The following is a 54,126-nucleotide window of genomic DNA, read 5'->3' as shown; positions in this document are numbered from 1 at the left end:
TCGGATTCGACCTGTTCTGTCAGCCATGACGGAATTGCGATCGTTACATCTCCAGCATTGCACAGCTATGTTGAGAAATGTTCAGCGTAAAAGAATCAGATCTATTTATAGCCTTTCGAGCTTTCATATGAGGTACTCATGGGCATAGGGCATAGGGCATTGGCCTCCGTCATAGGTCTCCGTGGGCATACCTCACCACGCTTGAGAACCGCTTTATCAAGATCGGGTAAAGAGGCGATCGTAGGAGCGAGAATTCAGATCCGGGAAATAAAGTAGTCTTTCTACCACCATTTTACTGCCAAAAAAACCTATGGCTGCATTAATCCCATTGACGATGTTCGGTTTGATCCCGATCGTTCTTTACTTGTTTGTGAGGTTTCCGACTCAGCGGGCGGTAATTATCACTTTTGTGGCAGCGTGGCTATTTTTACCACAAGTTTCTTATCCCATCCCCATATTGCCCGCCTATACCAAAGTTTCCGCATCTTGCTACGCCATTTTGCTGGGTGTTATTATCTACGACACTGAGCGCCTCACCAAATTTAAGCCTGGCTGGCTGGACGTGCCAATCGTAATTTGCTGTTTGTCTCCAATTATTTCACAACTTACTAATGGCGGTAGCCCAATTTCTCCGACTTTCAACCAAATCGTTACTTGGGGTCTGCCTTATTTTTTTGGACGGTTGTATCTGGGTAGTTTAGACGGGCTGCGACAATTGGCGATCGGGATTTTTGCAGGTGGTTTAGCCTACGTTCCTTTTACTTTATTGGAAGGGGTTAAGGGCCCACTTCTGCACCAAATGGTTTACGGCGTCAACGCCTTTGAGGACTGGGGTCAAGCAAGGCGCATGGGGGGGTGGAGACCTGTAGTATTTATGCAGCACGGTTTGATGGTGGGCGTGTGGATGATGACAGCAGCCTTAATCGGAATTTGGCTCTGGCAAACTGGGACGCTCAAAAAGTTTCAGGGCAAAAACATTAAGACTCTAGCAATTGTATTAACTATCGCTTTTTTCCTCTGCCGTTCTACAGGTGCCTATACTTTATTTTTTATCGCGTTACTCATATTATTTTGTGCCAAGTGGTTTCGCACTTCTTTGCCACTACTATTCGTAATTGGATATATAGCGTTTTATCTGTACGTAGCTGCATCTGGTCAATTCTCGAGCCACGACGTGATGAGCGTAATCAATCCCATATTTGGCGAAGAACGGGCCGCCTCTCTGAAGTTTAGATTTGACATGGAAGAGATATTAGGAGATAAAGCGCGACAAAGATTTATTTTTGGCTGGGGGGATTCGGGCGGAAACCGCGTATACGACGGGTACGGTAAAGATATCTCGGTCACCGATAGCTTGTGGATTATTGCATTTGGCATCAACGGTGCAGTCGGTTTAGTTAGTTTATTTGCTTCATTTTTACTTCCTGTTGTCGTCTTTGCGTTCAAGTATCCCGCCAGAACCTGGTCTCATCCGAAAGTAGCGCCCGCTGCGGCCCTGGGAGTAGCCGTAACTATGTATATGTTTGACTGTGTTTTGAACGCTATGGCTAACCCGATTTTTGCGGTCATTGCTGGAGGAATATCGGGTCTGGCTTTAAAAGCTCCAGAAAGTCTGAAGGCCAAGAAAACCATTTCGCCTTCGCCACCAAGAAGACAGTCGCTGGTTCACCAAAAATCAGGATGATTTTCAAGCTTTGAGCGCGCTCAAAGCTTGAAAATATATTGCATTCTCTAGATACAAAAATTTAAGAATCTACTATGTTTGTATTAAATCTAGTTGGGAAGTTGCAATCTCTTTCTCAGTTGGCTGAAAATTAATGTAATAAAATAAAATATCGACATTAATTGGCAAGGTTTCAAACATTAGCACCGGATTGTGTTTTGATTAAAACTGTGTTGCGAGTTGTAAACCAAATTAGCTTTATACACTTTTTCCTAAAAGCAGCAGATTCTTTACACAATCTTTAAACATTCTGACTGGACAGGTAGGGTGTAGGGCGATATACTAAAAAAAGTATATTCACACCCACGCCCAAGTAGTGAAAACACTCTTGCTGTATTGTGGGTTTATGGTTTGAGTTGTAGTTGAATATCAAGGCTAGATGGGAATAAAAAAATGAAAACAGTTAATTTATTGAATGTAGCGATAGATAACTTTACAATTACAGAGTTGTTTGAAAAACTAGATGACGAAGGTGGTGTCGTATTTACACCCAATGTAGACCACTTAATTAAGTTGCAATATGACCGCGACTTTTATGAAGCTTACAATACATCTAGTTATAGAGTCTGCGACAGTCAAATCTTGATGTATGCCTCAAAATTTTTGGGTACTCCTATCAAGGAAAAGATTTCGGGTTCTGACTTGTTTCCGGCATTTTATATGTATCACAAGGATAACGAGGACGTTAAAATATTTTTGCTAGGAGCGGCTGAAGGAATTGCCAGGAAAGCTCAGGAAAAAATCAATCAAAAAATTGGTAGAGAAATAGTTGTTGAAGCACTTTCTCCTTCTTTTGGCTTTGAAAAAAATGAGGAGGAGTGTGAAGCAATAATTGACACGATCAATAAATCAGGAGCTACAGTTCTGGCGATAGGAGTGGGAGCGCCGAAGCAAGAGAAGTGGCTGGTTAAATACAGGAGTAAATTCACACACGTGAAAGTTTTCTTGGCCGTAGGTGCAACCATTGATTTTGAAGCTGGTTGCAAAGCAAGATCTCCGAAATGGATGAGCGAAGTCGGCATCGAATGGGCGTACCGACTGTTAAGCGAACCGAGAAGGTTGTGGAGAAGATATTTGATAGAAGGTCTGCCGTTTTTCCGCTTGATCGTAGAACAAAAATTAGGGTTTTATAAAATGCCTTTTGTTGACAGTTAAACCACGAAGCTAGAAGGGAAGGCGCTTGGGAAACACTCTTATTTACAAATCAATAACGTCAATGAATCTGAGTGTGATATCCGGCGTTTGAATTGAGTCCTGATAGATGGAATCTGTGGAAAGTGCGATCGCACTTTCTGCCAATAATATTCATTTTTGGTTTCAGGTGCAGGTAAAATCGGAAAGAAACCTTTGTTGCAAATCCCTAACTCGGGATTTAAATCATGAATCTGCCTTCTTTCTTGTGGTTGTGGAAAATAGCGGCGTGGTCAATGGGTGTGGCGCTTTTGGCTTACCTGTTGTTGGCCGTTACTGGAACGTGGATGTTTGCCGCCCGCAGCACGAAACAGCCACGCCCAAAATGGCTGCGTCCCTTTCATTTGGGGACTGGTGCGGGGATGGCGACTCTGGTAATTTTACTGCTCTTAATTGGCGTAGTCGGTACGCTCGGATACTATGGCAATTTGGGTCACTCAGCTCATTTACCGGCGGGGTTGGCTGTGGTGGCGTTGGTGTTGGTTTCTGTAGGAAGCGGGCTGCAAATTGGCCCTAAACATCCTTGGGCGCGTCCGCTACACATTGGCACTAATTTGGCTTTGTGTGGGGGATTTGTTATTGTGTTGCTCACAGGATGGACGATTGTACAAAAGTATTTACCGAAAGTTTAACGTTTGATTGTTCGGACTTCAGTCCTCTGATAAGAGATGCGGACTGAAGTCCTCACTACGAACCTGAGATGCGGACTGAAGTCCTCACTACGAACCTGCTACTTTAGCTATGAAATCTAAGATATGTTGAGCGGTAATCTGTGGTTTTTCTAAGTGGGGAACGTGTCCGCAATCCGGTATCCAAATTAGTTGGGAATTTGCGATCGCACTTTTAAATTTTTCTGCATCCGCAGTCCCTAATATTCTATCTTGTTTTCCCCACAAAATCAGCGTCTGCTGCTGAATTTGCGATAGTTTTTGCCCAAAACCGCCGTAACCTCCACTTTTGGTAAATGCAATTAAAGCTTGATTCCAGTTGGGCATTTCTAAGTGCAAAGCCGCGCAGGTTTGTGCGTCAACAGAAGCCAAAGTTTTGTCGAAATAAGCATTGACGCTAATTTTTTGGCGAATTATTGGGTTGCGTAAAAATGAAGTTGCTAGATATCCTAAAGGAGGGATTAAAAATTTTCCTTTATTAGATGTTACCGCAAAACCAGCACTGTCTATTAACACTAATTTTTTGACGGCTTCGGGATGATTGAGAGTGAAATCTATTGCTGCGGCACCTCCCATCGACGCGCCAACTAAGATTACAGGCTGCGAAATAAGGGTTTTCCAGAAATAGTAGAGGTGACTTCCAATCGCTTTTTGACTGAATGGCAAATCCGCCGCTCTTTCTGTAAAGCCAAAACCCAACAAATCAACCGCCCAAGTCTCATTTTTTTCGGCAAGCAGCGGCAACAGGCGGCGGTATTCAAATACGGAACTGTCGAAGCCGTGAATTAACAAAATGGGGGTGTTTCCGCTGCCTTGGCGCGCGTAGGTTGTGGCAATTGGCTGCTGGCTGAGACTCGTTGTAATTGCCTCTACTTGAATGCTTTTAGCTAAGGCAATTGAGGTAGATTCTGTGAGTTGTGCGATCGACTTTGGGAGAAAACTTGCTGGCATAATTCTTGATAAAGTGTGAATCGGTAGGGCCGATGCCTCCGCGATCGCCCCTTCCCCTCAAATATTTAAGTATATATGCTCGATCGCCTCCTACTTGAGGATTTAGGGCGATCGACCTCTGAAACCAGGATCTATATTTAGTCTCGTGGTGTCTCGGCTAAGGCTGAGTTGGTTAACTATATGTTAAAATATTTGAGAATAGTTGCTAATAATTCCTTTTTAATCTACTATGCTTAAGAGCAGTAGATATTGCTTCGTGGGGGTTAAAGCGCACATTGGCATCTAACGCAAGAGAGATTAAAACTACGAACTCGCCAAAAAATCGTCTTTCTGGGCTGGTTGGATGGCTGCGTCCGAAATATTAACAGGGAAAGAGTTCGCTGAAACTGGAAATTTAGCGATGTATACCATTGTGCGCTGCCAGTATTGAGAATTAATCTCAAGTCTGGTGCACAAGCAAGCCAAAGCAAAAAGTTACTAAAATCGATCGACAACCAGAAAAGATGAAAGAAAACACCCAAGAATACAGCCAACAAAACGAACAGCTAAACCCCAGACAGTTCGGGGCTTTTACCTTTTACGGCGAGACACCAGAAGTCTCTCAAACCGCAGAGGATAGCACAGAAATTCAGCCAGACTCAGCTCAAGGTAAATCATTCCCGCTAGCAATGGCAAGCGTTGGCGACAAGCTGCGGATAGTCAAACTCAAAGGTTCAGAAGGCACTGTGCGACGCCTCATCGGCATGGGATTAGTCCCCGGCATAGAAGTTCAAATAGTCAGCAATTCTGGGGGCTCGGTGATTGTGGGAATTGGCGACAACCGCATTGGTTTGGGGGCGGGTATGGCACAAAAAATTATGTGTACGAATTAACGGAATTAGCGGAATTGGAAATTGGGAATTGGGAATTGGGAATTGGGCATTGGGCATTGGACATGAAAAAAAGTTATTAAGCTGTTGCTTATTTAAACTGCAATATTCGGGGCGGTACTGCGAATCCACCCCGCAAGAGTTTGATTATTTCTTGACATACAGTTTAAATGCCACAACAGCTTACCAATGAACAATGACCAATGCACTTAATTACCAATTACCAATTACCAAGAAGAATGGGTTTAAAACCTCCTCGTTTTAGGGGGAAATAAAACAAAATTATTTACTGTTTCAATCCTCTTCCTTTTATGGAGAGGTAGCCCTCAAGCGGTCAACTGTCAACTGTCAACTGTCAACTGTCAACTGTCAACTGTCAACTGTTAACTGTTAACTGTCAACTGAATAACTAGCCATTACAATAGAAAAAAATGAACGATAAAAAACAACTGCGAGATTTAGCTGTTGGCAGCATCGGCCGAGTAGTTGGCTATGAGAAAACAGCCCGCGGTTACAAAAGTAAATTGTTAGCAATGGGATTGACGCCGGGAACAGAATTTACTGTTACCCGCCACGCACCCCTAGGAGATCCCGTAGAAATCCTAGTGCGGGGTTTCAAACTCAGTTTGCGGAAAGATGAAGCCAATATCTTATTTGTACAGGAAGTAGAAGAATGACTAAGCAAATCATTGGATTGGTGGGCAACCCCAACTGTGGAAAAACTACTTTATTTAATGCGTTGACAGGTGCTAACCAGCGAGTCGGTAATTGGCCGGGAGTAACAGTTGAACGCAAAGAGGGAAAATACCCTCACGACGGTTTTGTAATTACTATTGTTGACTTGCCGGGAGTTTATTCTATCGATGCCGAAGATGGAGATACCGGACTCGATGAATTGGTAGCGCGAGATTATTTGCTATCTGGCGAAGCTGATGTGATTGTGAATATTGTTGATGCTTCCAACTTAGAACGAAATTTGTATCTCACAACGCAAATTTTAGAGATGCGCGTGCCGATGATAGTCGCGCTAAACATGATGGATGTTGCCAAGGAACGAGACATCCGAATTAATGTTAGCAAACTCGCAGAACGTCTCGGTTGTACTGTAGTGCCGATGAGTGCTACGTCAAATGACGGGGTGCCTTTGTTGCGCGATGCTGTGAATAAGGCGCTGGTTAAGCCGATCGTACCATCTGCCTGTGTAGCTTATCCGGCTGTCATCGAAGATGCGATCGCCCAACTAATCCCGCATATCCAACAGCATAGCCCAAACCGCAGTATCGATGCCCGCTGGACAGCCCTGAAACTACTAGAATACCAGGATGAAGTCGCCCCGGAACTCGCCAATACAGAGTTAGAAAAAATAGTCGTCCCGCACCGCCGCCGAGTCCACGAAACCCTCGATGACGACTTAGATATTATCATCGCCGACAGCCGCTACACCTTCATCCGCACCCTGACTCAAGGCGTCGCCGAATCTTCCAGAGAAGTCAAAGCCAATCTTTCCGATAAAATCGACCAAATTGTGCTCAACCGCTGGTTAGGCATTCCCGTATTCTTGATGGTGATGTACTTAATGTTCACCATTTCGATTAACGTTGGGGGAGTGTTTATCGACTTCTTTGACCAATTCTTCGGGACAATTTTTGTAGATGGTTTCGGCGCCCTTTTAGAAACTATCAAAGCCCCTGGATGGTCGATCGGACTGCTGGCAAAAGGTGCTGGTGGGGGGATTCAAACTACATCTACTTTTATTCCCCAAATTGGGATGATGTTTTTGTGTTTGTCAGCCCTCGAAGACTGCGGCTACATGGCACGGGCAGCTTTTGTGATGGACAGATTAATGCGATTTGTCGGACTTCCCGGCAAATCCTTTGTACCGATGATGATCGGTTTTGGGTGCAATATTCCCGGAATCATGGCGACGCGGACATTAGAAAATAAGCGCGATCGCACGATGACGATTATGATGAATCCATTCATGTCTTGTAGTGCCAGATTAGCAGTTTACGCCCTGTTTTGCGGCGCATTCTTCCAAGTCGGCGGTCAAAACATGGTGTTGGGGCTTTACCTGTTAGGCATTTTAGCAGCAGTTCTCACCGGGCTAATCTTAAAAAACACCATCCTGCAAGGAGAAGCTGCACCCTTTGTGATGGAACTGCCACCCTACCACATTCCTAAGCTTAAAGGCGTGCTGCTGCGGACTTGGGACAGATTGCAAGCTTTTATCAAAAAGGCGGGAATTGCGATCGTGATCATGGTCGTTATACTAGGATTTATGGGTTCAGTCGGCACCGATGGTTCCTTCGGCAAAGACAACAGCAAAGACTCAATTCTTAGCGCCGTCGGCCGCGCGGCAACACCTGTATTTACACCAATGGGAATCACCCAAGAAAACTGGCCCGCCACCGTCGGTTTACTAACAGGAGTATTTGCCAAAGAAGTCATGGTTGGAACCTTAGATTCCTTATACACTCAACTAGCAGACGAACAAAAAGCAGCAGGTGGAGAACCGGAGAAAGAAGAAGAATTTAGCTTCTGGGGAAACATCGGCAAAGCATTTTTTAGCATCCCAGAAAATCTCACAAAACTTCCCGGTCAAATTTTTGATCCCCTCGGCTTAAGTTCTGCCAATATTACAGACCAAAAATCAGCAGCAGAAGCGCAAGGTATTTCTGGTAACACCTACGGACAAATGTCCCAGCGGTTCGGTTCTGATAAAGCCGCCTTTGCTTATTTGGTATTCGTATTACTGTACTTTCCCTGCGTCTCTGCAACGGCCGCACTTTACCGCGAAACTAACTTGGGGTGGACTGTATTCGCAGGTCTATGGACTACTGGTGTCGCCTATTTTACAGCAGTTGGATACTATCAAATAGCCACATTTTCAGAGCATCCAGACTCATCTCTGGTTTGCATTGTCAGACTAATCATAGCGATGGGCTTGACTCTTGTGGCATTAAAACTAGCTGGTGGAAAACGAGCAAAGCGACGGGAAGCAATCAGTAGTTAGTCGTTATTAGTTATTAGTTATTAGTTATTCATAGCAGCCAGCAAATAACCAGTAACTAATAAGCATTAACCAATAACAGCGTTCATCTGCGTTTAAGAATCAAACAAAGGAGAAAAACCATGATTTTAAGCGACATCCAAAAATTTATTGCTGACAACAAAAGAGCCTCCATCGCGGATCTAAAAATTCACTTCCGCATGGATGGTGATGCTTTGCGCGGAATGTTAAATCGCCTAATTCGCAAAGGCAGAATCAGTAAAATGGCAGAAGCTAAAAAGTGTGGTGGATGTCACAGTTGCGCCGACGATGCCACCGAGATTTATGTATGGGTAAATCCGGGCGAGTCGGTGTCAGCAAAAGATCCGGTTTCTGCAACTTGCCATTAAGAAATCAGGAGACGGCAGTGCCGTGTCCCTACCGTGATTAATTGTAGGGAAACGGCACTGCCGTCTCCTCGCTTGTCACCTGACGGCGCAGCCGGAATTGATATAACGCAGATCCGGAGGCTCTGCCTGGGAACCAGTTAACCAGTTAAAATTATACAATTTGGTATATGATTTTATTAAACATCTGAATATATGTTCAATGATGATAATCATTCTAAAATCTCAAAAGGATACTGAATAATGACTCAAACTCCTTCCCTCAAAACGCTACAAACTAAGATTGGCGGAATGGACTGCGGCAACTGCGCCAAAACAGTAGCAGCAGGCTTGCAAAAACTGCCCGGACTTACCGAAGTCAATGTAGTTTTTGCAACAGAAAGTTTGCGGTTAAATTACGATCCTCAACAAGTAACAGAAAAAGCTATTTTCGATCGCATTCAAACTTTAGGCTACACGATCGAACAGACTACCACAGCAATACCATCATCGGAGAATTCCGGTTGTTCGCACGAACATGAACACCATCATCACCAGCATTCAACAGTCCAGAAAACTCAAAAGACAAATCCCACTAACTGGGAATTCTGGATTCGCAATCGCCGGGGACAGACTGTAATTTTAGCAGGCTTGGGATTAGTTCTGGGATTGCTAACTCAGTATTTAGGAATCGCAATTTGGCTGTCGCGCGGTTTTTATGGTATCGGTATTATTGTAGCCGGATTTGCGATCGCCCGCGCGGGCCTCATGGAGTTGCGATTGCGCCGCGCCGACATGAATTTGTTGATGACTATTTCGGTAATTGGCGCGGTAGCTTTAGGCGATTGGTTTGAAGCGGCGTTAGTTGTATTCCTGTTTAGTCTGGGAACAACTTTGCAAACTTTCACTTTCAGCCGCACTCGCCATGCTATTGCTAGTTTGATGGACATAACACCACCGACTGCAACTGTCAAGCGCGACAATAACGATGAAGTGACGGTGCGGGTTGAGGAAATTCAAATTGGAGAAATTCTGACAATTCGTCCCGGGCAAAGGGTAGCATTAGATGGGATAGTTGTATCGGGGAATTCGGCGATCGACCAATCGCCAATTACGGGTGAATCTATCCCTGAAGATAAGGAAACGGGCGATCGGGTTTTTGCCGGAACTTTAAATCAAACTGGCTTTTTGGAAGTCAAAGTTACCCACACTGCGAATGATACCACGGTTGCGAAAATTGTGCACTTAGTCGAGTCAGCGCAATCGAGCCGCGCCCCAACTCAGCAGTGGGTGGACAAATTTGCAGAGATTTATACTCCTATTGTGATTGTAAGTGCGATCGCGCTTACACTAATTCCGCCCTTAATTTTTGGTCAACCGTTCAGCGTCTGGTGCTACCGCGCCCTGGTAATGTTAGTCATAGCCTGTCCCTGCGCCTTAGTAATTTCCACTCCGGTTTCCATTGTCAGCGCCATCGGTGCAGCCACCAGCCAAGGCGTGTTATTTAAGGGCGGAAACGGCTTAGAAAATGCTGGAAAAATCAAGAGTCTGGCCTTTGATAAAACCGGAACTTTGACTGAAGGTAAACCTGTTGTGCAAAAGGTTTACGACTTGGGAGAATTGAGCGCCAGCACGGTATTATTAATTGCAGCTTCTTTGGAACAAAAATCGGAACATCCTTTAGCTAAGGCAATTATTACCAAAGCGAAGGAAGCAGGAATCGAGTTAGAAACTCCCGAAAATTTTACGGCTTATCCGGGTAAAGGAATTGCTGCTAATTTTGCAAACAACCTCTATCTTGTCGGAAATCGCCGCTTATTTGCCGACCAAAATATCGAACTGTCACAATCAGCAGTATCTCTGCTAGATGATATCGAGAAATTAGGGCAAACTCCCGTTTTAGTCGGCAGCAGCCGCGGTTTGTTGGGAGTGATTGCTTTGGCTGACGGCTTGCGACTGGAAGCTGCCGAAGCCCTACATTTGCTCAAACAGATGGGTTTGAACAATCTGGTGATGCTTACGGGCGATCGCACTTTTGTAGCTCAGCAAATAGCCCAACAACTCAACCTATCTGAGTATAAAGCAGAATTGCTACCAGAAAACAAATTGCAACAGATTCAAGAATTGCGAAAATTTGGGGCTGTAGGAATGGTGGGCGACGGCATTAATGATGCCCCCGCTTTAGCAGCCGCCGATATCAGCTTTGCAGTTGGCGGCATTGATATTGCACTAGAAACCGCTGATGTAGTGCTAGTTGGTAGCGACTTAAGAAAACTCGCCTATGCAGTCGATTTGAGCCGCCGTACTGTAGCCGTAATTCAGCAGAATGTAATTTTTTCCTTAGTCACAAAAGCGCTATTTTTGTTATTGGGAACTTTTGGATTTGTCGGGTTAGCAATTGCAGTGCTGGCAGATACTGGAACATCTTTAATTGTCACAGCAAATGGAATGCGACTGTTTCGCTCCAAGTTGAATTAGATAGGTAGGGTGCGCCAGTCGAGATATTTGCGATGAATCAAAAGCTAGTTTCTGACGCACCCTACAGATTAACTAATCTTAAATTCAGAAATCCGTATTAACTACCACACAAACAAGTGGCTTCTCTGATTCGGGATTTAATCGGCAAATAAATCACAAACTCTGCTCCCTCACCTATTTCCGAATTCACTTCTATTTTACCGTGATGCTTCTCGATAATCTGGTAAGAAATCGACAACCCTAAACCAGTCCCTTTACCCACAGGTTTAGTCGTAAAAAATGGGTCAAATAACCGATTAATCGTATCAGGGTCAATTCCATTACCGTTATCTCTAATTCTTATCACCACTTCATTTACTCCTGCCATTTCTGTGATAATTTCAATCTCCTTGTTTCGCAGATTTGGATTGCTCAACAGTGCATCAGCAGCATTGGATGCGATATTCATAAATACCTGGTTTAATTGCGATGGATAGCATTCTACTAAGGGCAATTTTCCGTATTTTTTAATGACTTTAATGGCTGTTTTAATCTTGCTGTTTAAAATTAACAGAGTGCTCTCAATTCCTTCATGAATATCGACTGGTTTCACTTCAGCTTCATCCAACCTAGAGAAGTTCCGTAGCGACAAAACAATTTGCTGAATGCGCTCGGTTCCCATTTTCATAGAAGATAGCAACTTAGATAAATCTTCTGATAAAAAGTCGAGTTCAATTTCTTCTATGCAGTCTTGAATCGGCGCTGTTGCATTCGGATATTCCTGCTGATAAAGTGTGAGAAGTTTGAGCAAATCTGTGGTGTATTGATTGGCGTGACAGAGGTTGCCATAAATAAAGTTAACTGGGTTGTTTATTTCGTGCGCGATACCAGCCATCATCAATCCCAAACTGGACATTTTTTCGGCTTGAATTAGTTGAGATTGGGCATTTTTTAAATCGTGAAGCGTTTGTCTCAGTTGGTGCAATTGTAGATTGAGTTTACCATCCCGCTTTTCTACTTGTTCTATCATACAGTTGAAAGCTTCTGCAAGTTGACCTAATTCATAGCCGGAAGGAATGGGTACTTTATCAGAAAAATATTCATTGCTTGCCATCCAATTCACATTTTGAGTTAAATCAAGGATTGGTTTTCCGATGATTCGGCTAACTACACCACCAACAATCGCGGCTAGAATTACTCCTGCCCAAAAGAAACTATCAAGCCTGTTAGATAAGGTTAATTGCGTCTGCTGCATTGTTGCCATTGGGCTAAACACTGCTAGATTTATGCTGTCGCCTATGTCTGACATTTCTACCGTTTTCATGATGTAAGATTGGCGCTCAATATCGATTTTCGTGGTCGATGTGTGTAGTGCAGGTACTTGCCAAGATTTTGAGCGAATTTCGGGAAAATTAGTAGCAATTAATTCACCGGATTTGAAGATGGCAAAGTAATTTATATTGTTAGTATCAATGTTGATTTGCTGCAATTGTTCGTCTGTCACTAAGTAACCGACGAGTACAGCACCAATTATCGTATTATTGTTTCTAATTGGTGCAAATCCTACTAGCAATGCTTGCGGTTTGCCATCAATACTGACGAAATTTGACTTTTCTAAGCCTTTAAGTGCTGAATTTATCGCTGCGCTATTGATCAAGTTCTTGCCTGTGAGCCACTCTTCTCGCAACTCTGCTACCATTTCGCCGCGCGCGTCTACTACCTTGACTAAATCCAATTTAAAAGTGGTTTGTAGAGATAATATATCTTGACGCAAGATGTCTGTGTCTTTTTGTTCTACTGCACGAATAACTTCTGGTTCTTCTGATAATAATTTGGCTTGTTTTGTCAATTGAGTCGATCGACCTTTGAAGTCTCGCACGGCTAAAGCTGCTTGATTTTCAACTTGATCGCGCACTCCTTTTTCGAGAGTGTTGGCAAATCCAATTTTGACTGTGTGTATCACTAACAACAATAGAGTGACGGATACACCTAGAAATGGCACAATAATTTTGAGGCTTAGCGGTACTCGAAAACGGCGGGCTTTTGGTTGAGCTGTTGTCGGGTTCGTAGGCGCAAGCCGGGGCGTAGCCATCGCACTTTTTGAATTTTTCACAAGTAGTTATTGAAAATAAGACTCATTAATATATGATAATACATTAACCATAAATTGTAATTTATATCAAATCCGGTAGCATAGGAATTATTAACCGAAATTAGGAGACGGCACTGCCGTCTCCCTACAATTAATCGGGGTAGGGACACGGCACTGCCGTCTCCTCTATATCATTCCGGTGTAAGCGGAATTGATATTATTTATTTATATCAATAGTGGCGATCGATCATCTAGAACTTCAAGTCTAAAATCGGTTGGCGACTATGTATAGATAGCCAAAAATTCAGTATTTTTTCCCCGACTTCTTCCGGATAGAAGTGATGAAAAAAATGCCGCCCGTCTGGACATTCCCAAAAGCGATCGCCTTTTTTGAGAAATTTTGACCAGCGGCGCATGACAATAGGAGATACCACAAAATCCGTTTTGCTACTACATATCAACAAAGGTACTTCTACACCTTTATCGCTAGAATTAATCACCCTAAATAAAGAGTGAGGACAGGGAGAACAGGCTAAGTCATCCTCAAAATATGGTATAAATTTTTGATTGATACTTTGATTTTGGAATCCCAGCATATCGCCAACCATTTGACTTAAAACTTGTTTGCCACTCCAGGGAAAAGCTGAAAGATGCGTGTAGTAATGTGCTTGCCAATTAATCGCAGATGGCACACCCACACCTAAAAGTCCCAAAGAACTTACTTTGTGAGGATAGCGACGGGCATACATTAAACCAACTAATCCACTGGTACTGTGGCCTAGGAGGTGAATTGGGCGATCGCGCATTGTTAAAAAGTCGTGCAAAAGCTCAACAGCCATATCCAAAGAACAACCTTCGTCTTCAGTTTGTTCATATTCCCATATTTGCACGGGGACAGAATGATTCAAATAGGCAAGTAGAGAGCGATCGAACCAATGTAAACTCGGGCTTACACTTAACCAAAGTACGTCATCTGAACTGAATTTCATCAATTTTAAGTTGGATATAAAGTTATTTAGAACTTAGTAGACATAACGTTAAAATGTAGCGTGGGCATTGCCCACTTACCCTGAATAAATATGTAGATGGAGATAGCAAGTCTGGATGTTTTGGCACAAACAAAACTTATTTCTTTGAACCGCAGAGGACGCAGAGGACGCAAGAGATGCTCATAGGTTAGCTGGTTGTGGGGCGGGTTCAGAGTATCCGCCCCAAAAATACAGGTATTTTGCAGTTTACCAAACTGCCCTACCGTTAATCCTATATCCCAAATTCTTTTTTGAGTTGAGATACCCAAGCTTTGACGCGCGCTTCCGTCATTTCAGATTGGTTGTCTTCATCAATAGCAAGACCCAAAAACTTGCCATCAACCACGGCCTTAGATTCATTAAAATCATAGCCATCTGTCGGCCAATAGCCAACAGTTTCACCGCCCTGTTCCGATATTTTTTCAGCCAAAATCCCCATTGCATCCATGAAATTATCCGGGTAACCTTCTTGGTCGCCAGTTCCCAAATAAGCTACTTTTTTGCCGCTAAAATCAATATTTTCAATTTCAGGTAAAAAACCTTCCCAGTCGCTTTGTAGTTCGCCGATATTCCAAGTCGGACAAGCGATAATCAGACATTCGTATTCGGCGAAATCATCATTTTCAGCGCGACCGATGTCATGCAAAGTTACGATATCGCCGCCAAATTCATCTCGAATAATTTCAGCTACAGACTCGGTTTTGCCAGTTGTAGTTCCGTAGAAAAGACCAATTGCTTTTGACATTTTTACTCCGAATGTGAAATTTGATAGTGCTTGAGATTTCTGATTTTTGAGTCAGAACTTGGCATTTCTTGCCTGCAATTCAGACAAAACCAGTAAACGCGATTGTGGTTAATCTGAGAAATTAGGGAGTCAAGGCAGCAAGGACACTGTTTTTTCATCTACTTAAAGTTGAAAATTCATCAACCAAGCTGAATCACTCATATCGGGGTCTGGTTCGCAGTCAATTAGTAACAAATTCAGTGTCGTTGTTACTTTTAGACTGCGCGGGATGCCGGCGGGTACAAACACAAATACTCCCGGTGTTAAAGTGACTGTTCGATCGCACACCGTGAGAGTTCCTACTCCTTCTAAGATGGCTATGGTGACATCTTTGGAGCGATCGAGGTCGGGTATTTCGGAATTTTGACCCAAACTCATCAGTTTTTGGCTGTCGGCAGGTTGCCCCTCGCTGATTCGCGAGGCTGACGCGGAAACTATTGCTGCTGTCACGGTGATTGACCTCCAGGTACTGTTAACTTCCGGTACTTATTGCAATTTATATTCAATAAGCTACCATGCAATTCCTGTAAAATATCAATAATTTAATATTAAGATTTGTAACAGAAAGCTGGCTATATGGGCTATAGTGGAAGAGAATACAGCCTTAAATTTAGACACAGCGGTGGTTTTGGGCGATGTAGCGGGAATGGGCGATCGGTAAAATTACAAAATAATTGCAAATAATATGCAATTGTGCCTAAAAAAAATGGGGCGGGTTGTAGAGGGATTTGGTCGATCGCACAAATCTCTCTACAACCCGCCCCCTAATCACAACAGTCAACTATCAACAATTAACCGACTAATTCTTCGCCCCTACCCCAACATACATAATCGATCTATCCTCATTAATTTTGATTTTAAACAACCCAGACTTTTTGTAATCCACATAGTTAGCGATATTAGAGATTAGCACTTGAGAAACTTGTTGGAAACTTGCCGGAGAAGGAAATAGTTGCTTTCCACTTGTAAGATTTTCCCAAAAACCGTGCATCTCGCCTAAAACAGCCCCCATTTCTCCAAACATATCAAAACCTTTAATTTCAATCTTGTCGAAACCCGTATCCCGCATTACCGCAGACAGTTCCTCGGGGGTAATAAACTTTTCCCAATCGTGAACGCCTCGTTTAATTTCCTGCAATGTATTTTCCATCAGTCCAATCATCACAACTTGCGAGGAAAAAGTTCGGTTGATTGTATCGAAAAAGAACACTCCCCCGGGCTTAAGAATTCTGTGAACCTCTGACACAACTTGTTTGTAATCGGCAACGTGTTCTAAAACATCCACGCAGATTACTACATCGAAGGTATTGTCCGTGTAGGGCATATTTTCGGCAAAGCCTTGTCTGTAGTCTATCTCGAAACCGCTAGTAACTGCGTGATTCTGGGCTGCTACAATACATTTGTGCGATCGATCTATTCCCGAAACCACAGCGCCCCTCTCGGCCATAAACTCGCAGGAAAAACCGCCGCCGCACCCAACATCTAAGGTTTTCAGCCCTCGCCAATTGGTCGCGTGTCTGTCGAAAAACTCAAATCTGGGTTTGTTTAGATGGTAGAGAGCATAGATTTTAGCATTTTCGTCCCACCAATTATCAGCATTTTCATCGTAAAATTCTAAATCGTTTTTTACTTCTGTTTTCTGCACGATTTTTTTAGTCCTGATTAGTGGAAGCTCTAGCAGCAGTTGTCAATCGCCACAGTTTTTTATTATAATAGTTTTGGCATAAAATTCAATCTGATGGATCGCGTTTCTATTATCATCCCAACCCTGAATGAAGCGACTTGTCTAGAACGTACCCTCCGCCAACTCAGCATTCTCAATCCTCCGGCTTGGGAGGTTTTGGTGGTAGACGGCGGCAGTCAAGATGAAACAGTGGCGATCGCCCTTACTTCCACAACCCGTGTTATTTTTAGCAGTATGCCGGGCCGTTCCGTGCAAATGAATTTAGGTGCCAAAACCGCCACAGGCGAAATTTTGTGCTTCCTCCACGCCGATACTCTAGTTCCCGACGACATCGTAACAGTCATCCAAAACACATTATCCGATGCCGAAATTGTCGGGGGCGGGTTTATCTCCCTGATGGCTGGTTCGCAGCACACAAGATGGGGTGTTTCGCTGCACAATTACCTTAAAACTTACTACGCGCCGCTGTTATTTCGACCTCATTTGTTTGTTAAAGGATTGCGCCTGCTGTTTGGGGATCAAGTTATTTTTTGCCGGCGTACAGATTTTTGGGAATGTGATGGTTTCGATGCCACGCTGCCAATTATGGAGGAGGCGGATTTGTGTTTAAAGTTAGTGCGACGTGGTAAAATTAAGTTGGTTAATCGAATAGTGCAAAGTAGCGATCGCCGAGTGGCGCATTGGGGCGAATTGAAAGCAACTGCCATCTATCTTGCGATCGGTTTTTTGTGGGGGTTTGGCGTTTCAGCGAAGTATCTCAAGCAGTTTTATGAAGACATTCGCTGAAACACAAAATCTGATTAAATTCCCAGAATGTACTGGCTGTATTTTTTGGGCAAAACTTTCTGCAACAGGTAAATAATCGCCAAACAACCGCACAAAGTCCCTGTCACTAAAAAGCTGAGCTTCAGTAGCGGATGTACGGGATCGATAAATTTATAAAACACTAACAATACATATTGCACGACAGTTGAATCCAGCAGATATATCGGGAATGAATACGCAGCCAAGAGTTTGACTAACCCCGAAACTCTACTGGGAAGTGCGATATTTTTAGAAAATGCGAGGATCGACAAGACGAACAAAATTGCGTATCCTTGGGCAGATAGTTTAAAAAACGAGCGGAAAAACCATCCCTCCGCCGTAACTCCGCTGAGCAGGTAATATTCCCAAATACTCGCTAGATAAAAGAGGACTGTTGCTCCTAAAACTAGCATTTTTCTGCGTTCGAGAACTGGTTGAATTTTGTCATAGGCTGCGCCCAAAAATAGACCTGTTGAAAATGGTAAAATCCAACTAAAAATCCAGCGCTCCATCAAAGGTAGAGGTATTGATATGTATTTGAGAGCGCTCAAGTAAAAGAATATGGTAAAAATTGTTTGAATTGTTAAACCCAATCCCAAAACTTTGATGGGTTCTAAAAATCGTGATTTCACTAGCAGCCACCACCAACCGTAGCATTGAATAATTACAACGATGAAATAATAGGGAGGCATCACGGAGCCTGTCAGAATATTTCTGAGCAATGACAGTAAATCTATTTTTTGGAGTGAGTTCCAATTATTTAAGATGTACAAAGTTACTGACCAAAACAGGTAGGGTGGTATAATTCTTGACAGTCTTTTTTTGACTACCTGTCCGGGATTATTTTGATTGTCGAGTTTGTTAGTGAGGAAAAAACCGCTGAGGAGTAAAAAAGCTGGTACGCAGAACAGTTGAAATGTATCGATGGAGACAAACAAAATTCGGCGATCGCGAAATGCCGCAAACCCAGCATGAGTAATCACAACACTGACTATGGCTAAAGCTCGGATCGAGTCAAATTCCGCAAACCGATTAGAAGCTTTTTGCATGATAAAAAGTAGATTGCAAAAATTATGGTCAAATCAGAATTTTTCTGCCTGATGGATTTTCACCATAGCAAAAAATGGTATATTTGCTCCTATCTTCACAAAAATTATCAATATTCAAACAAGTCTTGCTATAGCAGTGGACAGTTGACAGTTGACAGTTGACAGTTGCACAGTACGGGAATCAAAGCATTTATGCTTAACGGGTATCGGCTCTATTCATGAGGTTATTTATCTGCTCCCCGCCCAGTAAGGATGCTGGGCCATTTCCCTGCCACTCGATCGCGCGATCGCCCGTAAATTCACAAAATTATCGGTAAGTCACACTTTGATTAAAGCAAGTTAACTAACCGTTGTTGTGATGGATGTGCGACGCAGAAACACTATCCAACTGATCTCGCCCATTGCGGATCACGCGCAGCATATCGCTCAGCTTGTGCTCAATATTATCGAGCACTTGGTCAGCATAATCGTCGGCGCCATTTTGAATTTCCTCGCATTCAGCGATCGCCCTGGTTCTCATTTCTTCCAGTTCCTCTTGAGCCTGGTAGCGAATTTGTTCCACTTCCGCCAGCGTCGCCTGCTGAATTGCTTCGCAGTCGAGCAAAACTTGCTGTCGCAACTGATCTGCTTCTATCTTCGCCTGCTGTAGCAGGCCCATATCGTTTAAAAGTTCTGCTGCTCGCTGTTCTGCTGCTTCTATCACTTCTTGAGCGTAGAGTTGGGCTTCTTGGAGCAGTTCGTCTTTGTGTCGGATGACCGTTTCGGCTTCCCCAAAGGCGATCGGCAAATTTAGCCTCACCAAGTCTAATTGATCGAGCAACTGTTCTTCATCCACCAGAGTGCGTCTGGTCATGGGAATGCGCGGGCTGTCGAGAACAATTTCCTCAAGCCGGTTCAATTCCCGCTGGATGTCTACTCCTGCGGTTCTGGTCTCGTCTCCGAAGGCGGCGGTGTTCTGAGGTGATTCGTTCTCAGTGCTGCGTCCGGTAGTGTCGGGTTCGATGCGATTTGGTTCCTGTTGGCGTAACATTTGTAAATATCTAGAGCGACGTGTTTCGGAACAAGATGATCTACGGAGCCACCAAACTTGGCGATTTCTTTAACTACACTACTACTTAAAAAGCTGTACTCGTTAGAAGTTGCCAAAAAAACTGTTTCAATTTCGCCCAGAAGGGTTTTATTGGTGTGGGCCATCTGGAGTTCCATTTCAAAATCCGTTAATACCCGGAGTCCCCGCAGCAGCACTTTGGCTTGTCGAATCTTAGCATAGTTTACTGTCAAACCCTCAAAACTGTCTACTTCTACGTTTGGCAGGTGTTTGGTAGAGCGCAGGATCTGCTCAATCCGTTCTTCTACGGTGAACAGAGGGGTTTTGCTGGGATTTTTGACTACGGTAACAATTATGCGATCGAACAGTTTAGATCCCCGCTCGATAATATCTGCGTGACCGAAGGTAATCGGGTCAAAGCTGCCTGGATAGATTGCAATCACTTGTTTGGCGGGGGAGGGGGAGAGGGGGGGAGGGGGAGAGGGGGAGATGTGGAAAACCTTCCTTTTTCCTTCTGACTGTCAACTGTCAACTGTCAACTGTCAACTGTCAACTGCCAACTGTCAACTGTCAACTGTCAACTGTCTTCTACTTTTTTAGCGAATGAGCTTTGTAGAAAGTTTCGAGGCTTTGCCTGTCGCCCACAAACCGCCAGTGCCAAGGCTCGTAACTGACGCCTTGGCGATTGTTTTTGGGGAAGGACATTTCAAAGCTGAAAGCGGTGGCATTGGCTTCTAGCCATTTGAATGCTTGGGTATTTTCAAAGCTGGGACTGAGGTTGGTATCCGGGGAGGAACCGTCACCAAGGTCGATCGCATAACCGGTATGATGTTCGCTATAACCTGGAGGAGCACTGACTTCGGCTCGCTTGCTGGCATTTTGCCTGCGTTCAGCTTTTACATCAAAAAATACGTGTTGTTGGTCGTCTACGGATCGAAAGCCTGATATGGGAGCAAAATAGATTCCTGATGCGGCGGCAGCGTTGGCCATTTCCTGATATTTTGCTGCTGCTGAAGTGCGGAGTTTGATGCTACCGTCGGAGGTGACATTTACCAAGTCGGCGGCTGGTGCTTCTGGGTAAGGCAAGTGTCCCAGCAGGTTGTCTGGGGTGGCGGCTTTTGAGTTGGTAGCTGGACTCGGAGCAGATCCAGGGGCCAAAGTCGCTGCTGCTGGGCTTTTTTGAGTTGGCTGTGCCCGACTGGTGGCTGGGAAAAAGTTAAAGTTGAGGTGCAGCCAGATGCTGACGCCAAAGGCGACTGCGGCCAATCCTACCAGTTTCCAAATCAGTCCTTTTTTCTTGGACTGACTCCCTCCTGCTTCTAGATATGGGTGGTCTCGTACTGCTTCTGGAATTTCGTCAGCAGCAAGCTCCGAGGCTTGCGGGGTTTTTCTCGACAGACTAGCGTTATCCAAGCCAGCTCCACTCCTGCACTTCAATAAGGCTCAACGTTACAAATTGTATATCTATCTGGGCGATCGCACAGCTACATTTGCCATTGAGAATATATGATACCTTCCTGACTTCGCCCCGTCCCATCCGCCAACTCTCGTATCTATAATATTTGGGCGAGATAATCGCCGATGCGAGGCAAAACTGGTTGAGGCTGGTGGCGCTGGTTTATTTTAAGTGTAATTTGTTACTGTTCCACAAAATCTAAGAATATTATCTGCGATCGACACATCAAACATCCGAGCCAATTCTAGCAGAGCGCCGATGTCAGCCATTGATCTGCTGGGCGATCTGCCCGATCGATCTGACGTAACGCTGAATTTTTATCTGGTTTGTACTTCCATAAAGTCGATCGCACTTGCTCGTAAATTATCCTACGGGCGATCGCCCAAAATCAAACCTTAGCAACCTCCACCAACACAACATCACTAACAGAACCTTTCTCTTCCCGTTCATCCTCGGCAACCGCAACAGATAACTTCAATCCCAGAGTATTCAGCCAATTAGCCAAAGCATAAATTGTCGCCATTCCATTCTGTGACAGCAAACCATCTAATTTTTCCAAGTGCAATTTAGCGTCATCTGCTGACATATTTGGTTCTCCAAGAGCTTCAAATACCTCTTTCAAAGCTGATGGGAAAATCCCAACATCCAAATCTCCCTCTTCTTGCTCATTCAAAAACAGCGTGAGGTAGCCCGCTGCATATACTGAATCTTTAAGCTGTTCAATCAGAAACGGATGGTAAGGTACACTTTTAACCATTGTCTTGACTCCTGTATTTAATCCAATATTTCTTTGCTTTACGAATATCTTCGTCCTGAGTGCTTTTATCCCCTCCACACAGGAGAAGCACTATAGTTGTTTCTACTTGTCCAAAATAGACCCGGTAGCCTGGACCAAAATTAATTTTCAATTCCAAGACTCCTTCTCCCACTGGGCGGTAGTCTCCAAAATTACCTGTACTGACTCGCTTCAATCTCACATTAATCTTGAGTTTAGCTTGAGAATCCCGCAGAGCATAAAACCACTCATCGAAAGGAATCTGACCGTCTGACTTGACGTAACGCTGAATGTCTCTGGGTTGTACTTCCATAAGTGCGATCGCAACTACTCGTTTATGATCATACGGGCGATCGCCCCCAATCAAACCTTAGCAACCTCCACCAACTCAACAGCACTAACAGAACCTTAACCCTTATTCTAGCGACGATCGCACCCCAATCTTGCAGCCGCCCGATCGCCCCTTGACTTCATGCGCTACAATCATTAAGAAATCTTTAGTTAAATCCGTTTAACGTCCCAGACGCATTATGAGTCTTCCCATTCGCAACGTTGCTATCATTGCTCACGTCGATCACGGCAAAACCACCCTTGTGGACGCTCTTCTCAGACAGTCCGGGGTCTTCCGCGAAGGGGAAGAAATCCCAGATTGCGTCATGGACTCCAATGATATCGAGCGCGAGCGTGGCATCACCATCCTTTCCAAAAATACCGCCGTCCGATACAAAGAAACCCTGATCAACATCGTCGATACCCCCGGACACGCCGACTTCGGTGGCGAAGTCGAACGAGTTCTCGGCATGGTAGACGGTTGTTTGCTGATCGTAGACGCCAACGAAGGCCCGATGCCACAAACCCGCTTCGTACTCAAGAAAGCCTTGGAAAAAGGACTGCGCCCGATCGTATTTGTCAACAAGATCGATCGCGATCGAGCCGACCCCCACAAAGCCGTCGATAAAGTTTTGGATCTGTTCCTCGAACTAGGCGCTGACGACGATCAGTGCGAATTTCCCTACCTCTTCGGTTCCGGCTTAAGCGGTTACGCCAAAAAACACCTCGAAGACGAAGGGCTAGATATGAAGCCCCTGTTTGAAGAAATCCTCGACCACGTACCACCCCCAGTAGGCGACCCCAACAAGCCGCTGCAACTGCAAGTAACCACCTTAGATTACTCCGAATACGTCGGTCGCATCGTCATCGGCCGCATCCACAACGGCACGATTAGAATCGGTCAACAAGCAGTCTTAATCACCGAAAGCGGCGCGCTTGTCAAATCAAAAATCAGCAAATTGATGGGCTTTGAAGGCCTGAAGCGGATTGATATCGCAGAATCTTCTGCTGGTAATCTTGTCGCCGTTGCTGGTTTTGCTGATGCCTATATTGGCGAGACAATTACCTGTCCCAACGACCCGCAAGCGCTGCCTTTAATCAAGGTAGACGAACCAACTTTGCAGATGACTTTCTCCGTGAACGATTCGCCGTTCTGCGGTCAAGAAGGTAGTTTGGTAACATCGCGTCAAATTCGCGATCGACTAATGCGAGAACTCCAAACCAACGTCGCCTTGCGCGTCGAAGAAACCGACTCTCCCGACAAATTCCTCGTATCCGGTCGTGGCGAACTCCACCTCGGAATCCTGATCGAAAATATGCGCCGCGAAGGATACGAATTCCAAGTATCCCAGCCGCAAGTAATCTTCCGCGAAGTCGGCGGTCGTCCCTGCGAACCCTTTGAATGTTTGGTCTTAGACGTACCCGAAGAAGCAGTCGGTGGCTGCATCGAACGCCTCGGTCAGCGGAAAGCAGAAATGCAAGATATGCACGTCAGCAGCACCGGTCGCACCCAAATCGAATTTTCAGTCCCCGCACGCGGTTTGATTGGATTCCGAGGCGAGTTCATGCGCTTAACTCGCGGCGCCGGAATTATGAACCACAGCTTCCTCGACTATCGCCCCCTCGGTGGAGAAATTGTCGCCCGTCGCAACGGAGTATTGATTTCCTTTGAAGAAGGAACTGCAACTACTTATTCACTGAAAAATGCTGAAGACCGCGGCGTATTTTTCATTACCCCCGGAACCAAGGTTTACAGAGGGATGATTATCGGAGAAAACAACCGAGATGACGACATGGAGCTGAATATTTGCAAGTCGAAGCAGTTGACAAACCACCGCGCATCTGGCGGTGAAGAATTGGCACAATTGCAAGCACCAGTCGATATGAGTTTGGAACGTGCTTTGGAGTACATCGGGCAGGATGAATTGGTGGAAGTAACACCGAAATCAATTCGCTTGCGGAAGGTGTCTAAGAAGTTAGTCAAACGCTAAAACAAATTAAGGGCGGGCAAAATTGCCCGCTCTTAGTATCAACTTCAAACTAATGTATTTAAAGGCAGTATTAATTTTTAACGCAATCAAAAATAGGTAAAAACGATGTCAACAGTTTATCGTTTAAAAGCCAGCGAACTCGATTTTAATTTTTTAGAACAAATTAAAGCGACTTTTGGAAATAAAGAGATTGAAATAATTGTCTCAGAATGCGATGAAACCGAATATCTTTTGAAATCGGAAGTTAATAAAAACAAACTGTTGAAAGCTATTGAAAATCTTAAAGATAGACAAAATTTAGTTGAAGTCGATCTACAGGATTTGTAATGAGCAGAAGAATTATTTTTGAATCTTCTGCTTTTGCAGATTTTAATGAATGGGCAAAATTCGACAAAAAGATTTATCGCAAAATTGTAGAATTGATTAAAGATATAGATCGATCGCCCTTTGAAGGATTGGGCAAACCTGAACCTCTCAAATACGAGTTAAGTGGTTTTTGGTCGAGACGCATTGATAACGAACATCGTTTGGTTTACCAAGTTACCGATCAAGAAATTGCGATCGCAGCTTGTAAGAATCATTACAGTGAATAAAGCTTTAAGCAATGTAGGAATTACTCTTTTTATCAATTTACTAAATGCGATCGCTCTCAATCTTCTTGCTGAAGTTCTTCTATTATATCAAGTACCTTTTGGTGATTTTCTTCTTCTCCCTGGACACGATATAAATTTTTAGCATGGTGAAAATCGACATCTGCTTTTTGGGAATAGCCCAATTCATAGTGGACAATGCCTCGGTTTAGATAAGCTTGGGCAAAATTTCGTTCAAGCTGAATTGCCTGGGTGTAATCCTCAAGCGCTTTCTCTTTGTTCCCCAACTTAGAGTGAATAACTCCCAAGTTGTTGAATGTTTTAGAATTATTGGGATTCAGCCTAGCTGCCTGGATGTAATCTTCAAGCGCTCTTTGCAGATCGTCTAATTTCAAGAAGTAGACATCACCTCGATTATTCCAAGCAAGGGCATCATCAGGATTTAGTTCAATTGCTTGGGTGAAATCTTTAAGCACTTCTTCCAGATTGCCTATCTCTACATTATTAACACCTCGGTCATTGTAGGCTTGAGCATAGTCAGGATTTAGTTTAATTGCTCGGGTGTGAGCTGCCTGCGCTCCTTGATAATCACCTAATTTAGAAGAAATAATACCCAGGTTGTTGTGAAATATTGCACAATCAGGATTGAGTAATATCGCCTCTTTGTAATCCTCAATTGCTCCTGGATAGTCCCCTAGTTCAGCACGAACAAGAGCCCGGTTATTGTAGGCATTTGCATAATGAGGGTTGAGCTTAATTGCTCGACAGAAATTTTCAATTGCTCCATGAAAATCTCTTTCCTTAGCCTTGTTTATTCCCAGTTTATCGTAATCCTCAGCACATATAGGAGAGTGCGATCGCACCCTCTCGACCACAACCTCGTCACAAAAGTTGTCCAGCACTTCCTCAACTTGCTCAGGTTCAGCATCTTGAAAATCAGAGTTACTCTGTTGTTTTTCCTCTGTCTCAGTTTCAGTGAGTGGATTAGCAATAATATCTCTCCAATCTAGCCCTAGCCTTGTACAAATCTCTTCAAAATTTAAACGGTCAACTGGTTCAGGTTTAAAAAAACGACTAACAGTTGAGCGAGCTATTCCTAACTCTCGCTTTAAAGCAGTCTTATTTAAACTATTTCTGACTAAAGCTTTTTCTGCTTTTTTAATGCCTTCTGGAGATGCCTTTATTCCTCTTATAGCCATAGCCTGACTCCAACACTTATGGCTATTGTAACTGAACGAATGAAAGTCAGACACAAACTCAGACAGAAAGTCGGACACATCAGACAGTTTAGCCGGTCACAATCTCAGACACCGACCCTCGAAGCTAAGGAGGTAGTGATTCACTACTGAAAACTTAGCTGACGGAATTAATCATGTACAACAATAATCTGCACAACAAAGCCGAATTATCCCAGCAACTACCGCCGCTTTCCCAAAAACAGGAATACGACTTCCAAACTCAAAAGAAAGTAGGAAAGACAGGAGAGGCGATCGTAGACAAGTGGTTGCAGATTCATGGCTATCGCATTGAGGATGTCTCAGATTTGCCACAGTATCAGAAAGCAGGTATTGACCGCCGACTAATTCGCCCAAACGGTTCAACTGCAACTGCTGAGTACAAGACTGATATAAAAGCCAAGCAAACTGGAAACTTGTTTTTTGAAGTTTTTGACGATCGCAACCGTCCCTGTTGGGGATGGACTTCGCAAGCGGATCTCTGGATATTTTTCATTCCCCAACAGGAGATATTGGTCGTCGAACCTGGTAAATTCAGGTTGTTAGTTTCGCAGCAACACCCAGAACTCCCGCAGAAAGTAGTACCAAATCGAGGCTACAGTGTAACTGGATTACCTGTTCCATTAGCCAAGGTGCGGAATATTGCCAGTCACGTTTTCAAGTTTCCTGATATTCTTTTCTAAAAAGAGACTCCCTGTTAATCTGGCGATCGCCTACTCCAGGCGATCGCAATTAATTGAGTAATAATACTGAGCAAACGCTAATTGGGCGATCGCTATGTTTTAATAAAAAATTGAGCAAAATCCAAACAAAGCCAGCCATGAGTCCCAAATCCATAGCCGTAATCAACTTCAAAGGCGGTGTCGGAAAGACCACCGTCACCTGGAGTCTAGGAAATATTATATCCCAAGGAACCGACTTAGAAGTCTTGATGTTAGATCTAGACCCGCAAATGTCCCTCACAGAGGCGATCGGGCTTAACGAAAATACGGGTCATTTAGATGATAAGTTTGGTAAGTGGTACGAAAAATCTCTCAAACACAGACTCACAATTTACGACGCCCTCGAAGTCTTTAAAAAAGCCGGACAAAACTTTAAATTTCCCGTTGGTTTCGACACCATTTATCAGATTGACGAACAGTTGCATTTTATCCCTTCAGTTGAAGAATTGTATTGGTTAGACCTCGATGGATTTGAGGGAAAAAGTGTTAAAGACTTCATCCGCCAGTTCAGTGGCAAAATCGCTAACTCTCCCAATCTCCCCAAATACGATTTGATGCTGTTTGACTGTTCGCCTTCCTTCAGTCTCCTCACCTATAGCGTACTTTCTTGCTGCGACTTAATACTGATTCCTGTCAACCCAGATTATTTTGGTTCTCGGGGATTGAGTTTAGTTTTAAACTCGCTCCAAAAACGGATTGAGCCTTACCCGTTTCCCAAGATTGCAGTGTTTATGAATAAAGCTAAAATCTATGGAGGATTGCTGACAAATGAAGTTCAGTTTTACATGAGAGAAGTCAAAAGGCTTTGCGCTGAAATCTCAAAAGACAATAACATAGAAGTGAGATTTTTAGAATCGACAATTCGGGAAAGTGTTGGGCTAAAGCGGGCTATTAATGAGGGAGAATTGCCGCGAGAATTAGTTAGAGAGTTTGAGCAACTTTGGCGCGAGTGTGAGGAGTATCTGAAATGATTAAAAAAGATATGTTGCCTGCTGGCGAGCAAAAAAGCGGAGGGTTGGTTGATGAAATTGGCGAACTTAAGGAGATATTGCGCGAGGTTTCTAAAAAATTAACCAGGATTGAGGCTCAAGTCAAGCGGGGAGGGCTTTCTGCTGGTTCTAAAACTTCTGAATTGCCTGCTGTTGCTGATGTTGAGAAACCTGCTAATTTATCTACTGAAAATGTTCTCGAAGTTTATGAAGAACTGCGCTTGCAAGCTAAGAAGGGTCATGAATTAGAGGTGAGGCAAAAATTGTCGGCTATGAGTGCAACTGATTTGAATTTGATGTGTTGCGAGTTAGGGATGCCGCCCACAAGCAAGAATCCGTCCCGCAAAAAAATGTTCGAGCTAATTATTGGTAGAATTAAGCAGAGTTTGATGCTGTCGCGACATATCGATCGCCAAACACTTTAAACAGTTGACAGTTGACAGTTGACAGTTGACAGTTGACAGTTGACCTGTGATAGCGAAAATTCGAGCTGTCTTTTTTGCTTTCCACTTTCCATTGTCAAGAGGATCAACTAACAAAATGCGTTTGCATAAATTATGGAGGTTTTGGTCGATCGCCCTTATCGCCCTAACACTCGCTCTCGCCCTGTTTTCGAGCCTGCAAAGCCCTCCGACAACCGCAGCCCAAAAATCCCCAAGCATACTGGCGTTTACAGCTCTCCAACAGCGCGAGAGCGAGGTGAGAAACAGTTTATTTACCGTCAACGCTACCAGTTTAGCCCGCCGCGAACTTGCACCCAATATAGATGTTAGCTATACCGTAGTTTGGTCGCCCAAGGGCGATCGACTGGCTTTCGTTGGCACAGACACGGACATTTATACAGTCAACGCTGACGGTTCCGGGTTAACGAAACAGTTTGCTGGGGAGTCTTGCAAAGCAGCTAATTTTGCAATAGCTTGGTTTTCCAACAGCCAAAAACTTGTTTTTGCCCGTTCCTGCGACGGTTTCACCTCGGATTCTCCCGGTAGTCAATCACTTTATACTAGCGACACTTCGGGTATTAAAGGAACTAAATTAGTTCGCAATTGGGAAGTAGGAGGACAACCGGCTAAAACAGAAATTTCATCAGAATTCTATCTTTCTCCTGATGGTGAACAGGTAGCCTTTGTTAAGGATAAAAATATTTATAAAATGAATGCCGACGGTTCGGGCATGACTAAATTAACTCAAAGTCCCGGCGAGTACACATCGGGCGGAAGCGAACTTGTTTGGTCTCGCGATCGCACAAAAATCGCTTTTTTCTCCGGTACCTATCCCCAACAGCAAGTTTACACGATTAATGCCGACGGCACAAACCTCAAAAATTTGACCAACAACCCGCAACATCAAGTCTACAACGTCAAGCTATTTTGGTCGCCCGACAGCAGCCGGATTGCTTACTATCACGGGAAAGCGGGCGATTTGAGCGGGGAAAAGCAGGATATTTGGGCGATCGACATTAACAGCGGAACCGCCAAAAATCTCACCCAAAAACCCCAAAACTACGATGCACTTTCCTGGTCGCCCGATGGCAAACTTATCGCCTTCACTGGCGGAGACTTCAACCAGCAAAAATTATACACAATAAATGCGGAAACTTCCCAGCTAAATCAACTAGCTCCCCGCCTAGGAATGTCTGGAATTTCTGAATTAGCTTGGTCTTATGACAGTCAGCAAATTGCTTTTACTTTGAATGAGAATACAGGTAACAAAAGTAATTTGTATGTAATTAATCGCGACGGTTCGGGATTAAATAAATTGACCAGCGACAAGGATTTAAATGCTGGGAGTCCTGTTTGGAAACCACAGTAAAATTACAATTTATATCATGTCCGTTGAAACTACAACACTACAAATTTTTCTGGACTTACACAAGTCGCATAACATTGGGGTTAATTCTTAGGTATGTAGTTGCGCTTCAGCGCTCTTGTTAATTCTCGAAAATAGCGCTGAAGCGCAACAACGTACCTTTGCATAAGATTAGGGTTAATTCTTAGGTATGTAGTTGCGCTTCAGCGCTCTTGTTAATTCTCGAAAATAGCGCCCAAGCGCAACAACGTACCTTTGCATAAGATTAGGGTTAATTCTTAGGTATGTAGTTGCGCTTCAGCGCTCTTGTTAATTCTCGAAAAGAGCGCCCAAGCGCAACAACGTACCTTTGCATAACATTGGGGTTAATTCTTAGGTATGTAGTTGCGCTTCAGCGCTCTTGTTAATTCTCGAAAAGAGCGCTAAAGCGCAACAACGTACCTTTTTTGTCAAATTGGAGCCGATGCAATAATCTTTTTCTCCTTAAATTGCTGGTGAACTTCCAATTCATGTCCCTCAAGTTCCTGGTGTTTCTCATCCTGCACCTGTTTGTCAATTTTGGGCAACTTTAAAATCGCCCCAGCCAAAACCCAGTAATACACACACACTGGATCTACATCCAGCGGATAGTATTGAGGATAGATGCTAATAAATCCCACAAACACCCAAAAACTAGCTCCGTAACTCCGCAAACTTTTGTCCTTGACAGAACGGTAAGCTCTAAAAGTTAGAAAAGCCAAGTGTAAAAGCATGATTTGAACAGCAATCATTCCCGGATAACCGAGTTCGTACATCAACTTAGGTTGGAAAGTTTCAATTAGCTGTGTAGCACCAAAGATCCGCGTTGAATTAGTCGCTCGTCCCACACCTCTACCAAGAGGTCTGTCAATGATAAAATTGTTGCTCTGCTCGAACTGATTAAAAATAAACTGTTGGGGCGGTGCAGCGTTCCAGCGGTTAACAAAACTATCCCACCGCTGTTCGATTATTCCTGGGTTAATTGCTGCACCGACAAAGAGCAGAATTGCCAGTCCTGCACCGATGGGAATAAATCGTTTTAAGTTAACTAATTGACCTGTAAGAATTAGCAGGATGGCTGTGGCAACTGGAACCATAACTAACGCAGCTCTTTGACCCGAAATAACTGCATTTGCAAATACTAAGGCCATGCCAAATAAACTGATAACTCTCCACCAGAATGAAGGATCGCAAAAGGCAGAGGCAAAGGTTAAAAAAGCATTAGAAATTAGAAACCACGCCCACTGCCAAGGTGCGACAAATGTTCCCGGCAAGCGGATAAACTTGACTTCTGGACTGAATACCAAAGAACCGCCGACAAAACATCTAGCTTGCAGAGTTGCTTTATATAATTCTTCTCCAATCATGCCTCGGGTACCCGCACATTTTCCGCTTTGCAGCAAGAGGTACTGAATCAAACCGAGAATGCAGCAAACGATCGCCAAAACTACGTGCATTCTACCAAAAAACACCAAATCCTTCTTAGTGCGGAGCAGATAATAGGTACAAGCAATCAGCGGTATGTAACCTATCAATACTTTTAAGCCGAGAATTCCTTGTAGAATTGGTTTGTCGCCCTTCATCGGGTTGAGCTGCATCTCCCCGTTGACAAAAATTAAAGTCAGCATTGCCATCATCAACAGGATGCTGAAGGTAGAAAGCATTTGTTTGGGAATGAACAGAGGCAACTGTTTCTTTTTGCAGCTTTGAATGAGGGCGATGAGGGCTGGTATGTAGAAGGCGTCTTTGGCTACTTGAAATGCAGCATTCCCGCCACCAATTGCGTAGGTAACTGTACCGCTTAAAGGCAGGTAAATAAAAAAAGCCCAGAAAGCTGGACGGGGGTATTTGTAGGAAAGTAGCAAAATGGCTATGGCGGCGCCTCCGGCAATAGCAATCTTAGCGCGAACCACGAACAACAGGATGATGCTGACAGCAACACTGATTAAGCAGCTTATGACGATCGTCTGCGCTAATTCATTGCGCTTTTGTGAAGTTTTGCGTTTTTGTGCCGCTATTTCTTTTTTGCTGGATGTTGTTGTTTTTTCGCTGGGCTTTTGTTTGGACTTCTTAGATTTGCGCTTGGTTTTAAACATAACTTCTAAAAGGCACTTATGTAGAAGGCAGAAGGCACTCACAGGTAGAAGGCAAAATGTATATCAGAAAAAATATTGCGGTAGATGTGGTTACTTATTCTTAACGTCCAAAACGCCGAAAAATTGGGGTCAAGATGCTGGGTGCGAGGCGGGCAAAACTTACACTCGCAACCTTGTAGAATATAACTGCTGCATCTATAATGTACAAATCTCGAAAGCATAATTTTAATCGATCGCTCAAATCGATCGCAGAAACTGGATATGAAGTTAAACAAATTGGTATCGATCGGCATTGCCCTAGTTTTAGGAGCAAGCGCGAGCATATTATCTAGCAGCAGTAGAGCATTCGGGGCCGAAAAAGTTGTCCTGACATTTGGCCCGATCCGCCAAGCCGTCAATATCAGCGACTTAGAAGACTTTGCTAAAGATGGCACGACGACGCCAACCCTCAAACAAATTATCGGGTTCTCCAAAATGGATCCAAAAACATTGCAGGGGTTGATCGGTTTACAAATCGGTTTAAAGCCAGCTAATCTCGCCCGGATAGTTTACAGCACCCCAGGCGAAAAAATTACTGATGAAATTGGTCAAGCAATTCGGACTCAGCGCCGCACAGAAGGTGGCAAAGCCATGCGGGCTGCGCTGATTCTGGCAGCCGGCGACGATGGTAAGGTGTCGCTGTTGGAAATCTTGAAAAAGTATCCTCTCCCGGAGGTTTACGTAGATGTTGCCAGCATTGCTGCGACTGTTGGGAAAATTCAGGGTTTGGCTGGAAATATGGGCACCCTACTGCAAGATTCCAAGGGCGAGACAAAGGGCACAACTCAGACAAAATAGCACTGAAAGTTCGATCGCACAGGTTTGTAGTGAGGACTAAAGTCCTCAGACTTTTTTGGCGGACTAAAGTCCGAACGATCAAACTAAGGAATGAAAATTAAATAATACCATTTATCTAAAATTGTGCAACACTCTTCGACCCCCCCTAGCCCCCCCGCTGTTATTGTTCTTGTGGGATGGGCGTCCCGCCCGTCCCGAAAAGACGGGCGGGACGCCCATCCCACAAACTTGTGTAAGTTATTAAATTTTCGTTCCTAAGAAGCGCGGACTAAACTCCGAACGATCAAACTAAGGAATGAAAATTAAATAACTTACAGTTTTTATTGTTCTTGTGGGATGGGCGTCCCGCCCGTCCCGAAAAGACGGGCGGGACGCCCATCCCACAAATTTGTGTAAGTTATTAAATTTTCGTTCCTAAGAAGCGCGGACTAAACTCCGAACGATCAAACTAAGAAGCGCGGACTAAAGTCCTTACTACAAACCAAAAAACGCGGACTAAAGTCCTTACTACAAACCAAGAAGCAATTAATTTTTCTTGAGCAACTTCTTGAGCAACTTGGGAACCTCCGAAGGCCGAGCAGCTACGGGTATTTCCGCCTCTTCAAAGGCAGCCATTTTGTTCTCTACCGTAACACCAAAGGCTTTCTGGGCAGCAGCCCGAGAACTGATCAGGATGCCGGCATGGCCCAAGGACGGGCCCTTGGGAACGTAGCGGCCTGCCAAATAAGCAACCACAGGTTTGTCGATCGCCGAAGCGATGTAAGAAGCAGCAGCTTGTTCGCTCCAACCGCCAACTTCCCCAATTAAAACCATCGCCTCCGTACTGTCATCTTCGTCCAAAAGTTGCAGCCACTGCATAAAAGAAGAACCCACAATCGCGTCGCAGCCAATACAAACCGCCATCGACTGTCCCAAACCTGCCTCAGTCAGTTCGAGAGCAACTTCGTAAGTCAAAGTGCTGCTGCGGCTGATTACCCCGATCGAACCCGGAGTGTAGAATTCCTTGGGGTGAGTTCCCAGCAGCAGTTTGTCAGGGACAATAATCCCCGGACTGTTGGGCCCGATCACTAAAGTTTCTGTGGCCTCTGCCTTTCTGACTAAGCGCACCATATCCAGAGGAGGCACTCCCTCAGTGACGATCGCGATTTGCCTAATTCCGGCGGCGATCGCTTCTAGAGCCGCATCCAGCACCCAGTAAGCCTCTACCAAAATTACCGTAGTGTCAACATGACCCACTGCCGCCACAGCTTCTTCTACCAAATCAAAAATAGGAATTCCCTCCAACTCCTGCCCTCCCCTACCGGGACTGACACCGGCGACTACATTAGTGCCGTATGCCTTCATCATCAGGGCGGCGCGCGTTGAGGCGGGAGATTCTGTAATGCCCTGTACTAGGACTTTGCTTTCAGGAGTTAAATTCATTTTTTCCTAGTTAAAACTCGATCTTTCAAAAGCAGAAGGCTTTCATATGTTGTCCAGAGTTCTCGTTTTGCCGATCGACTGTCGCTACTTGGCAGATGATACAGCTTGAGCCGCAGCTTCATCTAAAGTGCTAGCTAGCTGCACGGGCAACTGTCCGAAACGCTTTTTAACAGCATCAGCATCGAGCTCTACCAGGCGCAGCACAACTTGAATGTGCCGGTTGGCGCGAGCTTTTCGTTCCAAATAGCCCGCTATGGCGGTGATGATTTCCTCACTCTTGGAAGCACTGTCCAAAATATTTACAAGTATCACCTTAACGCTTTTATCCTGAGCGACCAACTCCAGACCCAACTCGGTGCGATCGCGCAGGGCATTTACTGCATCGTAACGATCTAAAGAACCCAGGTTGACAAAATTAGCCGGTTTTCCTCGTTGGTGAGCTACAGCATCCAGAGTTGCCATTGTCAGGCCCACTCCGTTGCACAAAATCCCGACATTCCCGTCTAGTTCCACTAATTCCAGAGATGCGGAATTCGAGATTGGGGATTGAGGTTTGGAGTCAAACTGATCCGGCGACTGCTGCGACTTTGAGTTGGAATTCCGGCGATCGCCCCCATAGGCATTTCTGCTGTCCCCTCCCAACCCGCTGAAGAGCTTTTTACCCGAGAGTGCTGCCAAGTCTGGATGCCGCCCCAAGGCATCGTCGTTGGCGCTGACTTTACCGTCTAAAGCCATTAACTCTCCTGTTGGACTGATGCCGAGAGGATTGATTTCTACTAAATCTAAATCCTTTTGGACAAACAGCCGATACATTTTCTCGACAATAGTGCTGACAGATTGAATCAAATCTCCCTGCAATCCCATTTTCAGCATCAGACGCCTCGCGTAGAAAGGCGAAAATTCCTGATCTACGGCAACTTGCTGCATTTGGTCGATCGACCCTTCGACATCCATACCTCCTTGTCTGGAGCCCAGAAGTACCGGGCGGCGGGCGATCGGGTCTAGGAGTACGGCTAAGTACAATTCTTGGTCAGCGTTGTACTTTGCTTCTGCTAACAGGACTTGCGGATATTCATCCTCGATCGGCAAATTAAAAATTGTTTGAGCCGCAGCAACTGCGTCGATCGTATTTTCCACAAATTTAATGCCACCCGCCCGGCCTCGTCCCCCAGCCCGCACTTGCGACTTCAGGACAACTGGGTAAGGAATTTTCAGCCCTTTGAGATCGGCGGGTTTGTCAATCCGCTGCGACGGCAAAATCGGAATTGCCATCTGACGAAATAAAGATTTGGCTTGGTACTCTAACAAATCCATTTTTAATAACGGGTGACGGGTATTTGGCAACAAGCAATTCGTCGTTTTTGGCAATTCATTATTAATAGATAATAATTGGCTTTATGTCAAGTTAAAAATTAAAAGTTATGGTTTTTATCTCTTTTGATTCTCAACTTTGTATATTGCCGATTACTTATGTAGTATTCCTGGCATATCACTTGTTACCAGAAAGATTCGCGGACGTTGTTGGGAAGAAGGCCCTATACGTCTGGGTGGTTTATAAGCTGTCAATTATACCTCATCTTTTTGAGAAAGGCTATATCACTTATTACGCTATTTTGTACTTTTTGTTTTGCGATCGACAATTGCAAGATTTGACTAGCTTGGGCGGGACAGAGTAGGGAGATGGTTAGTAGTTGTTTTTTCTTCGGAGTTTTGGCAATACTGTTTCCAGATATTTCTGGGAGCTAATTATCAATTGATTACAAGTAAATTAATCTAATCAAGCATCAAATACGACTTGCTTTTAAGCTTGTCATGTGTATTTTATCCCTTTTCCTCAATAACTAATAACTCCTTCCCAATAACTAATGACTCCTTCCCAATAAATAATGACTAATGACTTCTTCCTTCTGTCAACTGTCAACTGTCAACTGTCAACTTTCAACTGTCAACTTAGCAGTGCCTTGATGAACAGTTTTAACCCATTTCAGCCGCTTGGGACGCACCGAAATCCGAGCCGTCACAATCCCTACCAGCAGCCAGTGCAACATATACACAGTACCCCGCAGCGTTTGCAGCAAGGTGACAAAAACTCTTTTAATGTCAAATTTAGTCTCTTTGCGAGTGCGCCGCAAACCGACAAACATTCCCACCACGGACAAAGTAAGAGTCATCACAGTTATCGGACTGGCGATCGGCATCCGGCGCAGCGCAATTGACATCAAAAAGTCAGGCAGCGCTACTGTCGGCAAGAAATATTGAGATACCCAAAATCCAAATAAATCCCAAGTTTTCCCAGTTCCCATCCGGTTCCGCAAAATTAGCTGCCAGTAGTCAAGATAACGCTGATAGCCACCTTCTGCCCACCGATTGCGCTGGTGCCACAGGGCGCGAGCGTTGGTAACTCCTTCTTCTGACACGGCTGGGAAAGCCAGAAATTCAATGTCCCACTGGTCTAGGTGGAGCCTCACGGTCAAATCCAGGTCGTCGGTAATGGTTTCCTCGTTCCAGCCGCCACAGCTTTCTAAGGCAGTGCGGCGCATGAATTGGCCGTTACCGCGCAATTCTCCAATGCCGCCGATCGCAATCCGTTGCTGCTGGAAAAAACTGTCGAGAGCCATTTCTGCTTCTTGGCCGCGAGTCCACACATTTACTGCTGCATTGGCGATCGCCTTTCTGACTTGCACCGCCCCTACCTTTTGTCTCTCGAACACCGGCAGCACCCGGCGCAGCAAATCCGGCGTTACCGTCGCGTCGGCGTCAAATATTCCCACAAATTCCCCGCGAGTCAGCGGCAAAACTTCATTCAGGGCTCCCGACTTGCCACCGCTGGCATTTGCTCCTCTGCTAAATACTTTGAGCTGCGGGTACTGTTTGGTTAGCTGTTCCAATACTAGCGCCGTGCCGTCGCTGCTGCGATCGTCGATCGCCCAAACTTCGTAGCGGTCGATCGGGTAATCTACATTGCAGATTGATTGCACGAATCGGGCAATCACCGCTTCCTCATTTTTCGCCGCCACCAGCAGCGAGACGTAGGGCCAATCTTCTCGATTTTCATCGGCCAGAGGCGGCAGTGCGGGCTTGGGCTGGGCAAACAACACTCGAAATGCTTGCATCCACAGCAGTCCCGTCAAACCCCACACTACCCACGCACCCCAAGAAATCAAGTGTAGGGCGATCGTGCCACCCCAAATCGCAGTCAGCAACGCGGCGGCTTTTCCCCGCCGTCCCCGGTACAGATTTTGAGGAAAAGAGGGAGATCCCGGCACAGACACCGCCACCGGGAGCTCTGATGAAGTTTCCGCGTCAAACACCCTGTCGCCAATGTCTGGGATGCCAAATATTTTGCCGAGCTTGGAGTTCGAGGTCAAACTCTTGAGCTCTTCTTGAGCTAGATCGGGGATGTCCAACTTAAGCTCGCTGCGAGTGTCGTTTTCCGGCCAAGAACTCTCCTGCATAAGTTACTTGATTCAACCACCAATAGTTTTTGATTTTAGAGATAAGTATCCACTGTACCAGTTTCTGGGCTTTTGTCGAAAGCTGACCAAGAATTGATTGATGGTACCCGCCACGTGATTTATCCGTGGAATCAATCCCAAATCGAAAATCGAAAATCCTCTTTTCCCCCGAATTTATCCGTGGGGTGGCCTCTAAAATCTAAAATCTAAAATCTAAAATCGATTGACCGGAGCTCGTTTGTGCGCGATCGCCCAAGAGTACGGCACTGCTAAACTGGAATTGCATAGAGTATTGGGGATGATTCATCCAAAAACGGATACCAGCCAGCGACTTAAGTCATTCGCCACGCCAAATTTTAGACTCCTGTTCAAACTCGCCACTTCAGCAGATTCATCTGTTCTTGTAAATCTAAAATCTAAAATCTAAAATCCCCAAATCCAAAATAGACTGAGTTTTGCTTGCGATCGACCAGGAATATCTGCTAGTTTTTGCAGATGATCTCAACCCACTGTCAGGATGCGGAAATATGTCTCTTCCTCAACTGAAACCAGCCGACGACAAAGAAGTGAAAGTCTACGCGCCTTTCTATCAAGAGCCCAGGCGCAAGTTCTTGCCCCACGCTATTGGCCTCTACAAGCTCAAAAGCTTGGAGGGGGCAAGAAAAATTGACGGCGGCGAAGATATACCCTTTGTCGCTAGTTGGAATATCTCGTCGCTGCCGATGGATTTGACCCGCTGTCGGGTGTTGTTTGACGGTAATGCTGAACTCAGCTACGAAGTGACTATGCAAAGTTCTGAGTTTGTCAGTTGTTTAATTGAGGTACTCCTAACTTTTCAGCGGACTCGTACCGTCGATTTTTCTAAAACGTTTTACCGCAAGCTGATGCGTATGGATGACTAATTTTCACCGCACCCGCGCTCCCAAAAGTTTGTAATTGATTGCGGCCCTAAAATGCGCGCTAATAATGTAATGCCATCGGGACGGCGAGATTATATTATTGGTGCGCTATTTCTATTTTGAGGAGTTACGCGCTTGCGACAAGAGTGAAACTCGGTTTCTACGAGATTTTGTGTTTAGGATCGCGAATTAAATAACTTACAATTTTAATTGTTATGGTGGGATGGGCGTCCCGCCCATCCCACTTTCAAGAGTGGAAGTTATTTAATTTTCATTCCTTAGTAACGAGAAATCTACGAATAAACCGAGTTTCTCGCCTCCCATGCGCAAGCCTTGTATTTCAGAAGGCGCAATACTATAGCCCAATACTGTTCACTTAAGACAGATCCCCCTAACCCCCCTTCCCAAGGGGAGTAGGGGGTGGGACAAGAAAGCTCTTAAAGTCCCCCTTCTTAAGGGGGATTTAGGGGGATATCCGGGGCATAAAAAGTGTTAAGTGAACCGTATTGTACTATAGCCTTGCTCAACAACAGCGATCGACGCTTGAATTTTTCGTAATTGGTAACTTAGGAATGAGAATTAAATAACTTACAATTTTTATTATTCTTGTGGAATGGGCGTCCCGCCCGTCCTTTCTGAACGGGCGGGACGCCCATTCCACAAATATGTGTAAATTATTTAATTTGCGCTCCTTAGTCCTGGACGTAGGTGTTGGCAGAAACCGGGCTTTTTTACGAAAATACTAGCCCAAAAAACTCACATTTTGTGAAAAACCCAGTTTCTTGAGGTTTGTTTGTAAGCCATGTAATTAAGGATCCCGTGTACCTTACGGAAATTGAGAATCGCTATAACTGAGTTATTGCATCATTAGACAAGAGTGCAAAAATTGCTTTCCTATATTGAAAGGCCTCTGCGTCTATTATATACGTTGCATCTGCCTTGATCGATAGGTTTATTTATCACTCAAATATTTATTATAAAATTATTATTTTTAAATGCTGTTGACAAATAGTTCTTAACAACCGAAAATCGAAAAAACATGAAAATAAAGATGTAAAAAAAGCTAACAAAAGGGTGGCGAACAAATGAATAAAAGTTCCCCTCAAAAAAACGCTCTGCACAAAAGTGACAAAATCGAGTATAATCATATTGCGAAATTGACTCGCAGTGCGAAAATACTGTTGAATAAACTAAATTTATTTAAATAGACAGGTGCAAATTGAGGAGAGAAGGCGTACCCAAATTGACTAAATATTTGCTGATCGGTTCGACAAAAGCTTACAGCGGCAAGTCCGCGATCGCCCTGGGGATGGCGCTGGCACTCCGGGAACAAGGAATGGCAATCGCCTACGGCAAACCGCTGGGAACCTGTTTCAGCTCGGAGGGAGCTGGAGTGGCGGAGGAAGATGTGCGGTTCGCGGTAGAGACGCTTAAACTCTCAGAAAGTCAGATGCCGTCAACACTGCTGTATTTGGACGAAGAGACGGTTCACAAGCGTTTGCGCCAAGAAGACAAGACAGATTACCGCCAGTCTCTGGCGCAATATTTGCAAAATCCCAGCGGAGACTTGGTGCTGTTAGAAGGCCCTGCTAATTTGGAGGAAGGCAGTCTGTTTGACTTGTCTTTGTCTCAAATCGCTGATGCCATTGATGCCTCTGTGCTGCTGGTAGTGCGCCCGATCGATCTTTATATAGACGATTTGCTGTCAGCGAAGCGGCGCTTGGGCTCGCGCTTGATAGGCGTCGTGCTCAACGATGTTCCCTCCGACAAACTTGAATCCGTAACTGCGACTGTGCGCCCTTTTCTGGAAGCTAGCGGTATTCCAGTTTTGGGAATGCTGCCGAGAAGCGCTTTGCTGCGGAGTGTCAGCGTCAAAGAATTAGTCCACCAATTGAAAGCTGATGTTCTCTGCCGTCGAGACCGCTTGGATTTGATGGTGGAAACCTTGACAATTGGTGCGATGAATGTTAGCTCAGCTATGAAGTATTTCCGCAAAGCCAGAAATATGGCGGTAGTCACCGGGGGCGATCGCACGGACATTCAGCTCGCGGCTCTGGAAAGCTCGACTCAGTGCTTAATTCTCACAGGCCACTTGCCTCCTTCTCCCTTGGTAATCGGCAGAGCAGAAGAAATGGAAATTCCAGTTTTATCTGTTGATTTGGATACCTTAACCACGGTGGAAATTATCGACAGCACCTTTGGCAGCGTGCGCCTGCACGAACGCATCAAGGTGGAATGCGTTACTCAGCTAATGGCAGAACACTTTGACCTTAAGGCCATGATGGCATCATTGGGTTTGGGCGATCGAGTTCATTAACAAGGCCACCGGATCTGAAGGTATTCGGCAGCGGGAACTGAGCGAACAACATATTCGGCAGAGGCAAGAAGGCAGAGAGGATTTTTGGTTTAAAAAATAAAAACTCAAAATTCTTAAATCCTCAATTTTTATTGAATCGTACCTTCTGCTCTGGCTGCCGAATGCTTTTAGACATTCTGCCTTCTGGGTTCCTCAAATCTCCCGCTCCTCTAGTCAGATACCGTTAATCAGCAATTCTTAACTTCTTTTTGGTGGCAATTGCTAGTTAGTCTGCTAGAATCCACAACGTAGTTTTATTTAATTTAATAAATTCTTTGAGTCAATCAATTGAGCTACCCAGAGTTGATGATTTTTTACAAGAACTTGCGGCGATCCAGCAAACAAGCTCCAAGCGGGTTGCTCTTTTGGGTTCTCGCCACGTTCCTATTACCCACCAGCAGCTAATTGAGATGCTGAGCTACGCCTTAGTTCTGGGAGGCAACCAGCTCATCACATCGGGGGCTACAGGCACCAATTCAGCCGCAATTCGGGGGGCAATGCGAGCAGATCCTAATCTGCTGACGGTGATTTTGCCGCAAAGCATGAGCCGCCAGCCTCGGGAGTCCCGCGAGCAGCTCGAACAAGTCATACATTTGGTAGAAAATCCCAAAAATGACAGCTTGTCTCTCCCGGAAGCCAGCGCCATGTGCAATCAGGAGATTATTTCTCGCTGTCAGCAACTGATCTGTTTTGCTTTTCACGAAAGCCACACTTTGCTGAAAACTTGCCAGGATGCGGAGGAACAGCGCAAAGTGGTTACTCTGTTCTATTTTGATTGAAATGCGAGGCGGATGATGTTGTTGGGATTGCCTGTGTCGGTTATTTTGCTTGATTCTGTTGCTGCTGCTGCTGCGCTGGTTTACGCACCGTTTTTGGTGGTTGCCCTTGCTCGGTTGCAGCTAGGCTATGACCAAGCAGCACCTCGCGCTATGTTTGATAGGTTGCCCGGTTACGCTCAGCGGGCAACTTGGGCTCACCAAAATTCGTTTGAGACGTTTATGCTGTTTTCAGCGGCGGCTTTGATGGCTTTTGTGACAGGAATAGATTCGGAGGCGGCGGGCTGGGCTGGAATCGCTTTTCCTGTAGCCCGATTGTTGTTTTCGGTTTTCTATATTCTGAATGTGCCTCTGGGGCGATCGCTCATGTTTGCGATTAGTTCTACTTGCACTTTCTCTTTATTCTATTTCAGTTTGATGGCTGTTAATGGGTAATTGTCAGTTGTCAGTTGTTAGTTGTTAGTTGTTAGTTGTTAGTTGTTAGTTGTCATTAGTTGAGAGACGCTTAATTAATGACTAATTACCAACTACGAACTACTAACTACCAACCACCCATTCCCCATTCCCCATTCCCCATTCCCCATTCCCCAATGCCCTGCGCGGGCCAATGACCTGCGCGGGCCAATTACCAATTTACCAATTACTAATTTATGGCTGCTAATTATTCATTTGATATTGTCAGCGAGTTCGACAGGCAAGAATTAGTTAACGCCGTTGACCAAACAGTGCGGGAAATTCAAAGCCGCTACGACTTGAAAGATACCAAAACCACCGTGGAATTGGGCGCAGAATCGATTACTGTCAATACGGACAGCGAATTTACTCTCGATGCCATTCACACTGTTTTGCAAACAAAAGCCGCTAAGCGGAATTTATCTCTGAAAATTTTTGATTACGGCAAAATTGAAGCTGCTAGTGGTACTAGAGTACGCCAAGAAATCAAACTCAAAAAAGGGATTGATCAGGAAATTGCCAAAAAAATCACTAAATTAATTCGAGATGAATTTAAAAAAATTCAAGGCTCGATTCAAGGTGATGCAGTCCGCGTTTCTGCCAAGGATAAGGATGATTTGCAGTTGGTAATTCAACGCTTGAAGCAAGAAGATTATCCGATGGCTTTGCAGTTTACCAATTACAGGTAGGTTTGTGAAAGCTAGGTATTGGATGCCCGGTTGTGCGATCGCATTTTTGAGTGCGATAGAACTTGCGTTGCGCTTGCTGGGATTCGGAAATCCTGCTTTGCTGCAAGCTGATGCTGAGGCTGGGTATATATTTGCACCAAATCAACTTGTATATCGTTTTGGCAATAGACTTCAGTACAATCAATTTTCTCAACGGTCTGAACAAATCGATTCAGCCAAGCCTGAAGGTACTATCAGAATTTTGATGACAGGAGACTCGGTTCTCAATGGCAATAATAGCACGGATCAGGCAGAAACTATTACAGAATTGTTGGCAGCGCGTTTGTTGGGCATCAAAAAGCAGGTTCAGGTGCTAAATGCTTCTGCGGGATCTTGGGGAATTGGCAATCAATTGGGATATATTCGCAAGTTTGGCACTTTTGAAAGCGATGCTGTGATTTTGCAAATTGGTACTCACGATTTGCTACAACCTTCAAGTACCAGCGCGGGACTCAAAAATAACCCCCTGATGCCGAATCGCCAACCGTTATTGGCAATTCAAGAAGTGTTTGACAGATACGTTATGCCCCGATTTTCCAGTGTTTTTGTGCCGAATTCCCCTGTGGGGGGTGTGCCAGTGCCGGAAACGCAACGGTTTAGGGAAAATATGCAGCGATTTGAGCAAATAGTGGCTTTGGTGCGAGAGTCGAATATTCCGTTGTTTGTGTTGTATACTTGCGATCGCTCCGATTTACTGCCGGTACCGAATCAGCCGAGGTTTAAATCCCAGTTTGTCGATCGGCTAAAAGCTTTGAAAATTCCACTCATAGACACTCACGCAGCCTGGTCAAAATTGCCGAAAACCACGGTAGAAAGTTATTTTCGGGATGGCGTACACCCCACAGCCCCAGCTTATGAATCAATCGCAGATTTATTGTTTCAGCAGTTGTGTACTGAGAAAAAATTAGCTGCTTGCTCATTAACCAATACCAATTCTGAAAAATAGTGCTACAGCAATCCTAAATGATTCACAAAATTTGTAGGGGTAGTGCCAAGAAAGCCTACCCCATATCTATCGGGCGATCGGGCGTGGGATTGCCCTTACAAGACTATGGAAGAGTGTTGCATCATTTTTTTAAATTAGTATTAATCTCAGCCGTTTCCGTACAAATGCTCGCTTTTAACTGATATTTAGCAATATTTTGCATAATTGATATAAGCTGTAGCTGGCGCTACAGCTTGAGAGTGTAAATCCTAATTAAATATCTAAACCGATGACTGTTAACTCGGGAGGATGTTCGACCACAAACTGGTAATATAACTCTTGCTTGGCTTGCGGTGGCAGAGAAATTATCCATTCCAAGAGTCCCATTTCACCTGCTACTATCTTCGGATTAGTCTGAGTCAACCGCACTTTTATTTGCTCCTTTCGAGTGACTGGAAGTTGCTCTTTTAGTGTCAACTTAGCAGGCACTTGGTGCAAGTTGGTCAAAATTAACCGATAGGCGTAAGTCGTGCGCCGCTGATTGCCGATCAGTTTTTTATCGACTTGTCTTTCCACTAATTCTCGCTCTATTTTTAAGCCTTCATCTATTCCTAAATTAAGCTTAAATTCTTCGCCAGGGGAAACATTTTCTAACTGCACATTACCGACAAAAGTATTGTCGCGAAAGATATTGGCTTTACCGGGCAGCAGAGTTGCACCTGTCGTCGGATTGGTGACAATTGCTTGCAAATAAGCGAAACTGACTAAATGAGGAATGGCGATGTATTCAGGTTTAGAGGGATAATTATCGCTGAAAATAGTGACTTTGTGCGGTGTGCCGTCGCTGGGAATATTGGTATTTCCTCCGACTTGAAATGAAACGGTGCTGCCTTCTTTAGATACTCTTGCTGTCGCCGTTTGAGCTGCTATAGGTTCTGGTGCGGGAGCAGCACTTCGCATAGCCATCATTGCAAATTGTGGCTCGTTTTCCATCTCTAATTCTATACAATAATCTGTTCCCATTTCTGCATCCTCAGTCTGTACGCGTCGTGCTTTCATAAATTCTGCGGTTGGAGCAGGTTTTGGGCGAACAATATCGATAAACCAGGGTTGGAGTTTTGGTGGCAAAGTTCCCATTCCGGGTTTGGCTGTGGATAAAGTCAGCGCTACTCCCGTCCAATCTTCGCCTGTGTTTTGGTTGACTTCGGCTAGGTAATTGAGATTGATTTGGTTGTTGGTGGTATTGACTCGCAAGTCGTACAGGGGAGTCCAACGGGCTCGCGTTACTACATAGGAAACTTCTAGTTCAAAATTGCCGCTGCCGCTGGGTTCGATCGCCACAATGATGTTAAAACTTTGCTGGGAATAGGGAGTTTGTACTTGTCGCAACTGCTGGCGCAATGCTTCTATTTGCTTGTCTAAGTCTCGCTGCTGTCTTTCGTGTTGGGCGATCGCACTTATGTACTTTTTATAATTACTGCCTAAAAAATTGAGCAATTCGCCGGCTTCGTTCAAACCGATCTGCTGCTTGGAAATGCTGCTAGCAAAGGAACTGACGCTTTTTTCGCTCAAATTTTCAACAAAGTTGAGTTGAATTTTTCGGGAGGCGATTTGGTCTTTTATGGCGCGTTTTTGGGTTTCTAACTCTTGGATTTGTGCGGTTAATTCGGCGATGCGATCGCCCGTAGGTTCGCTGTGAAAGAGAGTTTCGGTGTGCACTCCCAGCAATCGCACGGCGACTGTACCTGCACCGGTAGCCCTGACTGACTCGGTTTCGAGGGTTGTGGGGAGAGAGGCTACAGTTAATTCGCACTCGTTTCCCGTCAGGGCTACTGTGCCACGGCGGGTTATCAAAGCGCGATCGGTGTACACAGTAACTTCTGAAATTTGCGATTCTACTATTTTGATATTATCGCGATCGAGCAAATTTGAATCAGTCATTGCTACTAATGCCTTTACGAAACTCTTTTAATGGTTCCAATGGCGGCGCCAACAAAATGTAGCGCTTCCATAAAGATAAGTCTAACTCAGGCAGCAATTCGCTGCTAGCAATTCCCTCATCAGTAGAAACGCCCCAATAAATAGAAATATGTAACGAAAAGTAAACTTAACTAAAACCCTTTTCCGTTCTCCCTTCGGCCATCTGCCTTGTTTCCACGATAAATTTTCCTGTCTACTTACCTATAGCCTTTCTCAAAAAGGTGAGGTATGACTGACAGGTTATATAACGACTGAAACGTATAGGGCTCTCTTCCCAACAACGTACCTCATATTTTTGAGAATCGCTATATACCAATAGCAGTCCCGCTATATTTTTGGTAAGAACCAGATTAAAGTGAGAGCCTCGCTTTCTTGCTCTACAAACCTTACTTTGGCTTCTCTACAAAAGTTAAAATAGAATTTTCTTTCGCTCTGTTTATTGGCATTGGTTCGCGATTCAGACGAATCTCAATAAGAGTAGTTGTAAAAGGACAGAAAAATTTAACTTTTGCATTTAGAAGATGATCTAAGTTCAATTCTGCATCCCATCTTCCATCTGACTGTTGTGGCTCGCCCTCTAGAGTAATTTTTCCACTTCCACAACCGTAATACGCCACAAGGCTAGTTCCAGATGAAACAATCAACTTCATACATAATTCAGAAAGGCTTTCCGGCTTCAGTTTACTTAAATTGACATGAAAACATCGCAAACTTTTGTCCTTAGTGTAGGTATGAACATCTAAATATGACTTGTCATCTAACCAAAATTCTTTGCCCTCTTTATCCTTCATCAAAAACTGAACATTCCAATCTGTAACTGGATCGAGACGCTCATCTACAACACGAATAATAAACTGTTGCCATTCTTCCCATTGCTCTCCTTTTGTATTTTTCATGCTCTCCATATGAGCTTGAGCCTTAGCTGTCCAGCTACCAAAACTGTCTTTATCAGAAACATCTAAAGCTTGTAGAACCAACTCAATAAAGTCTGGATTTTTTCTAGGATTATGCACAATTGTATTGTGATTGTGACCATCAATTAGCACCAGTGGAATATCAATCTGGTGTTCTGGATGTTCGTCTGGTTTGCCTCGTTCTTCTACAGGCTTGTCTTTATTTTGAGATGGATCTTGCGTCAAATCAAGAATTAATTTGCGGCTGTTAAGAGCGCAACCTGCCCATCTCACAGTACCATCAGATCCAGCAGTATTAGCTAATCCCCTCAATCCGTCATATCCCTGATTGCCACAGAAAATAAACACATAAGGCGTCTTGTTATCTTCGCCATAGTAGGGCTCATTTTTGGGTTTATTTTGGGCAGAGCCAATTAAGTCAAGATGAGCAAGATCCCAAGTGAAACGACTACCTAATTCAAGATTATCCAAAATCAGATTTCCAGCTTCGAGAAAATCAGGCCCAAGTATTTTATGTCCGGTTATAACCGAACCCAACCAACTTCTTCCTTTATGGGCTAAAGGAGAGCCAAAAGTTGCTGGTGCTAATCCAATCAAGTGTTTGAGGCGACTCCGACGATTGACATTAGCAGCATAGGCGTAAGTAGTTAACCAAGCGCGAATAACTAGCATTCCAGTTGAATGAACAATGGCATCAAATTCATCATCTTCAATATAGGAGCGAAGCACTCGGTCAAATGCTTCAGCAATATCTTTGATGGTTATCTCATTAGTAAGAGATTTATAGCTAGCTGTATGGAGGACTATAATCTCTCTGTTTTTGTAGTGAGTTTCAAGAATTTTTTCCCACTCACTAAAAGCCGTTGAATTAGCTGAGTAACCGTGTATGAGAACTATGGGGCGCGGCATAACTTAAGTCCTTAATTTGAACGTAGTTTCGACGATTATATATTAGTAGGTGAGCAACTAAGCCTTTTGGGTTAATTGTTTAATCATTCATTGTCTTTTGTACTTTTTTACAAGTTACTATTCAGAGATTTCCTAAATCAATTTGTGATTTTTTCCATAAAGAAGCTTTTTTTTTGATTGATGTACCAAATAAACAAAGCCTGAATATCTCAATCCCTTTGTTTCCAAGCATCTACAACTGTTGTAGCGATCGCACCGAGCGATCGCCCAGTCGCATTTTCGAGTGACACTCATTTGAGTGACACTCATTTGAGTGGCACTCCTAGAATTTCAGTGCTGCAAACGGGATTCTGTGAGTTGAGAGTGAGAAATGCGATCGGCTTTGTTGCAAGTAAATGGCTGGTACTACGGGTTTATTATTGTGGTGCGACTTCTGGCGGAGGGCTGCATCTGGTTTTTAAAGAGGGCGAACCGTGACCGGATATAAGTTATTAGTTATAATCTCATATTGACGGAGGTCGTGCGGGGAGCATCTCTGTTTTGCAAGAAGCATTTTTATCTTCCGTGCTGTCCCCGCTCGCGTGTAGAAGCACGCGGGGACAGCGCTGTAAATGCAAAACTGAGATGCTCCCGAACCATGACTGTCCTGTGGATTTTAAAATGCTAGCAGTAACTCAATTTTAGCTCAGCGGCTCGATACCAGCCAAATCCAATATTTGCGGAATCAAATCTTCTCGCTTGACGGCCATCATGTGCACTCCTTGACACAATTGCCGCGCTAGTTTGACTTGTTCGGCTGCAATTCTTATGCCTTCCTGCAAGGGTTGTGGGGAGTTTGCCAAACGGTCGATCGTCTCTTGCGGTATGTGAACTCCCGGTACGTATTTTTTTATAAATTCAGCATTTTTAGCTGATTTAAACAAAAAGATTCCTGCTAAAATTGGTTTGTTGCAGCCAGCAGCAATTTGCTGCATAAACTTATCTAAAACGTCAAAATCTGTAATTAATTGGCTCTGAAAAAACTGGGCTCCAGCTTCGACTTTTTTCTCAAATCGGCTTTGTAAACCCGACCAACTGGGGCATTGCGGATCGACAGCGGCACCGACAAATAAATCGGTAACTCCGTCTGTTAAAGCTTTGTCATTCCAGTCAAGGCCGCCGTTCATTTTTTGAATGACTTGTAGCAGCCGCACTGATTCTAAATCGAATACACTTTTGGCCTTTGGATGGTCGCCTGCTTTGACTGGATCGCCGGTGAGTGCCAAGATATTATGGATGCCTAAGGCGTGCGCTCCCATGAGATCGGCTTGCAGGCCTATTTGATTGCGATCGCGACAAGCAACTTGACAAATCGGCTCAATTCCCCGCTGCAATAGAATTGCGGAAACGGCTAGGGGACACATTCGCAGAACTGCGCGGCTTCCGTCTGTGATGTTAATGGCGTGCACTCTGTTTTTCAGAAGTTCAGCCATTGCCAAGGTGTGCGCCATATCGCCACCTTTGGGCGGGGCAACTTCGGCGGTAATTATGAATTCTCCGGGAGTTGTACAGGCTGTGCGAAAACGGTTCATAGTTAGTTGACAGTTGACAGTTGACAGTTGACAGTTGGCAGTTGACAGTTGTTAGTTGTTATTTGTTAGTTGTTATTTGTTATTTGTTATTTGTTATTTGTTGTTTTTGAAGTTTTGCAATAACCAATAACCAGTAACCAATAACTAATAACCAATAACCAATAACCAATAACTAATAACTACTGACTAATTAGGTAGAGAATAACCAAAAGCAGTTTTAACCTTATTCAAAGTTTGGTTGGCAATAGTTTCTGCTTGTTCTCTTCCTTGACGGAGTACAGATTCTAAATATCCCGGTTCGTCCATTATTTCTTTGTATTTATCCTGAATAGGTTTGAGGGCATTAATTGTCGTCTCTGTCAACAATGGTTTGAAATCTCCCCAACCCATATTTTCACATTCCGCTGCTACTTCTTCCTTCGATTTGCCGGAAAGCAGGAGATAAAGTGTTAGCAAATTTCTCGCTTCCGGGCGATCGGGATCGTCGAAAGTTAAGCCCCGCACGGCATCGGTTTTGCAGCGCTTGATTTTTTTGCTAATTGTATCTGGCGAATCCAACAAATTAATTCTACTTTGTTCTGAAGGGTCAGATTTTGACATTTTACGCGTACCATCTGTCAAACTCATTACCCTCGCGCCCTCAGTCCGAATTAACGGTTCGGGCAGTTTCAAAATGGGTTTTTCTGGTGTACCGAATTGGTGGTTTAATCTGATGACAATATCGCGGGTGAGTTCCAAATGCTGTTTTTGGTCTTCTCCCACAGGCACTTTGTCGGCATCGTAAAGCAAGATATCTGCTGCCATCAATACGGGATAATTCAACAAGCCGGCGTTAACATTTTCTCCTTGTTTAACTGCTTTTTCTTTAAACTGAATCATATCTTCGAGCCAGTTAATCGGCGTAATGCAGTTGAGCAGCCATGCTAGTTCTGCGTGAGCCGAGACGTGGGATTGGATGAAAATAGTACAATATTCTAAATCGATGCCGCAAGCTAAATAGAGAGCGGCGAGTGTGTAACTGTCGGAGGCTAGGGTTGCTGGATTGTGCGGTGCCGTAATTGCGTGCAAATCGACTACGCACAAGTAATTTTCGTACTGGCTTTGACCTTCTACCCAGTTGCGAATGGCACCGAGATAGTTACCGAGGTGAAGATTGCCTGTTGGCTGAACTCCTGAAAGAACGCGCTGTTTGCCCATGAGGAAAGAATAGAATTGAAGTCACATTCTCTATATTGACACGTTATTTGGATCTCAGATGCTTTTTGTTCAAATTCACTCGGCGGTTGAAACCGCGTCTACAAAAACAAAGTCCGCGCAACGCGAGACTGAAGAATTAACGGGGTATTTAAGGTGGATTGTTTTTATAAATAGGTTTAAATTCCTGTCTTAAAAAGTTCGCTGTCTACTATCAACTGTCAGGGCGGGCACGGGGGCACCGCCCCTACCAACTATCAACTGTTTTTCGGTTTAGTGAGGCACCAAGTGATGCTGGCGGCGACAAGGGCGATCGCGCAACTCAACAAAAACGAGAATGCAAAGGGATGCAGGTGCATGACAACTGGGATGTGATGGTTTTGGACTGTCTTAAAGAGTTCGTCTGTGCCGCTGGATGCTGCGATGCCTCCGGCTGCTAAACCGACGCCGATCGCCTGTACTGTGCTTTGTAGGCGATCGTCCCGATATTTCTCTTTGTCCTCGCTGTTGCGGAGTGCGAGTTGGTTGGTGCGATCGCTCCTGGCTTGTTCTATTTCTACTATGCCGCGAATTGAGGCGATCGCCTGGTCGATTAAGTTTGTCCCGTGGCGGAAATATCCTAAGTCGCCTGCTATTTGCGATCGCATATAAGGAGCCGTTTTTCTACTGAAGTTATTTAATATTGATAGTTCTTCCTTATCGGTTCCTAGTATATCACATATTTTCTGCAAAATGTCAGTGTAATTGTTAAGATTTAGGGCAATTGTATTGTCATAATCTTCGAGTTTCCGCAGCAGGCGAGTATAAGTTACAGCTTTGCTGAAGAGTTGCTTTAGCTGTTCCTGAAATTCTTGCAATTGGGCGGCAGTTAAGAGGGTTCCTCTGGAAAATTGAGCCTGCAATATCTCCACATTTTTCTCAATAATGCCGTATTCGCGATCGAGTTCGTCGTAAATCAGGCGGCTGTCTTGAAAAACTTTGATGATTTTGTTGCGGTAAAATAGTAGGTCAAATATTTCTTCCTGGCAAGTGTTAAAATTTTCGTCGGTTTGTTTGTCAACAAGCAGCCAGACAAGCAAATGGCGGTAATTCGCAATATCGACAATTGAACCGTATTCAAAAATCGGACTACCGAACAATTTCCCGGAACGGTAGAATGGAGGTAGTGAATTGCCTTGAAATAAAGCATTGCGGCAATTATCAGCAAGGGGTTTGAGGGCATCTAAATTATCTGAGGAGTGTTCAGGAAGCCATGCAGTGATTAGGAGAGTTTGACCTAAAAAGTTGTCATCGCCATCGATAAGTAAGGCTTGATTTAGGTTAAATTTCTGGATTAGATCGACATCTACATTATCAGCCGTGCCATCTTCCGGGCAACCGATATTTAAGCAAAAAGCATAGCTATCTTTTTGAATTTGTAGCGGTTGCACAAAACCTTCTATGGGTGGATAGCTGTTGAATCCTAGCGAGACATTGGGAAGTAAATCGTTGCGGTTGCTGTGGGAATTTTGGGGAAAAACTAGATTGGGTGTTACCCTTTCATCGGTGAAGTTGGCGAGGATATTGTCGCAGTGTTTCCAGAGAGGATTATTGCTGCCCTTACTGTTTCTTTGCAGTTGGAAAGCGTATAAATAAACATTGGGGGCAGAAATTATATCACTCATGTTATTGGCGCGGTGGCTAGGATTTGGGAAGGCGTTTTTTGAGATTTTCCGGTAATTCTGGGTAGCGGTTTGATAGTCTTTCGTTTACTCCTTCTGTCTTGGTGGCTTCTGGTTTTAGTTTTCTAGCCGTTAAATTGATTTCATCTGTTATTTTAGGATAGTCTGCACACCAATTACCAATGGCATCGGCTACTTCCTTGTTGGATGAATCCGCCATCTGGGATATCGTGTTGCTGAGATTTGCTAAAGCGTCAACCGCCCCGCCTTGTTCAAATATTTCGGGTTTGGTTTCAAAGACTTTTAGGAAGCCTGCAATAAATTGTTCATCTGTCATTGCTAATTTCTCCTTTCATTATACTAAGGTCAAAGAAACCGGGTTTCTATGATAAATCTCAACGGGAACAAAAAATCTCGGAAGAAACCCGGTTTCTGATACCCACACTTATTGCCGAAAAGAAACCGGGTTTCTATGATAAATCTCAACGGGAACAAAAAATCTCGGAAGAAACCCGGTTTCTGATACCCACCCTTATTGTCCAACTGCACAGAAAGCGGCCCAGTATACGGGAGACTCATAAGGTTGATAATCCTGTTTGTAACCGCGTCTGTATTTGCCTTGAATTTTCTGTTTATGTTCGTGACTCAGCAACTGCGACACTTCCACCCATTCTAGCAAACTTTTAACAGTCAAACTCCGCAGCCACAACTGAGACTCCCGCAAAGCAATCGACACAGCGGGCCGACTTTCTGAACGAAATAACTCATAAAATTTTATCATTAAAATCGCCGTAGATACGTCATTGACAGCCCATAATGTGCTAATCACATTCGTGGTTCCGGCGTACAAAAAACCGCTAGTCAATCCGATATACTCATCTGTGCTATTCCTGGCATCGGTTAACCCAGTTTCGCAGGCAGAAAGGGCTACTAAACGACACTTACTTAACTGCAAATCAAAGATTTCTGTCAGTGTCAGGCATTCTGTGATGTCGAAGGTTTCGCCTCGGCGGGAACGAATATAACGGTTTTCATCGGAGGGAACCCCCCCCAGCCCCCCCTTGCTAAGGGGGGGAGTTTCATTACCTCCAGTTTCCTCACTTACCAAGGATAAATCTTCTCCTGTCTCCCCCCTTAGCAAGGGGGGATTAAGGGGGGTTACTTTTGCACCGGCTAGGATTAAAGATGATTTTTCGGGATTGAGAAAGTCGAAGAAGCCGTGACAGGAAAAGTGGGCGATATCGGCATTTTGCAAGCTGGCAATTTGTTGTTGCAATCCTGCTTTGCTGGCGTTTTGCCGACTCAATACTTCGGCGGGATTGAAGGATTTGGCAATGGCTTCGACTTCGATGTCGGTGAAGTCTAAGTCTTCTGTGGGGTTTTGGATGGCAAAAAATTTGCTGGGTGATGTGTCTTCGGCTGTCAGATTTACCCGCTGAGATAATTGCAAAAGTTGGCAACTGGGTGTGTATCTCACGCCACCGGGGAAAAGTTCGAGAAGACATCCAGTTTCTACGGTTTTGTCGGGTTTTTGTCGGCTGCTGGTGAGGGCGTGTAGGGGGAATAGGTGCAAGTATCGGAAGGGAACTAAGATTAATTTTTGGCAGTTTTCGGGGAGGCGAGAAATTATTTCGTCGATGTGCAGAATCTCGGCTAATTTTTCCAGGCGGCTGTCTAGTTGGTTTTTCCAGTTGTCGTATTTTTCCTCGTCTTCGATGTCGTTGAGATATTCCTGTTGTAACTCTTCTAATGCTTGCAAGTCTTGATAGGAAGATTGCCAGATATCCGGTTGAGGAGAGTCGCGGGTGATAATGAAAACTTTAAAGCTGTTATAGGTAATGTACCATTCTAAAATTGCTTCGTTTTCAGCTAACAGGCTGCGAATTTCTGCAAAACTAATCCGCTGTACTTGGCTGGGGAGGCTGCGGGCTTTGTGAAACAATTCTACGAGGTTTCTGGTTTTGCTGCGTTCGACGTATTCTAGGGCGGCAGTGGAGTTTTCCATTTGTAGGCAAACTTCTACCATGCGCTGATAAAGTATATTCCATTCTTCAGCCAATTTTTGTCTATCTGCTTCGCCACCGATAATGATTTCCCTCCGCATTGATTCGACTGTCTCGATGGCCGAGTTAAAGGTATTGTAAGCTTCTGGGAGTTGGGAATTATTCTGGTAGGCAACTCCGAGATTATATAAGGTTTCAGCATGATCGATCGGAAATGCGTCGGGGGTGTAAACTTCCAAGGATGCCAGTAAAGCAGCGATCGCCAATTCCAGATTCTCGGCTTTTTCCCCTCTGATTCTGTAGAGGTAA

General features: G+C 44.4%; 52 protein-coding genes. 28 read left to right on the top strand and 24 right to left on the bottom strand.

Annotated elements, in window-relative coordinates:
- The first annotated feature begins 310 nt into the window (after positions 1-310).
- The 3 genes from JGK14_RS18240 to JGK14_RS18230 all read left to right on the top strand — a co-directional run bounded on the left by JGK14_RS18240 (position 311) and on the right by JGK14_RS18230 (position 3,546).
- On the top strand, positions 311-1,684 hold the full coding sequence (locus JGK14_RS18240) for an O-antigen ligase domain-containing protein (RefSeq protein WP_293196152.1): 1,374 nt from the start codon (positions 311-313) through the stop codon (positions 1,682-1,684).
- Positions 1,685-2,116: 432 nt separating this feature from the next.
- Positions 2,117-2,878: a WecB/TagA/CpsF family glycosyltransferase gene (locus JGK14_RS18235; protein WP_293184416.1), complete on the top strand. Its 762-nt coding sequence runs from the start codon at positions 2,117-2,119 to the stop codon at positions 2,876-2,878.
- A 224-nt stretch (positions 2,879-3,102) separates the two neighbouring features.
- The gene (locus JGK14_RS18230; RefSeq protein WP_293196150.1) at positions 3,103-3,546 is read left to right on the top strand and encodes a DUF4079 domain-containing protein; all 444 of its coding nucleotides are present in this window, start codon (positions 3,103-3,105) and stop codon (positions 3,544-3,546) included.
- Between the two features lie 87 nt (positions 3,547-3,633).
- On the opposite strand, the gene JGK14_RS18225 is transcribed toward JGK14_RS18230, so the two are convergent.
- Complete coding sequence (locus tag JGK14_RS18225; protein ID WP_293218892.1) at positions 3,634-4,533, bottom strand: alpha/beta fold hydrolase; 900 nt, start codon at positions 4,531-4,533, stop codon at positions 3,634-3,636.
- 503 nt (positions 4,534-5,036) lie between these two features.
- Here JGK14_RS18225 and JGK14_RS18220 point away from each other — a divergent pair.
- From JGK14_RS18220 to JGK14_RS18200, 5 genes are all read left to right on the top strand, one after another.
- Positions 5,037-5,405: a FeoA family protein gene (locus JGK14_RS18220; RefSeq protein ID WP_293184410.1), complete on the top strand. Its 369-nt coding sequence runs from the start codon at positions 5,037-5,039 to the stop codon at positions 5,403-5,405.
- Positions 5,406-5,833: 428 nt separating this feature from the next.
- Positions 5,834-6,079: a FeoA family protein gene (locus JGK14_RS18215; protein WP_293184408.1), complete on the top strand. Its 246-nt coding sequence runs from the start codon at positions 5,834-5,836 to the stop codon at positions 6,077-6,079.
- Positions 6,076-8,415: a Fe(2+) transporter permease subunit FeoB gene (feoB, locus tag JGK14_RS18210; protein WP_293212978.1), complete on the top strand. Its 2,340-nt coding sequence runs from the start codon at positions 6,076-6,078 to the stop codon at positions 8,413-8,415. The genes JGK14_RS18215 and feoB overlap by 4 nt, the downstream gene beginning before the upstream one ends.
- 119 nt (positions 8,416-8,534) lie before the next feature.
- Positions 8,535-8,801 (top strand): FeoC-like transcriptional regulator, encoded by a 267-nt coding sequence (locus JGK14_RS18205; RefSeq protein WP_293184402.1) that lies wholly within the window; start codon positions 8,535-8,537, stop codon positions 8,799-8,801.
- A 240-nt stretch (positions 8,802-9,041) separates the two neighbouring features.
- Positions 9,042-11,255: a heavy metal translocating P-type ATPase gene (locus JGK14_RS18200; protein ID WP_325315341.1), complete on the top strand. Its 2,214-nt coding sequence runs from the start codon at positions 9,042-9,044 to the stop codon at positions 11,253-11,255.
- Between the two features lie 97 nt (positions 11,256-11,352).
- Here the strand turns inward: JGK14_RS18200 and JGK14_RS18195 are convergent, their stop codons facing one another.
- The 5 genes from JGK14_RS18195 to ubiG all read right to left on the bottom strand — a co-directional run bounded on the left by JGK14_RS18195 (position 11,353) and on the right by ubiG (position 16,783).
- Positions 11,353-13,347, bottom strand: coding sequence for a sensor histidine kinase (locus JGK14_RS18195; protein WP_293184397.1), 1,995 nt, complete (start codon positions 13,345-13,347; stop codon positions 11,353-11,355).
- 230 nt (positions 13,348-13,577) lie between these two features.
- Entirely contained in the window at positions 13,578-14,315 is a 738-nt protein-coding gene (locus JGK14_RS18190; RefSeq protein ID WP_293184395.1) for an alpha/beta fold hydrolase, read from the bottom strand.
- A 271-nt stretch (positions 14,316-14,586) separates the two neighbouring features.
- Entirely contained in the window at positions 14,587-15,099 is a 513-nt protein-coding gene (gene fldA, locus JGK14_RS18185) for a flavodoxin FldA (RefSeq protein WP_293184392.1), read from the bottom strand.
- Between the two features lie 162 nt (positions 15,100-15,261).
- A complete protein-coding gene (locus JGK14_RS18180) occupies positions 15,262-15,588 on the bottom strand; it encodes a cupin domain-containing protein (protein ID WP_293184390.1) in 327 nt (108 codons plus the stop codon).
- A gap of 349 nt (positions 15,589-15,937) precedes the next feature.
- Positions 15,938-16,783, bottom strand: coding sequence for a bifunctional 2-polyprenyl-6-hydroxyphenol methylase/3-demethylubiquinol 3-O-methyltransferase UbiG (gene ubiG / locus JGK14_RS18175; protein WP_293218890.1), 846 nt, complete (start codon positions 16,781-16,783; stop codon positions 15,938-15,940).
- A gap of 93 nt (positions 16,784-16,876) precedes the next feature.
- Here ubiG and JGK14_RS18170 point away from each other — a divergent pair, with 93 nt between their 5' ends.
- Positions 16,877-17,608 (top strand): TIGR04283 family arsenosugar biosynthesis glycosyltransferase, encoded by a 732-nt coding sequence (locus JGK14_RS18170; protein ID WP_293212974.1) that lies wholly within the window; start codon positions 16,877-16,879, stop codon positions 17,606-17,608.
- A 14-nt stretch (positions 17,609-17,622) separates the two neighbouring features.
- Here the strand turns inward: JGK14_RS18170 and JGK14_RS18165 are convergent, their stop codons facing one another.
- From JGK14_RS18165 to JGK14_RS18150, 4 genes are all read right to left on the bottom strand, one after another.
- Positions 17,623-18,675, bottom strand: a complete 1,053-nt coding sequence (locus JGK14_RS18165) for an acyltransferase (RefSeq protein WP_293184384.1) — start codon at positions 18,673-18,675, stop codon at positions 17,623-17,625.
- A gap of 343 nt (positions 18,676-19,018) precedes the next feature.
- Positions 19,019-19,705 carry a DivIVA domain-containing protein gene (locus JGK14_RS18160; RefSeq protein WP_293184382.1) on the bottom strand — a complete coding sequence of 229 codons (687 nt, stop codon included), beginning with the start codon at positions 19,703-19,705 and terminating at the stop codon, positions 19,019-19,021.
- Positions 19,588-20,166, bottom strand: a complete 579-nt coding sequence (gene coaD, locus JGK14_RS18155) for a pantetheine-phosphate adenylyltransferase (protein WP_293184379.1) — start codon at positions 20,164-20,166, stop codon at positions 19,588-19,590. Before coaD ends, JGK14_RS18160 begins: the two co-directional genes overlap by 118 nt.
- 145 nt (positions 20,167-20,311) lie before the next feature.
- Complete coding sequence (locus tag JGK14_RS18150) at positions 20,312-21,136, bottom strand: M15 family metallopeptidase (protein WP_293218888.1); 825 nt, start codon at positions 21,134-21,136, stop codon at positions 20,312-20,314.
- Between the two features lie 301 nt (positions 21,137-21,437).
- Here JGK14_RS18150 and JGK14_RS18145 point away from each other — a divergent pair, with 301 nt between their 5' ends.
- Complete coding sequence (locus JGK14_RS18145; protein ID WP_293190757.1) at positions 21,438-21,578, top strand: hypothetical protein; 141 nt, start codon at positions 21,438-21,440, stop codon at positions 21,576-21,578.
- On the opposite strand, the gene JGK14_RS18140 is transcribed toward JGK14_RS18145, so the two are convergent.
- Positions 21,568-21,936 (bottom strand): helix-turn-helix domain-containing transcriptional regulator, encoded by a 369-nt coding sequence (locus tag JGK14_RS18140; protein WP_293190759.1) that lies wholly within the window; start codon positions 21,934-21,936, stop codon positions 21,568-21,570. The two genes, JGK14_RS18145 and JGK14_RS18140, sit on opposite strands and share 11 nt — an antisense overlap.
- Complete coding sequence (locus JGK14_RS18135; protein WP_293190761.1) at positions 21,929-22,267, bottom strand: type II toxin-antitoxin system RelE/ParE family toxin; 339 nt, start codon at positions 22,265-22,267, stop codon at positions 21,929-21,931. The genes JGK14_RS18140 and JGK14_RS18135 overlap by 8 nt, the downstream gene beginning before the upstream one ends.
- 2 nt (positions 22,268-22,269) lie before the next feature.
- On the opposite strand from JGK14_RS18135, the gene JGK14_RS18130 reads away from it, so the two are divergent.
- From JGK14_RS18130 to JGK14_RS18115, 4 genes are all read left to right on the top strand, one after another.
- A complete protein-coding gene (locus JGK14_RS18130) occupies positions 22,270-22,422 on the top strand; it encodes a hypothetical protein (RefSeq protein ID WP_325315340.1) in 153 nt (50 codons plus the stop codon).
- Positions 22,423-22,484: 62 nt separating this feature from the next.
- Entirely contained in the window at positions 22,485-24,275 is a 1,791-nt protein-coding gene (typA, locus tag JGK14_RS18125) for a translational GTPase TypA (RefSeq protein ID WP_293184370.1), read from the top strand.
- Positions 24,276-24,380: 105 nt separating this feature from the next.
- Positions 24,381-24,602, top strand: coding sequence for a hypothetical protein (locus JGK14_RS18120; RefSeq protein WP_293206872.1), 222 nt, complete (start codon positions 24,381-24,383; stop codon positions 24,600-24,602).
- Positions 24,602-24,868, top strand: coding sequence for a Txe/YoeB family addiction module toxin (locus tag JGK14_RS18115; protein ID WP_293206869.1), 267 nt, complete (start codon positions 24,602-24,604; stop codon positions 24,866-24,868). The genes JGK14_RS18120 and JGK14_RS18115 overlap by 1 nt, the downstream gene beginning before the upstream one ends.
- A 56-nt stretch (positions 24,869-24,924) precedes the next feature.
- On the opposite strand, the gene JGK14_RS18110 is transcribed toward JGK14_RS18115, so the two are convergent.
- The gene (locus tag JGK14_RS18110) at positions 24,925-26,064 is read right to left on the bottom strand and encodes a tetratricopeptide repeat protein (RefSeq protein ID WP_293206867.1); all 1,140 of its coding nucleotides are present in this window, start codon (positions 26,062-26,064) and stop codon (positions 24,925-24,927) included.
- 173 nt (positions 26,065-26,237) lie between these two features.
- Here JGK14_RS18110 and JGK14_RS18105 point away from each other — a divergent pair, with 173 nt between their 5' ends.
- From JGK14_RS18105 to JGK14_RS18090, 4 genes are all read left to right on the top strand, one after another.
- On the top strand, positions 26,238-26,783 hold the full coding sequence (locus tag JGK14_RS18105; RefSeq protein ID WP_293206865.1) for a hypothetical protein: 546 nt from the start codon (positions 26,238-26,240) through the stop codon (positions 26,781-26,783).
- A 137-nt stretch (positions 26,784-26,920) separates the two neighbouring features.
- Positions 26,921-27,793 (top strand): ParA family protein, encoded by an 873-nt coding sequence (locus JGK14_RS18100; protein ID WP_293184347.1) that lies wholly within the window; start codon positions 26,921-26,923, stop codon positions 27,791-27,793.
- Positions 27,790-28,236 (top strand): hypothetical protein, encoded by a 447-nt coding sequence (locus JGK14_RS18095; RefSeq protein WP_293190806.1) that lies wholly within the window; start codon positions 27,790-27,792, stop codon positions 28,234-28,236. The genes JGK14_RS18100 and JGK14_RS18095 overlap by 4 nt, the downstream gene beginning before the upstream one ends.
- Positions 28,237-28,351: 115 nt before the next feature.
- On the top strand, positions 28,352-29,623 hold the full coding sequence (locus tag JGK14_RS18090; RefSeq protein ID WP_325315339.1) for a hypothetical protein: 1,272 nt from the start codon (positions 28,352-28,354) through the stop codon (positions 29,621-29,623).
- Positions 29,624-30,069: 446 nt separating this feature from the next.
- Here JGK14_RS18090 and hpsL read toward each other — a convergent pair whose 3' ends face one another.
- The gene (hpsL, locus tag JGK14_RS18085) at positions 30,070-31,734 is read right to left on the bottom strand and encodes a hormogonium polysaccharide biosynthesis protein HpsL (RefSeq protein ID WP_293218886.1); all 1,665 of its coding nucleotides are present in this window, start codon (positions 31,732-31,734) and stop codon (positions 30,070-30,072) included.
- A gap of 261 nt (positions 31,735-31,995) precedes the next feature.
- Between hpsL and JGK14_RS18080 the strand changes: the two genes are divergently transcribed.
- The gene (locus tag JGK14_RS18080; protein ID WP_293218884.1) at positions 31,996-32,571 is read left to right on the top strand and encodes an alpha/beta hydrolase; all 576 of its coding nucleotides are present in this window, start codon (positions 31,996-31,998) and stop codon (positions 32,569-32,571) included.
- Between the two features lie 525 nt (positions 32,572-33,096).
- Here the strand turns inward: JGK14_RS18080 and JGK14_RS18075 are convergent.
- Positions 33,097-33,993, bottom strand: a complete 897-nt coding sequence (locus JGK14_RS18075) for a succinate--CoA ligase subunit alpha (protein WP_293184334.1) — start codon at positions 33,991-33,993, stop codon at positions 33,097-33,099.
- 84 nt (positions 33,994-34,077) lie between these two features.
- A complete protein-coding gene (locus tag JGK14_RS18070; protein ID WP_293213257.1) occupies positions 34,078-35,307 on the bottom strand; it encodes a succinate--CoA ligase subunit beta in 1,230 nt (409 codons plus the stop codon).
- A 107-nt stretch (positions 35,308-35,414) separates the two neighbouring features.
- Between JGK14_RS18070 and JGK14_RS18065 the strand changes: the two genes are divergently transcribed.
- A complete protein-coding gene (locus JGK14_RS18065; RefSeq protein ID WP_293203137.1) occupies positions 35,415-35,669 on the top strand; it encodes a hypothetical protein in 255 nt (84 codons plus the stop codon).
- 255 nt (positions 35,670-35,924) lie between these two features.
- Here the strand turns inward: JGK14_RS18065 and JGK14_RS18060 are convergent, their stop codons facing one another.
- Positions 35,925-37,448, bottom strand: a complete 1,524-nt coding sequence (locus JGK14_RS18060) for a glycosyltransferase (protein ID WP_325315338.1) — start codon at positions 37,446-37,448, stop codon at positions 35,925-35,927.
- 223 nt (positions 37,449-37,671) lie between these two features.
- Here JGK14_RS18060 and JGK14_RS18055 point away from each other — a divergent pair, with 223 nt between their 5' ends.
- The 7 genes from JGK14_RS18055 (at position 37,672) to JGK14_RS18025 (ending at position 43,606) form a co-directional block, all read left to right on the top strand.
- Entirely contained in the window at positions 37,672-37,875 is a 204-nt protein-coding gene (locus JGK14_RS18055) for a hypothetical protein (protein ID WP_293184326.1), read from the top strand.
- 100 nt (positions 37,876-37,975) lie between these two features.
- A complete protein-coding gene (gene ebsA / locus JGK14_RS18050) occupies positions 37,976-38,350 on the top strand; it encodes a type IV pilus biogenesis protein EbsA (protein ID WP_293184323.1) in 375 nt (124 codons plus the stop codon).
- Between the two features lie 1,216 nt (positions 38,351-39,566).
- Positions 39,567-40,664 carry a phosphotransacetylase family protein gene (locus tag JGK14_RS18045; protein ID WP_293184320.1) on the top strand — a complete coding sequence of 366 codons (1,098 nt, stop codon included), beginning with the start codon at positions 39,567-39,569 and terminating at the stop codon, positions 40,662-40,664.
- 314 nt (positions 40,665-40,978) lie between these two features.
- Positions 40,979-41,482, top strand: a complete 504-nt coding sequence (locus JGK14_RS18040; protein ID WP_293131869.1) for a DNA recombination-mediator protein A — start codon at positions 40,979-40,981, stop codon at positions 41,480-41,482.
- 15 nt (positions 41,483-41,497) lie between these two features.
- Entirely contained in the window at positions 41,498-41,914 is a 417-nt protein-coding gene (locus JGK14_RS18035; protein ID WP_293184317.1) for an MAPEG family protein, read from the top strand.
- Positions 41,915-42,129: 215 nt separating this feature from the next.
- Positions 42,130-42,621, top strand: a complete 492-nt coding sequence (locus tag JGK14_RS18030; protein WP_293184314.1) for a YajQ family cyclic di-GMP-binding protein — start codon at positions 42,130-42,132, stop codon at positions 42,619-42,621.
- A 4-nt stretch (positions 42,622-42,625) separates the two neighbouring features.
- Positions 42,626-43,606 (top strand): SGNH/GDSL hydrolase family protein, encoded by a 981-nt coding sequence (locus JGK14_RS18025; RefSeq protein ID WP_325315337.1) that lies wholly within the window; start codon positions 42,626-42,628, stop codon positions 43,604-43,606.
- Positions 43,607-43,858: 252 nt separating this feature from the next.
- Here JGK14_RS18025 and JGK14_RS18020 read toward each other — a convergent pair whose 3' ends face one another.
- Both JGK14_RS18020 and JGK14_RS18015 read right to left on the bottom strand, forming a co-directional pair.
- The gene (locus JGK14_RS18020) at positions 43,859-45,526 is read right to left on the bottom strand and encodes a mucoidy inhibitor MuiA family protein (RefSeq protein ID WP_325315336.1); all 1,668 of its coding nucleotides are present in this window, start codon (positions 45,524-45,526) and stop codon (positions 43,859-43,861) included.
- Positions 45,527-45,951: 425 nt separating this feature from the next.
- On the bottom strand, positions 45,952-47,388 hold the full coding sequence (locus tag JGK14_RS18015) for an esterase/lipase family protein (protein WP_293184306.1): 1,437 nt from the start codon (positions 47,386-47,388) through the stop codon (positions 45,952-45,954).
- A gap of 294 nt (positions 47,389-47,682) precedes the next feature.
- On the opposite strand from JGK14_RS18015, the gene JGK14_RS18010 reads away from it, so the two are divergent.
- A complete protein-coding gene (locus JGK14_RS18010; RefSeq protein WP_293196139.1) occupies positions 47,683-47,865 on the top strand; it encodes a hypothetical protein in 183 nt (60 codons plus the stop codon).
- 203 nt (positions 47,866-48,068) lie between these two features.
- On the opposite strand, the gene JGK14_RS18005 is transcribed toward JGK14_RS18010, so the two are convergent.
- From JGK14_RS18005 to JGK14_RS17985, 5 genes are all read right to left on the bottom strand, one after another.
- Positions 48,069-48,959: a methylenetetrahydrofolate reductase gene (locus tag JGK14_RS18005; RefSeq protein ID WP_293184303.1), complete on the bottom strand. Its 891-nt coding sequence runs from the start codon at positions 48,957-48,959 to the stop codon at positions 48,069-48,071.
- A 186-nt stretch (positions 48,960-49,145) separates the two neighbouring features.
- Positions 49,146-50,156, bottom strand: coding sequence for a tryptophan--tRNA ligase (gene trpS / locus JGK14_RS18000; RefSeq protein ID WP_325315335.1), 1,011 nt, complete (start codon positions 50,154-50,156; stop codon positions 49,146-49,148).
- Between the two features lie 254 nt (positions 50,157-50,410).
- The gene (locus tag JGK14_RS17995) at positions 50,411-51,817 is read right to left on the bottom strand and encodes a hypothetical protein (protein ID WP_325315334.1); all 1,407 of its coding nucleotides are present in this window, start codon (positions 51,815-51,817) and stop codon (positions 50,411-50,413) included.
- Between the two features lie 16 nt (positions 51,818-51,833).
- Positions 51,834-52,151: a hypothetical protein gene (locus tag JGK14_RS17990; RefSeq protein WP_293184294.1), complete on the bottom strand. Its 318-nt coding sequence runs from the start codon at positions 52,149-52,151 to the stop codon at positions 51,834-51,836.
- A 195-nt stretch (positions 52,152-52,346) separates the two neighbouring features.
- On the bottom strand, positions 52,347-54,126 hold a 1,780-nt coding region (locus JGK14_RS17985), incomplete at its 5' end, for a CHAT domain-containing protein (RefSeq protein ID WP_325315333.1).

The organism is Microcoleus sp. PH2017_28_MFU_U_A, assembly GCF_020738035.1.
GTDB lineage: Bacteria > Cyanobacteriota > Cyanobacteriia > Cyanobacteriales > Microcoleaceae > Microcoleus.
The sequence above is the reverse complement of the archived record's forward strand: the minus strand, read 5'-3'. Positions and strand labels throughout refer to the sequence as shown.

Excerpts from the sequence above, each read along its gene's own strand:
- hpsL (WP_293218886.1), bottom strand. The coding sequence starts at position 31,734 with ATGTTTAAAACCAAGCGCAAATCTAAGAAGTCCAAACAAAAGCCCAGC.
- JGK14_RS18215 (WP_293184408.1), top strand. The coding sequence starts at position 5,834 with ATGAACGATAAAAAACAACTGCGAGATTTAGCTGTTGGCAGCATCGGC.
- JGK14_RS18140 (WP_293190759.1), bottom strand. The coding sequence starts at position 21,936 with ATGGTTAAAAGTGTACCTTACCATCCGTTTCTGATTGAACAGCTTAAA.
- JGK14_RS18115 (WP_293206869.1), top strand. The coding sequence starts at position 24,602 with ATGAGCAGAAGAATTATTTTTGAATCTTCTGCTTTTGCAGATTTTAAT.
- trpS (WP_325315335.1), bottom strand. The coding sequence starts at position 50,156 with ATGGGCAAACAGCGCGTTCTTTCAGGAGTTCAGCCAACAGGCAATCTT.
- JGK14_RS18060 (WP_325315338.1), bottom strand. The coding sequence starts at position 37,448 with ATGCAGGAGAGTTCTTGGCCGGAAAACGACACTCGCAGCGAGCTTAAG.
- JGK14_RS18120 (WP_293206872.1), top strand. The coding sequence starts at position 24,381 with ATGTCAACAGTTTATCGTTTAAAAGCCAGCGAACTCGATTTTAATTTT.
- JGK14_RS18065 (WP_293203137.1), top strand. The coding sequence starts at position 35,415 with ATGGTTTTTATCTCTTTTGATTCTCAACTTTGTATATTGCCGATTACT.
- JGK14_RS18200 (WP_325315341.1), top strand. The coding sequence starts at position 9,042 with ATGACTCAAACTCCTTCCCTCAAAACGCTACAAACTAAGATTGGCGGA.
- JGK14_RS18165 (WP_293184384.1), bottom strand. The coding sequence starts at position 18,675 with ATGCAAAAAGCTTCTAATCGGTTTGCGGAATTTGACTCGATCCGAGCT.
- JGK14_RS17990 (WP_293184294.1), bottom strand. The coding sequence starts at position 52,151 with ATGACAGATGAACAATTTATTGCAGGCTTCCTAAAAGTCTTTGAAACC.
- JGK14_RS18135 (WP_293190761.1), bottom strand. The coding sequence starts at position 22,267 with ATGGAAGTACAACCCAGAGACATTCAGCGTTACGTCAAGTCAGACGGT.
- JGK14_RS18170 (WP_293212974.1), top strand. The coding sequence starts at position 16,877 with ATGGATCGCGTTTCTATTATCATCCCAACCCTGAATGAAGCGACTTGT.
- JGK14_RS18160 (WP_293184382.1), bottom strand. The coding sequence starts at position 19,705 with ATGTTACGCCAACAGGAACCAAATCGCATCGAACCCGACACTACCGGA.
- JGK14_RS18145 (WP_293190757.1), top strand. The coding sequence starts at position 21,438 with ATGTCAGCCATTGATCTGCTGGGCGATCTGCCCGATCGATCTGACGTA.
- JGK14_RS18225 (WP_293218892.1), bottom strand. The coding sequence starts at position 4,533 with ATGCCAGCAAGTTTTCTCCCAAAGTCGATCGCACAACTCACAGAATCT.
- JGK14_RS18080 (WP_293218884.1), top strand. The coding sequence starts at position 31,996 with ATGAAGTTAAACAAATTGGTATCGATCGGCATTGCCCTAGTTTTAGGA.
- JGK14_RS18035 (WP_293184317.1), top strand. The coding sequence starts at position 41,498 with ATGTTGTTGGGATTGCCTGTGTCGGTTATTTTGCTTGATTCTGTTGCT.
- JGK14_RS18230 (WP_293196150.1), top strand. The coding sequence starts at position 3,103 with ATGAATCTGCCTTCTTTCTTGTGGTTGTGGAAAATAGCGGCGTGGTCA.
- JGK14_RS18220 (WP_293184410.1), top strand. The coding sequence starts at position 5,037 with ATGAAAGAAAACACCCAAGAATACAGCCAACAAAACGAACAGCTAAAC.
- JGK14_RS17995 (WP_325315334.1), bottom strand. The coding sequence starts at position 51,817 with ATGAGTGATATAATTTCTGCCCCCAATGTTTATTTATACGCTTTCCAA.
- JGK14_RS18235 (WP_293184416.1), top strand. The coding sequence starts at position 2,117 with ATGAAAACAGTTAATTTATTGAATGTAGCGATAGATAACTTTACAATT.
- JGK14_RS18075 (WP_293184334.1), bottom strand. The coding sequence starts at position 33,993 with ATGAATTTAACTCCTGAAAGCAAAGTCCTAGTACAGGGCATTACAGAA.
- feoB (WP_293212978.1), top strand. The coding sequence starts at position 6,076 with ATGACTAAGCAAATCATTGGATTGGTGGGCAACCCCAACTGTGGAAAA.
- JGK14_RS18240 (WP_293196152.1), top strand. The coding sequence starts at position 311 with ATGGCTGCATTAATCCCATTGACGATGTTCGGTTTGATCCCGATCGTT.
- JGK14_RS18015 (WP_293184306.1), bottom strand. The coding sequence starts at position 47,388 with ATGCCGCGCCCCATAGTTCTCATACACGGTTACTCAGCTAATTCAACG.
- JGK14_RS18030 (WP_293184314.1), top strand. The coding sequence starts at position 42,130 with ATGGCTGCTAATTATTCATTTGATATTGTCAGCGAGTTCGACAGGCAA.
- JGK14_RS18110 (WP_293206867.1), bottom strand. The coding sequence starts at position 26,064 with ATGGCTATAAGAGGAATAAAGGCATCTCCAGAAGGCATTAAAAAAGCA.
- JGK14_RS18205 (WP_293184402.1), top strand. The coding sequence starts at position 8,535 with ATGATTTTAAGCGACATCCAAAAATTTATTGCTGACAACAAAAGAGCC.
- JGK14_RS18020 (WP_325315336.1), bottom strand. The coding sequence starts at position 45,526 with ATGACTGATTCAAATTTGCTCGATCGCGATAATATCAAAATAGTAGAA.
- JGK14_RS18070 (WP_293213257.1), bottom strand. The coding sequence starts at position 35,307 with ATGGATTTGTTAGAGTACCAAGCCAAATCTTTATTTCGTCAGATGGCA.
- typA (WP_293184370.1), top strand. The coding sequence starts at position 22,485 with ATGAGTCTTCCCATTCGCAACGTTGCTATCATTGCTCACGTCGATCAC.
- ebsA (WP_293184323.1), top strand. The coding sequence starts at position 37,976 with ATGTCTCTTCCTCAACTGAAACCAGCCGACGACAAAGAAGTGAAAGTC.
- JGK14_RS18095 (WP_293190806.1), top strand. The coding sequence starts at position 27,790 with ATGATTAAAAAAGATATGTTGCCTGCTGGCGAGCAAAAAAGCGGAGGG.
- JGK14_RS18105 (WP_293206865.1), top strand. The coding sequence starts at position 26,238 with ATGTACAACAATAATCTGCACAACAAAGCCGAATTATCCCAGCAACTA.
- JGK14_RS18005 (WP_293184303.1), bottom strand. The coding sequence starts at position 48,959 with ATGAACCGTTTTCGCACAGCCTGTACAACTCCCGGAGAATTCATAATT.
- fldA (WP_293184392.1), bottom strand. The coding sequence starts at position 15,099 with ATGTCAAAAGCAATTGGTCTTTTCTACGGAACTACAACTGGCAAAACC.
- JGK14_RS18100 (WP_293184347.1), top strand. The coding sequence starts at position 26,921 with ATGAGTCCCAAATCCATAGCCGTAATCAACTTCAAAGGCGGTGTCGGA.
- JGK14_RS18090 (WP_325315339.1), top strand. The coding sequence starts at position 28,352 with ATGCGTTTGCATAAATTATGGAGGTTTTGGTCGATCGCCCTTATCGCC.
- JGK14_RS18190 (WP_293184395.1), bottom strand. The coding sequence starts at position 14,315 with ATGAAATTCAGTTCAGATGACGTACTTTGGTTAAGTGTAAGCCCGAGT.